At 69.3% G+C, this 57671-nt stretch carries 48 protein-coding genes and 4 pseudogenes (1 of these 52 running past the window's edge); 21 read left to right on the forward strand and 31 right to left on the reverse strand.

Going from position 1 to position 57671, the window contains the following annotated elements:
• Positions 1-241: 241 nt before the first annotated feature.
• The 4 genes from ABGB11_RS21335 to ABGB11_RS21350 form a co-directional block, all read right to left on the reverse strand.
• The gene (locus ABGB11_RS21335; RefSeq protein WP_347635431.1) at positions 242-859 is read right to left on the reverse strand and encodes a hypothetical protein; all 618 of its coding nucleotides are present in this window, start codon (positions 857-859) and stop codon (positions 242-244) included.
• A gap of 226 nt (positions 860-1085) precedes the next feature.
• Positions 1086-2465 carry an IS1380 family transposase gene (locus tag ABGB11_RS21340; RefSeq protein ID WP_347635433.1) on the reverse strand — a complete coding sequence of 460 codons (1380 nt, stop codon included), beginning with the start codon at positions 2463-2465 and terminating at the stop codon, positions 1086-1088.
• Between the two features lie 152 nt (positions 2466-2617).
• Positions 2618-3391, reverse strand: a complete 774-nt coding sequence (locus ABGB11_RS21345) for a hypothetical protein (protein ID WP_347635435.1) — start codon at positions 3389-3391, stop codon at positions 2618-2620.
• Positions 3388-4314 (reverse strand): ABC transporter ATP-binding protein, encoded by a 927-nt coding sequence (locus tag ABGB11_RS21350; protein ID WP_347635758.1) that lies wholly within the window; start codon positions 4312-4314, stop codon positions 3388-3390. The genes ABGB11_RS21345 and ABGB11_RS21350 overlap by 4 nt, the downstream gene beginning before the upstream one ends.
• A gap of 622 nt (positions 4315-4936) precedes the next feature.
• Here ABGB11_RS21350 and ABGB11_RS21355 point away from each other — a divergent pair.
• A complete protein-coding gene (locus tag ABGB11_RS21355; RefSeq protein ID WP_347635437.1) occupies positions 4937-5317 on the forward strand; it encodes a hypothetical protein in 381 nt (126 codons plus the stop codon).
• A 237-nt stretch (positions 5318-5554) separates the two neighbouring features.
• Here the strand turns inward: ABGB11_RS21355 and ABGB11_RS21360 are convergent.
• A pseudogene (locus ABGB11_RS21360) lies at positions 5555-5656 on the reverse strand (IS5/IS1182 family transposase); the annotation flags it as partial.
• A 36-nt stretch (positions 5657-5692) separates the two neighbouring features.
• Here ABGB11_RS21360 and ABGB11_RS21365 point away from each other — a divergent pair.
• Positions 5693-7498, forward strand: coding sequence for a hypothetical protein (locus tag ABGB11_RS21365; protein WP_347635439.1), 1806 nt, complete (start codon positions 5693-5695; stop codon positions 7496-7498).
• Between the two features lie 91 nt (positions 7499-7589).
• Positions 7590-8709 (forward strand): annotated as a pseudogene (locus tag ABGB11_RS21370) (IS630 family transposase).
• 17 nt (positions 8710-8726) lie between these two features.
• Here the strand turns inward: ABGB11_RS21370 and ABGB11_RS21375 are convergent.
• Both ABGB11_RS21375 and ABGB11_RS21380 read right to left on the reverse strand, forming a co-directional pair.
• On the reverse strand, positions 8727-9281 hold the full coding sequence (locus ABGB11_RS21375; RefSeq protein WP_347635441.1) for a DUF6368 family protein: 555 nt from the start codon (positions 9279-9281) through the stop codon (positions 8727-8729).
• A gap of 104 nt (positions 9282-9385) precedes the next feature.
• Positions 9386-9736, reverse strand: coding sequence for a hypothetical protein (locus ABGB11_RS21380; RefSeq protein ID WP_347635443.1), 351 nt, complete (start codon positions 9734-9736; stop codon positions 9386-9388).
• Between the two features lie 189 nt (positions 9737-9925).
• Here ABGB11_RS21380 and ABGB11_RS21385 point away from each other — a divergent pair.
• A pseudogene (locus ABGB11_RS21385) lies at positions 9926-10402 on the forward strand (transposase family protein); the annotation flags it as partial.
• Positions 10403-10609: 207 nt separating this feature from the next.
• Here ABGB11_RS21385 and ABGB11_RS21390 read toward each other — a convergent pair.
• The gene (locus ABGB11_RS21390) at positions 10610-11731 is read right to left on the reverse strand and encodes an SUKH-4 family immunity protein (protein ID WP_347635445.1); all 1122 of its coding nucleotides are present in this window, start codon (positions 11729-11731) and stop codon (positions 10610-10612) included.
• A 213-nt stretch (positions 11732-11944) separates the two neighbouring features.
• Between ABGB11_RS21390 and ABGB11_RS21395 the strand changes: the two are divergent.
• A pseudogene (locus ABGB11_RS21395) lies at positions 11945-12797 on the forward strand (ISL3 family transposase); the annotation flags it as partial.
• A gap of 535 nt (positions 12798-13332) precedes the next feature.
• Here the strand turns inward: ABGB11_RS21395 and ABGB11_RS21400 are convergent.
• Entirely contained in the window at positions 13333-13458 is a 126-nt protein-coding gene (locus ABGB11_RS21400; protein ID WP_347635447.1) for a hypothetical protein, read from the reverse strand.
• Positions 13459-13915: 457 nt separating this feature from the next.
• Between ABGB11_RS21400 and ABGB11_RS21405 the strand changes: the two genes are divergently transcribed.
• From ABGB11_RS21405 to ABGB11_RS21425, 5 genes are all read left to right on the forward strand, one after another.
• Positions 13916-14509 carry a hypothetical protein gene (locus ABGB11_RS21405; RefSeq protein WP_347635449.1) on the forward strand — a complete coding sequence of 198 codons (594 nt, stop codon included), beginning with the start codon at positions 13916-13918 and terminating at the stop codon, positions 14507-14509.
• 879 nt (positions 14510-15388) lie between these two features.
• Entirely contained in the window at positions 15389-17068 is a 1680-nt protein-coding gene (locus ABGB11_RS21410) for an ATP-binding protein (protein WP_347635451.1), read from the forward strand.
• 53 nt (positions 17069-17121) lie between these two features.
• Positions 17122-17553, forward strand: coding sequence for a roadblock/LC7 domain-containing protein (locus ABGB11_RS21415; RefSeq protein WP_347635454.1), 432 nt, complete (start codon positions 17122-17124; stop codon positions 17551-17553).
• Between the two features lie 3 nt (positions 17554-17556).
• Complete coding sequence (locus tag ABGB11_RS21420) at positions 17557-17928, forward strand: DUF742 domain-containing protein (protein WP_347635456.1); 372 nt, start codon at positions 17557-17559, stop codon at positions 17926-17928.
• Entirely contained in the window at positions 17909-18490 is a 582-nt protein-coding gene (locus ABGB11_RS21425) for an ATP/GTP-binding protein (protein WP_347635458.1), read from the forward strand. Before ABGB11_RS21420 ends, ABGB11_RS21425 begins: the two co-directional genes overlap by 20 nt.
• 13 nt (positions 18491-18503) lie before the next feature.
• On the opposite strand, the gene ABGB11_RS21430 is transcribed toward ABGB11_RS21425, so the two are convergent.
• Positions 18504-19058: a GAF domain-containing protein gene (locus tag ABGB11_RS21430; protein ID WP_347635460.1), complete on the reverse strand. Its 555-nt coding sequence runs from the start codon at positions 19056-19058 to the stop codon at positions 18504-18506.
• A 180-nt stretch (positions 19059-19238) separates the two neighbouring features.
• On the opposite strand from ABGB11_RS21430, the gene ABGB11_RS21435 reads away from it, so the two are divergent.
• Complete coding sequence (locus ABGB11_RS21435) at positions 19239-19400, forward strand: hypothetical protein (protein ID WP_347635463.1); 162 nt, start codon at positions 19239-19241, stop codon at positions 19398-19400.
• 204 nt (positions 19401-19604) lie between these two features.
• Here the strand turns inward: ABGB11_RS21435 and ABGB11_RS21440 are convergent, their stop codons facing one another.
• A complete protein-coding gene (locus tag ABGB11_RS21440; protein ID WP_347635465.1) occupies positions 19605-21950 on the reverse strand; it encodes a helicase-associated domain-containing protein in 2346 nt (781 codons plus the stop codon).
• A 245-nt stretch (positions 21951-22195) separates the two neighbouring features.
• The gene (locus ABGB11_RS21445; protein WP_347635467.1) at positions 22196-22795 is read right to left on the reverse strand and encodes an ABATE domain-containing protein; all 600 of its coding nucleotides are present in this window, start codon (positions 22793-22795) and stop codon (positions 22196-22198) included.
• 87 nt (positions 22796-22882) lie between these two features.
• Between ABGB11_RS21445 and ABGB11_RS21450 the strand changes: the two genes are divergently transcribed.
• Positions 22883-23671, forward strand: a complete 789-nt coding sequence (locus ABGB11_RS21450; RefSeq protein WP_347635469.1) for an MBL fold metallo-hydrolase — start codon at positions 22883-22885, stop codon at positions 23669-23671.
• A 136-nt stretch (positions 23672-23807) separates the two neighbouring features.
• Positions 23808-25070: an MFS transporter gene (locus ABGB11_RS21455; protein WP_347635471.1), complete on the forward strand. Its 1263-nt coding sequence runs from the start codon at positions 23808-23810 to the stop codon at positions 25068-25070.
• Between the two features lie 261 nt (positions 25071-25331).
• Here ABGB11_RS21455 and ABGB11_RS21460 read toward each other — a convergent pair whose 3' ends face one another.
• Together ABGB11_RS21460 and ABGB11_RS21465 are read right to left on the reverse strand one after the other, a co-directional pair.
• The gene (locus ABGB11_RS21460; RefSeq protein ID WP_347635473.1) at positions 25332-25940 is read right to left on the reverse strand and encodes a dihydrofolate reductase family protein; all 609 of its coding nucleotides are present in this window, start codon (positions 25938-25940) and stop codon (positions 25332-25334) included.
• Between the two features lie 74 nt (positions 25941-26014).
• Positions 26015-26647: a dihydrofolate reductase family protein gene (locus ABGB11_RS21465; protein ID WP_347635475.1), complete on the reverse strand. Its 633-nt coding sequence runs from the start codon at positions 26645-26647 to the stop codon at positions 26015-26017.
• Positions 26648-26996: 349 nt separating this feature from the next.
• Between ABGB11_RS21465 and ABGB11_RS21470 the strand changes: the two genes are divergently transcribed.
• A complete protein-coding gene (locus tag ABGB11_RS21470; protein WP_347635477.1) occupies positions 26997-29789 on the forward strand; it encodes a BTAD domain-containing putative transcriptional regulator in 2793 nt (930 codons plus the stop codon).
• A 254-nt stretch (positions 29790-30043) separates the two neighbouring features.
• Positions 30044-30295: a DUF4873 domain-containing protein gene (locus tag ABGB11_RS21475; protein WP_347635479.1), complete on the forward strand. Its 252-nt coding sequence runs from the start codon at positions 30044-30046 to the stop codon at positions 30293-30295.
• A 107-nt stretch (positions 30296-30402) separates the two neighbouring features.
• On the opposite strand, the gene ABGB11_RS21480 is transcribed toward ABGB11_RS21475, so the two are convergent.
• Positions 30403-30702: a hypothetical protein gene (locus tag ABGB11_RS21480; protein WP_347635481.1), complete on the reverse strand. Its 300-nt coding sequence runs from the start codon at positions 30700-30702 to the stop codon at positions 30403-30405.
• A 367-nt stretch (positions 30703-31069) separates the two neighbouring features.
• On the opposite strand from ABGB11_RS21480, the gene ABGB11_RS21485 reads away from it, so the two are divergent.
• On the forward strand, positions 31070-32170 hold the full coding sequence (locus ABGB11_RS21485) for an STM4015 family protein (RefSeq protein WP_347635484.1): 1101 nt from the start codon (positions 31070-31072) through the stop codon (positions 32168-32170).
• Between the two features lie 323 nt (positions 32171-32493).
• Here the strand turns inward: ABGB11_RS21485 and ABGB11_RS21490 are convergent, their stop codons facing one another.
• The 5 genes from ABGB11_RS21490 to ABGB11_RS21510 all read right to left on the reverse strand — a co-directional run bounded on the left by ABGB11_RS21490 (position 32494) and on the right by ABGB11_RS21510 (position 37185).
• Entirely contained in the window at positions 32494-33483 is a 990-nt protein-coding gene (locus tag ABGB11_RS21490; protein WP_347635487.1) for a hypothetical protein, read from the reverse strand.
• A 515-nt stretch (positions 33484-33998) separates the two neighbouring features.
• A complete protein-coding gene (locus tag ABGB11_RS21495) occupies positions 33999-34748 on the reverse strand; it encodes an amino acid ABC transporter ATP-binding protein (protein ID WP_347635489.1) in 750 nt (249 codons plus the stop codon).
• Positions 34745-35617, reverse strand: a complete 873-nt coding sequence (locus ABGB11_RS21500; protein ID WP_347635491.1) for an amino acid ABC transporter permease — start codon at positions 35615-35617, stop codon at positions 34745-34747. The genes ABGB11_RS21495 and ABGB11_RS21500 overlap by 4 nt, the downstream gene beginning before the upstream one ends.
• Positions 35614-36486 (reverse strand): ABC transporter substrate-binding protein, encoded by an 873-nt coding sequence (locus ABGB11_RS21505; protein ID WP_347635493.1) that lies wholly within the window; start codon positions 36484-36486, stop codon positions 35614-35616. The genes ABGB11_RS21500 and ABGB11_RS21505 overlap by 4 nt, the downstream gene beginning before the upstream one ends.
• A 231-nt stretch (positions 36487-36717) precedes the next feature.
• Positions 36718-37185, reverse strand: coding sequence for an SAM-dependent chlorinase/fluorinase (locus ABGB11_RS21510; RefSeq protein ID WP_347635759.1), 468 nt, complete (start codon positions 37183-37185; stop codon positions 36718-36720).
• 190 nt (positions 37186-37375) lie between these two features.
• On the opposite strand from ABGB11_RS21510, the gene ABGB11_RS21515 reads away from it, so the two are divergent.
• On the forward strand, positions 37376-38128 hold the full coding sequence (locus tag ABGB11_RS21515; protein WP_347635495.1) for a sugar transferase: 753 nt from the start codon (positions 37376-37378) through the stop codon (positions 38126-38128).
• Between the two features lie 186 nt (positions 38129-38314).
• Here ABGB11_RS21515 and ABGB11_RS21520 read toward each other — a convergent pair whose 3' ends face one another.
• The 3 genes from ABGB11_RS21520 to ABGB11_RS21530 form a co-directional block, all read right to left on the reverse strand.
• On the reverse strand, positions 38315-39484 hold the full coding sequence (locus tag ABGB11_RS21520; protein ID WP_347635497.1) for an amidohydrolase: 1170 nt from the start codon (positions 39482-39484) through the stop codon (positions 38315-38317).
• Positions 39485-39721: 237 nt separating this feature from the next.
• Positions 39722-40684 carry a S16 family serine protease gene (locus ABGB11_RS21525; RefSeq protein WP_347635500.1) on the reverse strand — a complete coding sequence of 321 codons (963 nt, stop codon included), beginning with the start codon at positions 40682-40684 and terminating at the stop codon, positions 39722-39724.
• Positions 40685-40849: 165 nt separating this feature from the next.
• Positions 40850-41626 carry a hypothetical protein gene (locus tag ABGB11_RS21530; RefSeq protein WP_347635502.1) on the reverse strand — a complete coding sequence of 259 codons (777 nt, stop codon included), beginning with the start codon at positions 41624-41626 and terminating at the stop codon, positions 40850-40852.
• Positions 41627-42112: 486 nt separating this feature from the next.
• Between ABGB11_RS21530 and ABGB11_RS21535 the strand changes: the two genes are divergently transcribed.
• Positions 42113-42712 carry a hypothetical protein gene (locus ABGB11_RS21535; protein ID WP_347635504.1) on the forward strand — a complete coding sequence of 200 codons (600 nt, stop codon included), beginning with the start codon at positions 42113-42115 and terminating at the stop codon, positions 42710-42712.
• Here the strand turns inward: ABGB11_RS21535 and ABGB11_RS21540 are convergent.
• The 6 genes from ABGB11_RS21540 to ABGB11_RS21565 all read right to left on the reverse strand — a co-directional run bounded on the left by ABGB11_RS21540 (position 42709) and on the right by ABGB11_RS21565 (position 48425).
• Positions 42709-43437, reverse strand: coding sequence for a nuclease-related domain-containing protein (locus ABGB11_RS21540; RefSeq protein WP_347635506.1), 729 nt, complete (start codon positions 43435-43437; stop codon positions 42709-42711). The genes ABGB11_RS21535 and ABGB11_RS21540 overlap by 4 nt on opposite strands.
• A gap of 22 nt (positions 43438-43459) precedes the next feature.
• Positions 43460-43978 (reverse strand): hypothetical protein, encoded by a 519-nt coding sequence (locus tag ABGB11_RS21545; RefSeq protein WP_347635508.1) that lies wholly within the window; start codon positions 43976-43978, stop codon positions 43460-43462.
• Positions 43979-44178: 200 nt separating this feature from the next.
• A complete protein-coding gene (locus ABGB11_RS21550) occupies positions 44179-46164 on the reverse strand; it encodes a helicase HerA-like domain-containing protein (protein ID WP_347635510.1) in 1986 nt (661 codons plus the stop codon).
• A 3-nt stretch (positions 46165-46167) separates the two neighbouring features.
• Positions 46168-46515 (reverse strand): hypothetical protein, encoded by a 348-nt coding sequence (locus ABGB11_RS21555; protein ID WP_347635512.1) that lies wholly within the window; start codon positions 46513-46515, stop codon positions 46168-46170.
• Between the two features lie 45 nt (positions 46516-46560).
• Entirely contained in the window at positions 46561-47757 is a 1197-nt protein-coding gene (locus ABGB11_RS21560) for a hypothetical protein (protein WP_347635514.1), read from the reverse strand.
• 89 nt (positions 47758-47846) lie between these two features.
• Entirely contained in the window at positions 47847-48425 is a 579-nt protein-coding gene (locus ABGB11_RS21565) for a hypothetical protein (RefSeq protein ID WP_347635516.1), read from the reverse strand.
• A 104-nt stretch (positions 48426-48529) separates the two neighbouring features.
• Between ABGB11_RS21565 and ABGB11_RS21570 the strand changes: the two genes are divergently transcribed.
• The 3 genes from ABGB11_RS21570 (at position 48530) to ABGB11_RS21580 (ending at position 53778) form a co-directional block, all read left to right on the forward strand.
• Positions 48530-49192, forward strand: coding sequence for a hypothetical protein (locus ABGB11_RS21570; RefSeq protein WP_347635518.1), 663 nt, complete (start codon positions 48530-48532; stop codon positions 49190-49192).
• 151 nt (positions 49193-49343) lie between these two features.
• On the forward strand, positions 49344-53006 hold the full coding sequence (locus tag ABGB11_RS21575) for an NlpC/P60 family protein (RefSeq protein WP_347635519.1): 3663 nt from the start codon (positions 49344-49346) through the stop codon (positions 53004-53006).
• 223 nt (positions 53007-53229) lie between these two features.
• Positions 53230-53778 (forward strand): hypothetical protein, encoded by a 549-nt coding sequence (locus tag ABGB11_RS21580; protein WP_347635521.1) that lies wholly within the window; start codon positions 53230-53232, stop codon positions 53776-53778.
• Between the two features lie 73 nt (positions 53779-53851).
• Here ABGB11_RS21580 and ABGB11_RS21585 read toward each other — a convergent pair whose 3' ends face one another.
• Both ABGB11_RS21585 and ABGB11_RS21590 read right to left on the reverse strand, forming a co-directional pair.
• Positions 53852-57532, reverse strand: a complete 3681-nt coding sequence (locus ABGB11_RS21585; RefSeq protein ID WP_347635523.1) for a hypothetical protein — start codon at positions 57530-57532, stop codon at positions 53852-53854.
• 128 nt (positions 57533-57660) lie between these two features.
• A protein-coding gene (locus ABGB11_RS21590) for an ATP-binding protein (protein ID WP_347635525.1) crosses the window boundary here: on the reverse strand, positions 57661-57671 show its final stretch. It continues 2515 nt past the right edge of the window; the window shows 11 of its 2526 coding nt (coding positions 2516-2526); the start codon falls outside the window, past its right edge — the gene reads right to left on this strand; the stop codon is at positions 57661-57663.

Raw genomic sequence — 57671 nt, forward strand, 5'->3', positions numbered from 1 at the left:
CTGGCCATCGCCCTGGCCGACCTCATGGGCTGGACCAACATCGCCGCCGCCAACGACCACTACCGAGCACACCCCGACCACGCACTTCAACTACTCGATCTCACTACCTGAGAACGCATTCGCCCTGACGCCTTCGAGACACGCCCTGGTCCGCAGTCATACCTATGTGATCATTCCGCCATCCGGAAATATGTTTGTATTTCACCATCCGATGACGCAGTTGGCCCTGAGAGTCGATGTCTCACCAGTTGTAAAGGAGGCGGGATAGTTCGTCACCCTCCGGAAATGGAGCGTCCACCGCCAGTGGAATGATATGGACGGCGCCCTCCTCGAACTGGTGGTATGACATGGCGTCGGATTTTGGGCCGACGATGAGGACGTTCTTATCCCGGCGCCAGGCGGCGTGACGCCAGGTGATGGGGCCGAGTGTCATGGAACTACTGCCCCGCAGTGCAACGGTGTGGTCGGGAAGCCCGATCGACGCCGTGAAGAGTTCCACGGCGTTGTTGATGACTGCTTCGAAGTCGCCTCGTGCCACATCCCGTCGGAGGGACCAGCCGGGGAATGAAGCGAAGGGATCGTCCGGGCTGGCCTCCCCGCCCACCGTGTAGAAGTATGCGAAGGGCATGAAGAAACCGTCTTCCCCGAAGACGAACTGCCCTTGATCGGTGACACGTTGCACTTCGCTCAGCTGGACGGTGTCATCAGGTTCACTCCATCCGAGGCTCAGCATCGCGGCGTCAGTCGCCTCCGGATCGTCCCACGACATGTCCGCCAAACCGATGATCTGCCTGACTTGGCCCTCGGTAACGGGACACACGGCCACGTAATCGCGAAGGTCAATCTCATCGTCGGTCACGAGGTCTCTATTCCTTTCGGCCGCGCTGGTCCAGCTGTCGGATCGCGCATGTTGGCGGGTCCTAGCCTCGATCTTTCGTGAGGTCGGTTGGGTCGCGGAGCGACCCAACCGGCTCTTGGCTTTCAGCGGCGGGTCAGCCGTTGGGCCCGACTGTCGCGTCGGGTGGGCGGGGTTCCACGGCCCCGGGGGTTCTCCTTCCTGGTGTTGATGGGACGGTTCGCGCTGGTCAGGGCGCCGGGAGCATCTGCAGGCGCCCGATCGCCGAGGCGATCAGGCCGCTCCAGGGCCAGTGGCGGGCCAGCCGGAGCCGGAGCCGTCTGCCGCCCCGTGCCAGGCGTGCGGCGGTCGAGAAGACGCGCAGGCGCAGCCGTTTGGGTTCCCAGCGGCGGGCCGGGTGATCGCCGAAGGCGAGCATCTGGGTCCAGGCGGTCAGGTCGGCGGCGAGCGCGACGAGTTCGAGCCAGATCTGGTTGGCGGCGAAGCTGTGCAGGGGCAGGTTGCGCAGGCCGGTGTCCTTGGCGCAGCGGATGCGGTCCTCGCAGCGGGCGCGGCGGCGGTGGCGCAGTTCCAGGTCGGCGAGCTGCCCGTGCTTGCCGCCGGGGCGGGTGCCGGTGACAAAGCAGGTGAAGCGGTGCCCGTCGACGTCGGTGAACCGCAGCTGTGCGCCGGGGTGGGGGCGTTCGCGTCGGACGATGACCCGCATCCCCTTCGGCCAGCCGGTCAGGTCCAGCATGCCGGTCAGCTCGGCGACCCACGCGCCCCGGCGGGGTTGGCGGTCGGCGTCGTAGGCGCACTGCCACACGTGCTCGGGCAGGGCGAGGATGGCGGCGCAGATGTCGTCGGTGAGGTTGAAGCCGATCGAGTACTTGACGCGGCGGGCGGTGACCCAGTCGAGGAACTCGTGGGTGCCGCCACCTGAATCGGTCCGGATGATGACCTGCTTGTGCAGGCGGGTGGGGATCTGGTTGAGGGCCAGGCGGCCGGCGGTGATGTGGTCGGCGGCGGTGTTGGACCCGGCGTTGCCGGGGCGCAGCAGCAGCGCGGCGGCCTCTCCGGTCCCGCCGGGGCCGTGGTCGATGAACGCGGTCATCGGATGGAACCCGAACGTGCGCTTCCACGTCGGGGCCGCATTCTCCTTCTCCGAGTGCGCGAGCACGATCGTGGCGTCCAGATCCACCGGGATCAGGTCACCGCCCGTCCCGGGGGCGTGCTCGCCGGCCAGTTCCCAGGCCCGCGCGCGGGCGGACGAACGGGCCTTGCGGATCGCCCGCAACGCCTGCGGACCGGCCTGGGCCAGTGTGGCGACCAGCCGCGACACCGTCAGATCGGACGGCACCGGCCCGAACAGCTCCGGCTCGGCCCGCAGGACCGCGATATCGGCCAGGCAGTCCCCGCCCAGCGCCATCATCACCGCCAGGTCCGCGACGACCTTGCCCGGATCGTGGGTCGCCCGCGGCTTGCGCCACCGCTCCAACCCAGCGGAAAGTGCCTGGTCGAGCCCGGTGGCCCGGAGCGTCTGGGTCAGCAGCACCCCGCCGGCCTGATCGATGATCCCGGCCCCGTCCGAAGACACCGCGAGCTTGGCATGGCGACCTGTAGTCTTCACGTGAAAAGTGCCTTCTGAACCGGTGCGGACAGGACCTTCGACAAGCCCTATCCTCCCAGCTCGGGGGCACTTTTCTTGTCTAAACGGTCACTCTCGACCCGTCGTCCGGTGAAAGCCCGAGGCTAGGCCGGCTGGGTGACGCGGGGTCGTTGTCAGGCGTCCCGGCGGTGCAGTGTGAGGTAGCCGGCGGCGACGGCGAGGGTCGCCCAGGCGGTGAGGATGAGCAGCCCGAATGCCGGTGGGTAGGCCTCGGACGCTCCGCGGACGAACGCGGCCCCGGCGATGGCGGGCATGAAGTCGGCGGCGGGGGCGGTGATGTCGTTGGACTGCAGGCTGGCGGGCAGGACCATGACGACCAAGAAGATCACGATGAGGGTTCCGACCGCGCTGCGCAGCAGAGCGCCAACGCCCAGGGCGAAGACGCTGATCAGGGCTGAGTAGAGGCCGACGGCGAGGATGTCGCCAAGCCAGGTCAATGGATCGAGTTCGCCCCAGCGGCCGAGCAGCGGCAGGGCGGCCAGTGACCCGGCGGCCGCCAGGACGATGCCGGCCAGGCCGCCGATCACGGCCGCGACCAGGGTCTTGGCCGCCAGCATCTCGCCTCCGCGCGGCATCCACTGAAGGGTCCCGCGGATCGCGCCGGTCGAGTACTCGCTGGTGATCAAGAGCATGGCCAGCCCGATCAGCACGAACTGGACCATGTCCAGCGCGCTGAACGCGATCGTCCCGATCGCGATGACGCCTTTGTCGTCCGACGGGTCGTTGTTGTCGTTGGCGCTGACCGTGAAGATGGCGAACTGGACGCAGGCAGCCCCCATCAGTACGGCCGCTGCGGCCAGGCTCCACCAGGTGCTGCGCACCGTCCACGCCTTCGTCCACTCGGCGGCCACAGCACCGGGCAGGCGGCCTGTGTTCGCGGCGGTCACCATACCTCCTGCTGGGACGCGGCGTACTCGACGCTGTCGGCGGTCAGTTCCATGTAGGCCTGTTCGAGCGTGGCCTCCTGGGAGCTCAGCTCGTGCAGCGCGACGCCGAGGCGGTGCGCCAGTTCTCCGACGGGTTCGACCGCGGTGCCCGAAAGCAGCAGCTCACCCGGCGATACCACCTCGGCGGTCACACCCCGATCGGCCAGGTGCGCGGCCAACTGCCGCAGGCCCTGCTGATGCGGGCCGCGTACCTTGACGCGCCGCCGGGAGCTTCTGGCGATGATCTCAGCGATCGGCGCGTCCGCGATCAGCCTGCCTTTCCCGATCACCACAAGCCGGTCGGCGGTCTGCTCCATCTCGCTCATCAGATGGCTGGAGACGAACACCGTGCGGCCCTCGGCGGCCAGGGAACGCATCAGCTCGCGCACCCACCGGACACCATCGGGATCCAGCCCGTTCACCGGCTCATCGAACATCAGAACCGGCGGATCGCCCAAGAGCGCCCCGGCGATCCCCAGCCGCTGGCTCATGCCGAGCGAGTACGCCCCCGCCCGCTTTCCCGCGGCGTCCGTCAGCCCCACCGTGTCCAGCACCTCATCGACGCGCCGACGAGCGATCCCGTTACTGCGCGCCATCGCCAGCAGACTGCGGCGACCCCCACGGCCGGGGTGCAGCGCCTTGGCATCCAGCAGAGCACCCACCTGGCACAGCGGATGCCGGAACTCCCCGTACCGGCGGCCGGAGACCAGCGCCGTGCCGGCGGTCGGCCGGTCCAACCCCAAGATCATCCGCATGGTCGTGGACTTCCCGGCGCCGTTCGGCCCGAGGAAACCGGTCACCAGCCCCGGCTCGATCGTCAAGGACAGGTCGTCCACGGCGGTCGTCCCGCCGTAGCGTTTCGTCAACCCGGTCAGAGTGATCACGAGTTCTCTCCGCTCTTCTTCTATGGGCAACGCTAGGAAGGAGAGGTCGCGGCCACACTGCTCGATCGTCACCGAGCACCCCCGACTTTCGTCCGGTCCACCCGGGGCGTAACCGCTCGGCGCAGCCGGAGACGAACTGCACGCTGGGAGGACATCTGGTGCCCAGCGACACCGACGGTCTGCACTGAGCCCCTATTCAACGTGAGTGTGCAGGTAACAGCCTGGTCGCCGGCGACGGATGTGGGCCGAGAATGAGCCAAGCTCCCGCCAGGCCGCCCCGGCTGCTGCTGTTGTCACACCGCCATCCTGCTCCGTCATAGCGGCCGGCTGCGTCCACCCCTGTCGAAAGACAGGGGTGGGAGATGCCTTTCGACCATGGTCAGAGAGAGGTGCCGACCACAAGGCTTCATCCATGCCTTCGCAGTCAGGTCTCCCGGCCCCCGCCCGGTAGGCCGTCGCAAGTCTTCCTGCTTTGTCGCCGTCCACGCCCCACGCGTGGGCACATCGCCAAGAACTGTCGACATCGCACTGTGGGCCAGCAGCAGGAAATTCGACGAACAAATTCAGACTGCCGGACCCCGGATGGGCCGTGCTGTCTCAACGCTTCCAGAAGGAGCATGACTTGAAAATACGCATTGGTCGTGTCATAGCGGGCGCCATGGCGCTTGCTGCCGCCGCCACCATGGCGACGATCAGCAACGCCTCGGCCGGCAGTTGGGATCACGTCTACAAGGCGCAGGGCGCGACCGTCTACGTCGAAGAATACGGCGATATCATCAAGCTGTGCGATTCGGCGGCGAACGGGCACGGCGCATGGATCAACGTCGGCGATCACAACTCCAGCTACACATTCAGCGTCGCAGGCAAGGGGTCCTGCAAGACGCGCCGGGCCAGCATGGGTACGAAATACAACATGGCCGAGAACAAGACGGTCTGGCTCTTCTGGGACGGCCTGGGGAACAGCTCGACAAATTACGGCAGCCAATTCCTCAACGACCACTGATCGATCGATTATCGCAGTCGCGCTGCGATGAGTCAGGCTGGCCGATTCTCGGAAAGTGAGATGATGAGCCAGTGACCTACGGTGCTCCGAAGCACGCGGCAGCGAGCCGGTAACGAATGAGCGCGACCTCGGGTGAGCAAGGTTGCCGAAGCCTTGTGATCACGAACCCGAGGTCGCGCTCGCGTGGCGTCTTCTCTGCTTGACGCCCTCATGCGCCACTGCAAGGGCCTTTTATTCTCAGGTGACTTCATAGTTCCGTAGGACGGCGATGACCTTGACAAGGGGTCCGGTCCTGCAAGGGCTGCAGCGCAGAATCCGCCATGACTTAAGCTGGGCGTTCACACTCATCGCGGAGACATGCACTAGCATTCGCCCATGGCAGAGATCATCGAATATGGTCGATTCACGGAACGACTCGCGCGGGAACGGCCACGCTGGGAGTTGCTGGGCGAGGTGCAGCGTGAATGGGGATATCAGGATCCGGGCGGCGACCCCCTCGTGACGCCGGAGGGCGAGGCCCCCGACTTCGAACCGGACGATTCCGACCTCATTCCCGTCGCCTTGCTCGAATGGTGGGCCTCGCCGGTCAATTCCTTCGCTTTCCGGCCTCGGCTTTACTGGACGCACCCGCAATGGCCGCCCAGCGACCCCGATTCGGTCGCCCACCCGCCGGGCGACGAGATACGCGTCTTCATGGCCGAGTACCAGTACTGCAACGAGTGGGGGTACCTCGCCTCTGAGAGCCACCTCCCCGACCCCAAGGTCATGGTGAACACCGCCGAAGGCTGGGTGGTGCAGAGCAGGTCCATCAGCGAGTTTTTCCTGCAACTGGCACTGGAACGGCTACCAGGGCATTACGGCTGGTCCCTTCGCGTGCCCCAGGACGACGTCGCCGGGAACCCCGCGATCATCGAGCGGCTGCACGCCTCGTACCGGGAACTGGGGCTGCTGCCCTGGCAGGAGACGGGCACCGACGCCCTGGCCTACGGCGCCCCGGACGCGCTGATCCATCACGGCCGCGGCCCGGGCGCCGACTACGCCCTCGTCATCCACGGCCGGACCCGCGACGCGCTGGTCCAGGCGGCCGACACGCTGGGCATCGCCTGGACGGACGAGCAGATCGAGCAACCGCAGGAAACACCGCCGCCGCTCGCCGACCTCGGTCCGGCCTCCTTCACCGAGGGCGCGACCGACGACCGGGGCTGCTGGACCGTCGGCTCCACCAGCGCCGCGATGGCCGTGCCCACCATCCCCGACATTCCCGGGCTCCGCGAACTGCCGGCCCGCACCGCGGCCGCCGCCACCAGGGACGCGAGCACGGTCGTGGCGGGAGACTCGGCCGGCCGCGTGCACATCTGGGCCGGCGACGGCACCCAGATCGCCGACCGGCGGCTGCACCGCGCGCCGGTCACCGCCATCACCTGCCAGCCACTCGGCGACGAGCAGCTGGTGATCAGCGGCGACGCCGATGGCGTGCTCCGGCAATGGATGCCCGGCCGACCCCCTGCCCGCGTGGCCTTCGACCGGCGCGGGGCCCCCGTCACGGCGCTCGCCGCCACCGCGCTCCAGACCGGCCCGGCCCTCGCCGCCGCCTGGGCCGACGGACTGGTGCGAGTCTGGGACCTGCTCACCGACGAGGTCGCCGATCTGCCGCTCGGTACCGGTGTGGAGGCTCTGGCCTTGCGCCCAGAAGGCACCCTGCATGTGACCACCGAGCGCGGCACCGCCGAGCTCCGGCTCGATCTGAACCGCCTGTGGCCGACGTACGACCTACGGAAACGGCTCCACGAGATCGACTGGGGCTCCCTATGGGCGGCGCGTGGCCCCGCGCACGAGGTTCCCGACCTGATCGCCCAAGTGGCTTCCGAGGACGAGGACACCGCCCAGGACGCGGTCAAAGACCTCTACAAACTCCTGGCCTACCGGGGCGACACGTCTCCCAGCGCGGCCGTCCACGCAGTGCCTTTCCTGGTCGAGCAGATGCTCATCCCCACCAACCGGGCCCGCAACACCCTGCTCCTCCTCATCGCCGACATAGCCGACGGCCGCGGCAAGGCACGCGAGGCCGTCCGGGAAGCCCTCCCCTCCCTGCTCCACCTCCAGAACGACGAGCACCCCCCCATCCGCTGGGCGGCAGGAGAACTCGCCCGCGCGTTCAGCACCCCGAATCCTCCGGCCTGAACCGGCTAGTGCTCTGACCGGGAAGGTTCGCCGGGTTGGTGATGGCGGCGGTTGGATGTGCAGTGACGTCCGTCCGACCGCTGGAGGTGTGGTGGCAGAGCCCGTCCGTGTCCGCAGGTTGACCGATCAAGAGGGGCAGAAACTGCAGCAGATCGTGCGCCGGGGCAGCACCAGTTCGGTGCGCTACCGGCGCGCGATGATGCTGCTGGCCTCGGCCGGCGGTAACCGGGTCTCGGTGATCGCGCAGTTGGTGCAGGCCGACGAGGACACCGTCCGCGACGTGATCCACCGGTTCAACGAGATCGGCCTGGCCTGCCTGAACCCTCAGTGGGCGGGAGGCCGCCCCCGCCTGCTCAGTCCTGACGATGAGGACTTCGTCGTCCAGACGGCCACCACCCGCCCGACCAAACTCGGCCAGCCCTTCACCCGCTGGTCCATCCGCAAACTCGCCGCCTACCTGCGGAAAGTCCACGGCCGCGTCATCTGCATCGGTCGCGAGGCGTTACGTTGCCTGCTCACTCGCCGCGGCATCACCTTCCAGCGCACCAAGACGTGGAAGGAGTCCCCGGACCCGGAGCGCAACGCCAAGCTCGACCGCATCGAGGAGGTCTTGGACCGCTTCCCCCACCGGGTCTTCGCGTTCGACGAGTTCGGGCCGCTCGGCATCCGGCCCACCGCCGGCTCGTGCTGGGCTCGGGCCGGTCACCCCGAACGGCACCCTGCCACCTACCACCGCACCCACGGCGTCCGCTATTTCCACGGCTGCTACTCGATCGGCGACGACACCCTGTGGGGTGTCAACCGCCGCAAGAAGGGAGCCGCGAACACTCTGGCCGCGCTCAGGTCGATCCGCGCGGCCCGCCCGGACGGCGCCCCGATCTACGTCATCCTGGACAACCTCTCCGCCCACAAGGGCGAGACGATCCGGGCGCTGGGCGAAGAAGAACCAGGTCGAGCTGTGCTTCACCCCGACCTACGCGTCCTGGGCCAACCCGATAGAGGCCCACTTCGGGCCGCTGCGTCAGTTCACCATCGCCAACTCCCACCACCGCAACCACACCGCCCAGACCCGTGCCCTGCGCGCCTACCTGCGATGGCGCAACAAGAACGCGCGACACCCCGACGTCCTGGCCGCACAGCGCAAGGAACGCGCTCGCATCCGCAGCGAGAAGGGCCTGCGCTGGGGCGGACGACCAGCTGTTGCCGCGTGACAGGGGCCGTCGCTTGGCTACTTGACCAGCCGGAAGCCTGGCTGGGCGACCCAGGCCCGCAGGAAACCCGCAGTTCCCAGCACCATCGGATACTCCTCGCCGGTGAGGCCCAGCGCCCCTGGAAGTCCTGCGACCACCGCCTCCTGTCCTTCCGACAGTTCGGCCTTGACCACACCTCCGAGAACATCGACGACTGCCGCGGTCAGCAGGGCCGTGGCCGCGTGGTCGATCCCGCGGTTGCAGCCGGCGCTGACATTCACAGCATGGGTCGGCTTGAAGCCGAGGACTGCTTCAACCTCGGGCTCGTCCGCGTGCTCGGCCTCGAAAATGCTCTCGTCGCCGACCCCAGGCCCCATCAGGTAGACCAGAAAGGGCCGACAGCCGTCGACCTCCTGCGCATCCAGCCCAGCCGCCTCAATGCCCAGGCGCTCCACAGGCACATTGACGTCGAAGTACCCCTCGCGCCGCTGCTCGAAGTGCGTGGAGAGCCCCCGCATCAACGCACTGAACTCACTCAGCGCAGCCGAGGAGACAGCCTCCGCAAACTCGATCACCAGCGTCGGACCAGCCATGCCGGGAGCCTAGCCTCCTGGCCAGCCCGACACCGCTCAGAATCTCGTGACCGCGAACCCAGCAGGCCAGGGCATCAAACCACCAACCCGGCGAACCTTCCCGGTCAGAGCACTAGCAGTCCATCGACGATCAGTCGGATCTCCGGCTCCAGTTCCTCGATCCGTCGCCGGGTGAACGCGGCGGACACCAGCCGGCGCAACCGGGTGTGGTCGGGCGGGTCGGCGCCGAGCAGATGCTGGTCCATCGCCGCGGCGAGATCGGCCGGAACCGAGCCGCGGTGTGGACCGTCACCGCCCTTGCCCTTGATGACGTCGGGGTGGGTGAGCGCCTCCCGCGCCTCGGCGTAACCGGTGATCAGCCATACCGGGACGCCGGTGAACAACGTGACCCGCTGCACCGGGCCGGCCGCCGCCAGCTCGGCGAACGCGGCATGCCGGACGGCCGGCGCGCTCAACGAACGGCGAGGTTACCGGGCGGGGATCCGCCATGATCAACCGCAGCCGACCCGCGACCCGCAGCGCGGTCTCGTCGGAGTGCACCACATCGGCGTGGGTGAGCCGGGAACGGATCTGCTCGGTGAACCCGCCCGCCAGCCCCAGCCCCGCAGCCGCCCGCGCCATCATCGCCGCAACCGTCCCGGCCGAGACCGGCGTGCCGGTTCGTCTCCGGCAAGAACAAGCAGAACGCGATCAAAGCCATGATGATCATCGACACCGACGGCTTCTGCGGTCAGACCGAGCCCGAAAGCTGCGCCGACATCACCCAGGCGCGCAAGTCAGGGCTGGTCGAGCTACTGGCCGCAGGTCCGCCGGTGCAGATCCTGGCCGACGTCGGCTACCAGGGACTCGGTGCCGAGACCGGCGGCCAGGTGGTGACGCCGCCGCACCGCAAATTCCGCAAGAACGCCCCGGCCAGGTACGAACAGCTGCACGCCGCGCAACGCCATGCCCATTCCGTCCGACGCATCCGGGTCGAGCACGGCATCGCCCATCTGAAGAACCGGCACTCTCTCGCCCGCCATCACGGCCGCCGCGAACACCTCGCCGATACAGCCCGAGCCACTGCAGCACTGCTATCCCACCAGCAGGCTGCAACGCACCCGGCCGAACGCCAGGCATAACCAGGCCCGCCCGGCGGACACCCGACTCGCCACCACAACCATGCACGAGGTCGTTGGGAGAGATACCCCCTCACAACCACACCTGCGCGGCCGCAGCGCGCTCGGCATCCACGCGGGCCTGGTCGGTGGCTTCGATCTGCTGCGCGGCCCCCTTGCGTGCCCGGGCCGCTGGCCGGTAACAGTCCTGGTCTCCGGGCTGAGCCCCTGCTACAGCACCCCGCCCGCCGCGTCGTGGAAGGTCTCCGGCCAGTAGCGGAAGTCGTCTTTGCCCGTTGACGGCAGGCAGGCCACCGGGTCGAAGGTGGCGAGAGCCGTGACCATGGTGTCAGCGAGATGGTGGTAGAAGTCGCCGGTGTCGCCTGTGAGATCGTAGGGACCCCTCAGCTCCTGCTCCATGGCGTACATCCACACCGCGAACGCCAGCGTGGAGACGTCGGCGTTCAGCGGCGTCAACTGATCGCACGTGTAGTGGGCGTGGTGGACTTCGCCCGTGCGCCCGTCGAGCACCACATTTAGGTCGTAGGCCAGATCGCCGATGACGAACAGATGATCGGCGGCTTGCGCGGGCGGGTTGCATCTGACGCTGTCATGCAGGTGACCAAGGCTCGGGTTTCGCAGGAACTCCTTGCGGTACTCAAGGACCGTCCGCAAAGGTTTCCCAGCTTCGCTGGCGAAAAACAGCGTGGCGTCCGCGGGCAGCCCGACTTCGCTCAGGAAACGTCGTGTCGGTTCGTGCGACAGCGCCGCAGGCAGGTTCTCAGGGGCGAACCGGACAAGCCCGTCCACGCCGAAGGCGTCCTCCACTACCTGTGCGGGCAGATCGAGCCGCAGCCCTCGCCCGGGGGACGCGATCAGCGCCATCGGCTTGATGACGGCCATGATGCGCCACAGGGTCGGCAGGCTGTACGGCCACTGGTCGGGCCCACCTGCCGGACCCCAACCGTCCGGACCCCAGCCCTCCTCGCGGAAGGCGGCCACCAGCCGCTGGAGCGCCTCCTTCACCGGTTCGGTGCCCGTATGCCCCGCCAGGTCGGCGAACCGTCCGCGCAGCCCCTCGGCCTCGGCCACTACCGCCACCATCCGGTGCAGCGCCTCGACCGACGGCGCCAGCGCATCCAGGTCGACCAGGTCGGGCCGGTAGACCTCTAGCGAGAAGACCCGACCCGTGTCGACGTCCCGCACCACCGCCTGCGCCTCCTGCTCCTCAGACAGCAGATGTCCCACGACCTCCAACCCGGCGATGTACGGATCAAGTTCGCCAGGGTCGAACTTCTCCCCGACCAGATCCACCGCACGAAGCAGGGGTGCCCCCGCGTCCCTGAACGTCACCACCGTCTGTCCATGCGTAGCAGCCAACACACGCCCCATCACAAGACTTGATTGCGTCCCCACCGTAACGGCCTCGACCTCTCGACCATGCCCTCAGCCCAGGCTGCGGCGTGACACTCGCAGGTGGGTCTGTCCAGTGAAAGGCTCTGTCGCTCTTTCGGCTCTGTCGCTCTTTCGGTGGTAGCGGAGGGTCTCAGCCTGTCGCGCTAAGGGGTGATCAAGGACGGCGGTCTTGTCGGTGTGGTGTTCTCGGGCCTGTCCGGCCTGGTCATCGACGATGTAGCGGACGAGGGCGAACAGATCCGAGTACCGGGCCCGCAGCCATGAGGGGCCGGTCCCGTGCCCGCAATGTGCCGCCGAGACCGCCCACGTCCATGCGTGGTGCGAGCGAACCGTGACCGACCTCCCGGTCGACGGGCGGCCGGTGATGGTGAACGTGCAGGTACGCCGCCTCGCCTGCCGGAACTGGCGCTGCCCACGGCGGACATTCCGGGAACATATCCCGGGAGTGCTGGAGCGCTACCAGCGACGCACCGCTCGCGTGTCCGCCCAGGTCGGAGCAGTGGTACGAGAGTTAGCGGGCAGGGCGGGTGCCCGCCTGCCCTGCGTCCTTGGCCTGCCCGTCTCGCGCCACACTGCGCTGCGGGCCTTGCTGCGGCTTTCGCTGCCGGAGGTCACGCCTCCGCGGGTGCTGGGCGTGGATGACTTCGCCCTTCGGCGCTCCCACTCCTATGCCACCGTACTGATCGATGCCGAGACCCGCCGTCGGGTCGATATCCTGCCCGACCGCAGGTCCGGCACTCTCGCAGCGTGGCTTCGCGAGCACCCGGGCGTGGAGATCGTCTGCCGGGACGGCGCCGCCAGCTACGCCGACGCCGTGCAGCAGGTCCTCCCCGACGCCCTGCAGGTCGGGGACCGGTGGCACATCTGGCACAACTTCGCCCAGGCGGCCGGCAAAGAGGTCGCCATGCACAGCGGCTGCTGGGCCTCGGCCTCACGGGTACGCAAACTCGACGGCGGAAAGACCACCACCCTGCAGCGATGGCACCAGGTCCACGATCTCCTGGATGCCGGTGTCGGCCGACGCGGTCGAGGATGGCCAGAAGGCTGCGCGCCGGCTCGGTGGCCGCGGTGGCCAGGTCGCGGGTCAGGCTCGCGCGTGCGCTCGTCCGCTCGCGTGAGGCGACTTCGCCCGACCCGTAGAACCAGACCCATTCGTCGGTCGCGTCCGCGTCGGCGCCCGCGTCGAAGAGGGCCTGGAACACAGGGGTGAGACGGGCGACGTCGTCGGCGCTCAGCTCGGCCCATCGCCGGTACCGCACGCGGGACACCGCCCACTCCAGCACCGGCCGCAGGGTGTCAGGGTGCGGAGCCGTGACCACCGCGCCGCGCTCCAGCATGAGCCTTAGGATCGCCAGGCTCTCGGTGCCGGTCGCCGGGTCGTTTCCCAGTGCGCCCGCGACGGCGGCCTCGACTGCTTCGTTGATCACGGGCTGGCGCCCGCTGATCTCCGGGGCCTCGATGAAGTTCACGTCGGCGCCGCGGTCGAGCAGCAGGCGGGCGACGTCGTGCCGGCCCGTCTTCAGGGCGACGCCCAGCGGCTACTGCCCCGCGTCCTTCTTCGGCGGGGGCTTGCGCACGGCGGCGACCAGCGTGGGGGTTTTGTCGAGCAGTTCCGTCACCAAGGCGATGTCGCCGTGGCGAACGGCCCGGAACAGCTTCTCCACCCGGAAACCCTACCGGGACGTGGGCCGGCGGGCGGCTGGTGCCACCTGGTGGACCTCTGCGCCCTCGCGCGGAATGCCGCTAGGCGGGCATCACCTGTACTGTCACTCGATGCTGTGAGCCGATTCTTCTCGCTGGGCGAAACACCCTGGCCACGACGTTGCGCACGCCGCCGGCCGCCCCGGTCGTGATCGCGACCAGGCTGCGGGGCGGGACCGTTCTGGCGCCACCGCGCGGTCTTCACAGACTCCCCGTTCCAGACGTTGCAGGCCGAGGCCCAGCACCGCGACCACGCCGGCGCAATGTTCGTCTGTGCGTCCTCAGTGAACTGTGACGAAGCCCACATTGCGACAGTCTTTTCAGAGCGGACGGTTTTTCCCCGAACCTGCACTTGATCGGATACCCGGCCGGGGCGGCTCTGCGCCGCCTGAGCCGGGAGCATCAGAGGAATGAGAACGTATGCGGACGTGGACCGGTGCTGCTCCGGTGGCCGTAGGCGCCGTGACTCTGGCGGTGATGCTGAGCGGCTGCAACTTCCTGGAGCCGGCGAAGGGGAAGACCGGCTCGGGCGCGCCGTCGGCCAAGACGGACAAGACATACCGTCTGGGCGAACCGAGCCCGCCGCAGGAGAGCACAATGCAAAAGTCCTCGGGCGCCACATTCACGGTCACGCCCACCAAGGTGCAGACCGGCACGAAAGCCGATCTGGACAACTCCGGCCTGGACAAGAAGAAGGAGGACGGCCCCCGGGTCCCCGTGTACGTGTGGGCCACCCTGACCCACAAGAGCGGCAAGGCCATGGAACTCGGCGACATGGACGACGACCTGGTCGTCAAGACGAACACGGGCGGCCGGACCAGAGCCCTCATCGTCCTCATGGGCCAGGCCAAGTGGCCGAACTGCCCGTCCTTTGACACCACGAAGATGCTGAGTGCGGGGCAGTCGGAACAGACCTGCCGGGTCTTCCTCATCCCTGAGGGCCAGCAGGTCGCCGCGGTCCAACTCTCTCAGGGCTTCAACAGCGAACCGCTGGAGTGGACGGTCACGAACTGACCGCCACCGTCCACCAGAGCACCACCGGCCGCGAGATCAAGGCTCTTGGACCACCGCACCCAGGAGCAACTCGGCCTCGCGCCAACCGGTCCAGTCAAACGAAATCGTCACGACCGCCTCCCCTCGACGGCTCCTCCGTAATCGCGTTGAACCAGCAAGGCATCGGTCAGCGCGCCAGGCTTTTCCGACCGCGAATTTTCATCTGACTCAAAGCATATCTGTTTATCGTAAGCATCCTTTCCGGCTATCAGACCGCCCCACCGGACCTCTATAGTTCCTTCACCTCTCCGAGGGTACCCTAGGCAATAACCTTCCAGAACCAAGGGCGCATTTAGTCCACCGACAAGAGAAGGGCTCATGAGCATTTTTTCGCAACGCAGGAACCCTTCAGCTCGTTTGATGCGGCCCGCCGCCATACTCGGATCGCTCCTGATACCCCGGCCTCCCAGGACCCGCGGTTCGCCGACTCCGGCTACGACCCCGGTTACTTGACCACCAAGCCGGGGTCGCGGCCGGCCTCGTTCTTCCACACGCCGGGCGCTGACCCCAGGTCCGCACCATCGGCGAGCGGCCCCGGCGACCATCCATGGCCGCTCACATTACGCGCATCGCCGTGATGTGCCGAACGTCGCGCCAGGTGACGCAGCGCCGCGGCAACGTATCTGTGGTTTGATCGAACACCGTACGCGCGACTCGTTATCGTGACTTCGATCTCCGGACGCCTCTGCACCAAGGACGTTGATGTCTGAGTTCCCTCCGCACCCCCCCGCTGCGGACCGTCAGAACCCCGGAGGTTTTGGTCGGCCCTCTCGCGGCAGGCGCCGTCGTAGCGGCGTGCGCGGCCCCCATCTGGTCATCGCTCTCCTCCCCGCCGGGCTTATGGCCTTCCTCGGCCTGGCGGCCGTCGCGATCGTGGTGACCTTGGGCTCCGGATCGCGGGAGGCCCGGCTGGCCCTGGCCACCCTCGCCACAGGGGCGATCGTCGTCCTGCTCGGTGCGGTGCACCTGGCGGGCAAGGCGGCCCGGCGGGGGCGGCTCGACAACGGCATGCCGCCCGGCCCCGACGACATGCGGCAGCGCTTCGACGAACTCGCGCTCCGTGTACTCCGAGGCCGGCAGGAACTGCATTCGTTGGCGGAGCGGCTGGCGGCGGGTGACGTTCCCGCCCCGCGCGCCATCGACGAGCGAGCCACCCCGGCCGACGATCCTGTCGTGGCCCTCGCACACGAGCTGCAGAAGGCCCAGGACGATGCGTGGAACACTGTCGTCCACTCCGCGGCCACCGCGGCCGTCGCCGCGGGCAGGCAGGCAGAGGCCGCTCGTGCACAGCAGGCAGAGGCCGCTGCCCCCGCGCCACGGGTCGAGGTCGTCGTCAACCTCGCGCGGCGCATGCAGTCGCTGACCCACCGCGCGATCCGGCGGCTCGACGCGCTGGAGAGCCATGTCGAGGATACGGACCTGCTCAAGGGCCTGTTTCAGGTCGACCACCTCATCACCCGCCTGCGCCGGCAGGCGGAGAGCCTCGCGGTGGTCGGAGGTGCCGCCTCGCGGCGGCAGTGGAGCAGCCCGGTGGGCGTGTACCAGGTGCTGCGCTCGGCCGTCACCGAGATCGAGCACTACAACCGCGTCAAGTTGGTACAGCCGTTCGAAGGAGCCCTGGACGGGGCCGCGGTCGCGGACGTCATTCACATGATCGCCGAACTGCTCGAGAACGCCACCAGGTTCTCTCCGCCGTCCACGCAGGTCCTGCTCCGCGCCGAGACGGTGACCGCGGGGCTGGCCATCGAGATCGAGGACCGCGGTCTGGGCATCCCGCGGGAGCTGCAACCCAGGCTGAACGAGATGCTCTCCGACCCCGACCGCGCCGATTCCACCGAGCTCCTGCGGGAAGGCCGGATCGGGCTGCTGGTCGTCGCCGCCCTAGCGCGCCGCCACCGGATCGCCGTCCAGTTGCAGAGCAACATCTTCGGCGGCATCCAGGCCATCGTGGTGATCCCGAAGGCGGTGCTCGGTTGGCCGGAGCCGGAACGGGATCCTCAACCCGCGGTGGCCCCTGCGGCACCACCCGTGACGGCCATCCCCGTGGCACGATCTTCGTCCGGGAGCCTCGCCCAGATGCCCCTTGCCGCTCCGGGTCCTGCTCCCGCACCGACAGATCCCGCCACCATGGCCGACCGGCCGTCCGCGCCAGCACGTTCCTCCGGTGCCGCCCCGGGCGCCACGCGTCCCCAGATACCGGGCGGCGGCGATGCGCAGGATAGTCACCGTGGCGGTATCTCCGAAGTATGGAACGACTGGGACGATCAGGGCACCGCATTGTCGCCCCGGGAAAGGGACAGCCGATCCATGCCCTCCCGTCCAACAGAGGCCTCCCCCGCCGGGCCCGGTGCCCGCTGGACGGAACTGCCGAGACGCCGCCCCCAGGCGAACATGGCGCCAGAGCTCCACAACACTCCCGCGCCCCGGCAGGACGACGAGGCAAACTTGGGCCACTCCCACGGAATGATGGCTGCATTCATGAAAGGAATGCGCAGTGTTGAGGAAAATGAACCCGAATGACAAGCCCCGTTCCCGCGGCCGGTAGTCCGCCAGAGTCTTCGAAGGAGCGCGCATTGAGTGGCGCCGCGCCGAGCCAATCCAAGGATCTCGCCTGGCTGCTGAGGGGGCTGGCCCAGGAGGTCCCCGCCATTCGCGGCAGTGCGCTGCTGTCTTCGGACGGCATGTTGAAGGCAGCGTACGGCCTGGACCGTGTCCACTCGGAATATCTTGCCGCACTCGCCTCGGGACTCTTCTCCATGGCACGGAGTGCGGGAACCAAATTCGACGGCGCCGGCGAGGTCCGTCAGGTCGTGGCCGAACTCAAGTCCAGCCAACTGTATCTCTCCTGGGCCGGACACAACTCGGTGCTCGCGGTCCTGGCCAGTGGGGACGCCGACCCGGCCATCGTCGGCCTTGAGATGGCCAGGCTTATCAGAGCCGTCCGGCCCTTCCTGGATACGGCGCCCCGCCCCTCAGCGCCCGGTTCCGGTGATCGGACACCCTAAGCCATGGTGGCCGGTGATGACGATATATGGCTTGATGACGAAGCTGGCCCGCTGATCCGCCCCTACACGGTCAACGCGGGCCGTACCCGCCCGACCATGGACCTGGACCTGCTCTCGCTGGTGGTCACCACCGGGCGCGCCACCGAGGGCATGGATCTCGAGCACTACCAGGTACTCGACCTGTGCCACTCCCCGCTTTCGGTCGCCGAGGTGGCCGCGCACATGCGTCTGCCCGTGATCGTCACGAAGGTCCTCATCTCCGATCTCGTGGACTGCGGGGCGATGGTCACCCGGACGGCAACGCAATCCCCCTTTGGCCAACCGGCCGACCGAGTCCTCCTGGAGAAGCTTCTCGATGGGCTACAACGAATCTGACGCGTTCCCCACCCAGGTCAAGATCCTGATCGCGGGTGGTTTCGGCGTCGGGAAGACGACGTTCGTCTGCGCGGCCAGCGAGATCGAGCCGCTGAACACCGAGGAACTCCTCACCACCGCCAGCATCGGGGTGGACGACCTGCGCGAGTCGACGGACAAGACGACAACCACCGTCGCCCTCGATTTCGGCCGCATCACCCTCGACCAGCACAACATCGTGCTCTACCTGTTCGGCACCCCTGGGCAGGACCGCTTCTGGTTCATGTGGGACGAGCTATGCGCAGGGGCGCTAGGCGCAATCGTCCTGGCCGACACCCGGCACCTGGACGCATGCTTCCCCGCTATCGACTTCTTCGAAAGCCGCGGCATCACGTTCGTCGTCGCGGTCAACCAGTTCGATGACGCGTTCCGCTACGATCCGGACGAGGTGCGGAAGGCGCTGGAACTCAACGGCCCGGTCCCGATCGTGAGGTGCGACTGCCGAGACCCGCGCTCGGCGACCTCGGTGCTCCGCTCGCTGGTCCAGCATCTGCTGTCGGCCACGCCGTCCCCGACAGGCTGACCGGCCGACCGCGCTAACCGGCGCCGTCCAGGAGGCCGGCCCGCCGGTACATCACCTCAACGACCTCGGCCGCCTTGGCCTTGATGAACGCGACATCCTCGGCGGTCCACTTGTGGGGCTTGGTGTCCATGACGCAGAGGGTCCCCAAAGGCTCGCCCTCCCGGTCCAGCAGCGGGGCGCCCAGGTAGGCGCGAGACCCCATGTCCTCAACGAGCGGGTTGACGGCAAAGATGTGGTAGTCGAGTACCTCGTCCAGCGCAAGGGCGTGCTTCCTTGTCACGGTGTACAGGCAGTACCCGCTGTCACAGGTGTTCGACCGCATCGAGTCGGTCTCCGGCTCGACACCACGGTCCTGCGAGGAGGGGTACAGGCCCACGAAGTGCTGCTCGGTACCGACGAGGTTGACCGCGCCGACCGGCGCGTCCACCCCCTGGGCCGCCACCCGCGCATACTCGTCGAATACGGGATCGGGGGCCGTATCAAGGCCCAGGCTCCGCCATCGCTGAATGCGACGCGGCGCATCCTCGTCGACGGGGGTCACCAGGCGGAACGCGGGGGATTGGCTCATCACAGACTCCTAGGCCGGTCGGCCGGCGGTTCCCCTATCGGGAGCCGTAACCGTCCGTCCGAAGGATATCAAGATGATCGTGAAGCCTGGCCAGACCAGCGCGTTCTGCCCCGCGAGCATGTCCGCGGAAGCTGAGCGGATCCGGCGGCGTCTGCCGCCTGCTCCTCGACGGGCTCACTGGTGGAAGTTCTGCGCGCCGACGGCGACAACGCCGTGCCGCTCGCGCCGCAACCCACCCTGGCCGACCCCGGCGAACTGGTCGACGCGTCCGGCGATCCCCCTGACACGGCAGCACGCGCCATGAGCGATCCGATCCGGGTGCTGATCGCCGACGACGAGTGAATGGTGCGCTCCATGCTGCGCACCATCATGGAGTCGGCCCCGGACATCCGCGGCTGAAGTACGTCAAGCCACGGGATGCCATCGATCCACTTCCTCGAGCCATCACGAGACGAAAAAGCGGTACGCGCAGCTCATAGCCCAGATCACGCTACGAACCCTGCACGAGATTTTCAGCGCGACACGAACATGTGGTGCGGACCATCCTCACAGGGTCATGAGAACGACCGGGGTCACGGCCTGGACGCGGCCGATGTGGAAGACCCTCTCGTCGTCACGCAGCCGGCACCATGCGGTGAGGAAGGGGGCGTCGAGGCGGATCTTCTCGATCACACGGGTGGTGGGATTGCCCTCGGCGTTGACGTAATCGATGCCGACGGCAGTGCCCGTCCGCACTGCGTGGACCAGCATGCGCCGTTCGGAAACCGACAGGTGCGGAGCAAGGTCCGCCATGCCGGCCCCGATGCCGTCGGTTTCGGCGGGCAGGTCCGGTGACGTTCCGTGCAGCCGGTCGGCCAGGTCGATCGGCGTGCGCGGCCGGGCAGCCTCGTGCTTCCCGGCCGGACGCCTCCCGCGGCGTGAGGGGCGTGCCGGTGCGCGTTCGATCAAGGGTGCGCCGGTGTCGCCCGCGCCGACCGGTACGTAACCGGCCGCCCGGAGAGCCATGAGGGTCTGGTCCACCGGCTCGGCGCTGGCGAGCACCGTGGGCGCCAGTTCCCGGAGCTTCAGCCGGCGCAGCCCTCGATGGGCCAGGATCTCGGCGAGCAGCGCGGGACGGGAGCAGCAGATCGCGCAGGCGAGCGCGGTGACGGTGACCTCGCCGTGCCTGCGGGCGACATCGTCGATCAGGTACGCCAGCGGCTGCGGCAGACCGGTGCCCGCCGCCGCCTCCAGGTCGGAACGGATCCCTTCGGCGGTGCGGCCCGCGTCCAGGGCGCGCCGCACGCTGGCCAGGCCGAACCTCCAGACCGAGGCGGTGCCCCGGGACTCGCGGTCGGCGACCAGATCCAGGAGCCCGGCCAGCCACGGCGCGGGCGGCCCGGGGACCACGGCCGTGAGGTCGCCTTGCAGGAGTACCCGTCCGCACGCCGCTTCCAGCGCGTCCACGGCGGCCTCGTCCAGCGTTGTCTGAGCCTCGGCGCCCGCCAGTACGCGTCCGGTCGCAGTGAGCGCGCCATGGGCGAGCACACCGAGCAGTTCCGCCTCCTGCCAGACGGCCGCGATGTAAGGCGGTGCCAGCTCGGCGTCCTCGAACAGGAGCGGGGACCGCCATGTCACCGCCGCGACCAGTTGCTCGGGTCCGGTCGCGCCGCGTCCTCCGGGCAGGCCCGCGAGGCTTCCGAGCACCGCGGCGCGCAACCGGGGCGCCGCCGGATCGTACGCCCGAGTGTCCAGCGAAGCGCCACGCCCCTCCTCCGGGTCGTCCAGCAATGGGAGGCGCGGCATGTGCGCCCAGGTTCGCACCATGGACGCCAAGCGCTCGGCGGCCGGCAGCGGATCACCGCCTTCGGCCGTCGGAACGAGCGCGCCGTCGCGCCAGTCCAGCAGCCCCTCGGCCGCGGCCAGCTCCAGCCAGAGCCGGACGGCGTGCTCGGAACCTCCTGTCCGCTTGGCCGTCCGCCGCAGCTCCCGGACGCCGAGGCCACCGGACTTCAAGCGGGCCGGCGGCTCCGAGGCGCAGGACCGCAGAACCGCTTCCATCTGCTCCACGGCGCGGGTCGACGCCGCGCTGAACTCCGCCGTCACCGTAGCCTCCGGCGCCGCGGCCGTGCCGACGGACGGCGCGGCCGGTGTGAAAGGCGCCTGATAGGACGGGCCGCGCAGCGCCAGCGCCACCTCCGCGGGCATGAGCGGCTCCAGCCAGTCGGGCTGGACGAGCAGTCCCCGCGCCAGCGCCCAGGCATACGGGCCGCCTTTCTGGCCGAACAGGTAGATGCCCTGGTAGTCGTCCACGCGGCCGGCGCGCGCAACCTTCTCGATCAGGCGCCGCTCCTGTTGCGGCGCGGCGGCTACGACCCGCCGCACCCGTTCCGCGTCACTCAGGCCCGCCAGAGCCGCCTCCAGCAGCTCGGCCTTGCGCTTGCCCGGGGGCTCGACTCCCAGGCCGCGGACGATCCGGCGGAGATCCTCGGCTCTCAGGTGCGGCAGCAGAACGGCGGCCGAGGGCCCCAGACCGAGCGGTCCGTCCCCGATCGGCCATTCCCTCAACGGCTCCGCGAGATGCAGCAGACCATCCGCCGGCCATACGAGGCCGCGCCGGACGAGTGCGTCCAGCACCCTCGCGAAGTCGTCCGGCGCGGCGCCCAGCAACGCCTCGGCGTCCGACCTCGCCGCAGTGCCGCCGAGGGCCGCGAGCGCCTCCGCGAACTGCACCAACGGCAGATCGCAGGCGGCGAACGCCGCCATGACCCCGCGCGGGCCGGACAGCCGTTCCGCGAGCTCACCCAACGTCGACGGCTCCGGGTCGGCCAATGCGTCCGGCCGCTCGGTCAGCAGGCCGGCCAACTCTTCCCGGCTCAACCCCGCCAGCCACGTGCCGAACGAACCCGTCACACCTCGTTCTTTCTGCGCCACCCGCCAACGATGCCACCGCGCGCACCCGTCGGCGAACCGAACAACAGATCCACACCAAGTCGACCGGCAATCATGTGCTGAGAGAGCAGTGCATGTGCGCATCTGAGGTTCCCCCCGTAGCACGGACAGCTGGGGTGAGATGGGTCAGGTGGTCGTGCTATGGGGGGAACCGCAGCCCCTCGGCGAGTGCGCGCCGCCACGGAGCACCAACGCCAGCACGTTCGTCAGTCTGCGTTCGGCTGGGTGCGTCGGGCGTAGGCGCGTGCGGCGCGGGCGCGGTCGCCGCAGCGGATGGAACACCAGTGGCGGCGGCCGTGGCGCAGCAGGTAACGGTTGCAGGGGGCGGAACCACAAGCGGTGAGGCGCTCGGCATCGGGACCGGTCAGGAGGTCGGCCGCGTTGGCTGCGAGGGTCGCAAGGGCGTGGTCGAGGATCTCGTTAGTGGGGCATGGGGCCGCGCGGTAGGGGCCGTTCTTCTCGTCCCAGTACAGCAGGGCGGCCGTGGGGGCCCTGCTCAGCGCGTCGTTGACGGCGGACAGAGCCGCGGGCAAAGCGGGCAGCCCGGCGACATGGGCGGCGAACAATGCCTTGAGGTGTTCACGCAGCGAGCGCAGCTGCGTCGTGCACATCTCCTGTACCCCGGCATCGGCCGGAGCGAGGCCGCGTTCGGTGAGCCACAGATTCGTCGCCGCGGGGGTGCCGAGGAGATCGATGAGGCGCCCTCCGGGCAGCGCCATGGCGCTGTTGACGAAGTCGAGGGCGAGATAGTCCCCCGCCCCGGGCGCGGGCGGCAGCGCGGACTCGGCGGTCAGGGACTCACTCATGGCTCTCATGGTACGGCTTGCGCTCGTCCGTGAGAGGCCGCTACCGTCCTTCACGGATAAACAACTTCTCATCCGTGAGGTGTCTGGATGGTCAGTACCAGCACGACCAGCAAGCAGATCCCCGTCCGCGTCTTCGGTGGCCCGACCGCCCTTTTCGAGTACGGTGGCCTGCGATTCCTGACCGACCCGACATTCGACCCTCCCCGCGAATACCATGTGCCGGGCGGCCGGCTGACCAAGGTGGCGCCCTGCTCCGCAGCACCGGGCGACCTCGGCCGTATCGACGTGGTCCTGCTCTCTCACGACGAGCACCCCGACAACCTCGACGACTCCGGCCGAGCACTGCTCGCCGACGTCCCGCTCACCCTCACCACGCTCGGGGGCGGGCAGCGTCTGGGGAACGGGGCCAAGGGACTGGCCGACTGGGAGTCGATCGAGCTGGACCGTCCCGGCGGCGGCACGATCACCGTGACGGGCGTGCCTGCCATCCACGGGCCCGGCACACGGGAAGAGGTCGAACCGATCACCGGCCAGGTCGTCGGATTCGTCCTGACCGGGCAGGGCCTCCCCACGATCTACGTCAGCGGCGACAACGCCTCCCTCGACCTGGTCAAGCAGATCGCCGAGCGCTTCGACCCGGTGGACACCGCGATCCTCTTCGCCGGGGCTCCCCGCTTCACCGTCCTGTTCGACAACGCACTCATCGTTCTCGACAGCGCCCAGGCCGCCGAGGCTGCCAAGACCCTCGGCGCCCGCCGGGTGGTACCCGTCCACTACGACGGCTGGGCGCACTTCACCGAGGGCCGTGACGAACTGGTGGCCGCCTTCACCGCCGCTGGGCTGGTCAACCGCCTGGACTTCGGCGACCTGGGCTGACCGGGCGCCGGCCTGCCCGGTCGGCCGGTTCGCGGCCCGGTGCCGTGGCCGTGGTCGTGCATGTGGTCGTGCATGTGGACGGGCACAGCTTCGGCCTGCCACAACGGCGGTTCACACCAATCGAAAGAACTCTCTCGTGACCAATACCGTGCCCGCCCGGACCGGGGACCTCCCGCGTACCCAGGCGCAGCGTCGCATCCTGATCGTCCTGGGCGCCGCTCAGGTCCTCAGCGGCGCCGGACTGGCGGCCGGGGTGACCGTCGGTGCTCTGCTCGCGCAGGACATGCTCGGCTCCACCAGCCTTGCTGGTCTGCCCAGCGCCCTGGGCACCGCCGGTTCCGCTTCGGCGGCCCTCGCCGTCGGGCGCATCTCTCAAGCCCGCGGCCGCCGCCCCGGCCTTGCCGCCGGGTATCTGGCCGGTGCCGTCGGCAGCGCGGGCGTCATCGCCGCGGCCGTCGTCGGCAACGCCGTCCTGCTGTTCCTCTCGCTGTTCGTTTACGGCGCCGGTACGGCCACCAACCTGCAAGCCCGCTACGCCGGAGCCGATCTGGCCGCCCCCGCGCACCGCGCTCGCGCCGTGTCCACCGTGCTCGTCGCCACCACCCTGGGCGGCGTGGTCGGCCCGAACCTCGCCGCACCCACCGGCGACCTCGCTCACACCCTCGGCATTCCCGACCTGGCCGGGCCGTTCCTTCTCGCCGGCGCCGCCTACGCGATGGCCGCCTTGATCCTGGCCATCTGGCTGCGCCCCGACCCCTTGCTGCTGGCCGGCACCCTGGAAGCCGAGCGCACCGCCGCAGCATGCGCGCAGCCGCGCGACGCCACCCGCCGACCGCGCCCGGCGGTCAACCGCTCCCGCCTGCTGGCCGGCGCGCTGGTCATGGTGCTCACCCAGCTGGTCATGGTCGCGATCATGACGATGACGCCCGTCCACATGCACGACCACGGCCACGGCACCGCCGCCTCCGGCTTCGTCATCGCCATCCACACCGGCGCGATGTACCTGCCCTCGCCCCTGACCGGCTGGCTCGTCGACCGCTACGGCCGCCCCACCATCGCCGCCACCTCCGGGCTGACCCTGCTCGCCGCCGGAATCGTTGCCGCCAACACCCCCGGCGACTCCGTCGAGCCGCTCGTGGTGGCCCTCGCGCTGCTGGGTCTGGGCTGGAACTTCGGCCTCGTCACCGGAACCGCGGTCATCACCGACGCCGTCCCGCTGGCCACCCGAGCCAAGACCCAGGGCCTGGTCGATGTCGCCATCGCCATTGCCGGCGCCACCGGCGGCATGGCCTCGGGCCTCATCGTGGCCGCTGCCGGCTACCCCCTCCTGGCCATCGGCGGAGGCATCCTGGCACTGGCCATCGTGCCAGCAGCCGTCGCCACCGCGCGCAGTCGATGATCAGCGGACGCTGCGCTTGCCGAAAACTACGTCCGCGCAGGTCAAGCAGCATGCTTGTACTCTGCCGGATGGCGCCCTGGCCCAAGGGCATCGAGAGGACGCATCGAGCCGGACCCGACAGCCCGGCGGGCAGCTCGCCGACCTGGAACCGTCGCCGGGAAAGCCGAACGCCTGAGCGGCCCTTGAAAGACAAAGGTCGGCCTGCCCGCTCCAGGGTCCAACCGACCTCACGAAAAATCGAGGTAATTAGAAATTCCCGGATCAGGAGAGCACGCGATAGGTCACGTGTGTGACCGAGCTTGCCGCCCGCGACTCCGCCTGCTCGAGATTCAGGGGCGGAACCCCATCGAATAGCCGGGCGCCGGCGCCGAGCGTGAACGGCACGATGTGCAAGCGCAGTTCGTCGACCAGGCCGGCGGCGAGATACTGATTGATGGTGGTCGCGCCGCCATGGATGGAGACATCACCGTCCCCGGCCGCCTCGCGCGCCTGGGCCAGTGCCGATTCGATTCCGTCGGTGACGAAGTGATATGTGGTGCCGCCGTCCATCGGCTGCGGGTCGCGCGGGTAATGGGTGAGCACGAAGACCGGGGCGTGGAACGGCGGATTATCACCCCACCAGCCCTTCCATTGCCGATCCCACCCACCACGCACTGGGCCGAACATGTTCCGCCCCATGATGACTGCTTTGGCTGCGTTGATCCGGTCGATCTCGGTCCGGTTCTCCTCGGGGTTGTCGAACATCCAGGCGTGCAACCTGTTGCCCCAGCCGTCACCGCCGTCGTCACCGAACGGGCGCTTCTCCGTCTGGTTCGGCCCAGCCGCGTAGCCATCGGCCGAGATGGTTTGGTCGCAGATGACCCTGCTCATGTGTGCCTCCTGTCAGGTCGAACAGGCTTTTTGGTGGTGCATGTCATTTCGGCCCGGTTCTTGGTCGAGGTGGTTCAGGCGCCGGTACGGGTGAAGGTCACATGCGTGACTCCGCTGGGCGAGGATACGGCCTCGACCTGGTAGTCCTTTTCCAGGCCCTCCAGTCCGTCCCAGAGGCGTACACCCCGGCCGAGCAATATCGGGACCACCACTGTGTGCATGTGGTCGACGAGCCCGGCGGCAAGGAAGTCGCGGATCATCGTGGGGCCTCCGCCGAGGCGTATGTCCTTATCGCCGGCGGCCTCGCGCGCCATCTCGAGGGCTTCGGCGGGTGAGACATCGATGAAGTGGAACGTCGTGCCGCCCTCCATCTCGATCGACGGGCGGGTGTGGTGGGTCAGGACGAACACCGGTGTATGGAACGGCGGATTGGGACCCCACGCGCCCTTCCACTCCGGGTCCTCGTGCCATCCGGGGTGGCCGAACTTTCCGGCACCCATGATCTCGACACCGATCCCCGGATCATGCTGCTGGGTGAAAGCGTCGTCGACGCCGCCGCTGCCGCCGGGCTTCCACCACCGGGTGGTGAACATCCACTGGTGCAGCCTGTCTCCGGCATGGCCGAAATGCGCCTCGCGGCTCTGCCCCTCACCGGCGCCGAAACCGTCGAGCGAGATGCCGAAATTGTGAACTCGGACAAGTGACATGACTCGATGCTCCTTCGATGAATCGGAAGTGATTCCTCTTGCGGTCCCGACCTCGGTCAGGCGTGGTAACGGCCGATGCTGGGGCTTCGCCGTTCAAGCCCGTCCCGGCCATTCACTCGTGGAGCCGTTCGCCACCTTGACCGAAGGGTGCCGTGACCCCGACGTTCGGATATAGTCGCGGCCAGAATCACCTGTCTTATCGCGGGTCTCCTTCGCTTCATCGGCGCACCGTCCTCCGGCTCCCGAGGACGGCATGTGCGGGATGATCACCAGCCTGGCGGACCGCAGGTGACAGAGTTGTGTCAGTCCCGTGACATCCGCTGCCGGCCTTGGAAGGGGCGCGATCTGCGTGCTGACCGTCGAGTTGCTCGGGCCGTTGCGCGTTACGCTGGACGGCCGGCAGATCGAGTTGCCGCGCGGGCGGCCGCGCGCGTTGCTGGCCGTGCTGGCGATGTCGGCGGGTCGTACCGTCCCGGCGGACACGCTCGCCACCGCGGTGTGGGGGATGGATGCGCGCGGCGACCCGGGGGGCAGAGTCCGTACGAATATCAGGCGGCTGCGCGATGCCCTGGGGGTCGCCGGGAGGGAGCTGATCACGGCCCGGCCGGGCGGTTACCTGCTGGCTGCCGAGCCTGATCACGTGGACGCGCTCCGCTTCGGCCGCCTGCTCGATGAGGCCGCGGCGGCAGCGGATCCGGTGGCCGAGCGGTCCCGGTTGGCCACCGCGAAGGCACTTTGGCGCGGCACCCCCTTCGACGGGATCCGATCGGACTGGCTGGAGCACTCCGTTGCCCCGGCATTGGCCGAGCGATACCTGGCCGTGCTGGAGCGGCGGGTCGACCTGGACCTCGCGAACCGATCGCATCCCGACCCGGCCAGGCCGGTCGAGTCGGCCGACCTTGCCGAGTTGACCGAGTTGGCCGAGCAGCATCCACTGCGAGAGTCCCTCTGGCTGCGGCTGCTGCGGGCCCTGGAATCAGCGGGCCGGCCCGCCGAGGCGCTGGCGTCGTACGAGACGATCCGGCGACGGCTCGCCGAGGAGCTCGGCGCCGATCCCAGCCCCGAGCTGCGGCAGGCCCACGCCAGCCTGCTGATCCGCGGCGCTCCGTCCGAAGGACGCGCGGTGCCCAGGCAATTGCCGCCCGCCGTCGACGGATTCGCCGGGCGCGAGGCCGAGCTCGCTTCGCTGGACGCGATGCTCGGCCCGCCGGGCGAGACCAGATCCCGGTCGCCGCTGATCGCGGTGATCGCCGGTACGGCCGGCGTCGGGAAGACCACGCTGGCCGTGCAGTGGGCGCATCAGGTCGCCGGGCGATTCCCGGACGGTCAGCTCTACGTCGGACTGCGCGGATACGACCCGTCAGGAGAGGCCGTACCACCAGAGGCAGCCATCCGCGGGCTCCTTGACGCGCTTCAGGTGCCGCCGCACCGGATCCCGGACGACCCAGCCGCCCGGGCCGGGCTGTATCGCAGCCTGCTGGCGGACCGGCGCATGCTGGTGCTGCTGGACAATGCCCGCGACGCCGACCAGATCACCCCGCTACTGCCCGCCGCGCCCGGCTGCCTGGTCGTGGTGACCAGCCGGGATCACCTCGCCGAACCGGTCATGACTTACGGCGCGCGTCCGCTCACCCTCGACCTGCTGCCGCCGGACGAGGCACGGCGGTTGCTGACCGCTCGGCTCGGCCGGAACCGGATCGCCGCCGAGCCCGAGGCCGCCGAAGAGATCGTCCGCCGCTGCGCCGGGCTGCCTCTGGCACTGGCGATCGTCGCTGCCCGAGCCGCGATCCATCCCCGGCACCCGCTGGGCGCCCTCGCCGGCGAGCTCGCGGACGCCCTCGGCGCGCTGGACCGTGCCGTCGACGTACGGGCGATCTTCTCGTGGTCGTACGAGACGCTCAGCGAAGCAGCGGCACGGCTGTACCGGCTGGTCGCCGGGCTGCACCCCGGCCCCGGCAGCACGGTCACCGGCGCCGCCAGCCTGGCAGGCGTCCCGGTCCCGCGGCTGCGGGCACCCCTGGCCGAACTGACCCGCGCCAACCTGCTCACCGAGCACCCCCCGGGCCACTACTCGTGCCACGACCTGCTGCGTGCTTACGCCGCCGAACTCTGCGAGGCCTACGACGCGGACCGAGAGGCCGCGCGGCACCGCATCGTGGACCACTACGTCCAGAGCGCGCACGCCGCCGTGCTGCCCCTCCACGGGCACATCGAGATCGTCGCCCCCGACGCGCCCCTCCCGGGCGTCTCCGTCGCCGGCTTCGCGGGGCCGGACGAGGCGATGGCCTGGTTCACGGCCGAGCGTCCCGCCCTGCTCGCCGTCCTGAAGCTCGCCGCCGAACTGGGCCTGGACCGGCAGGTCTGCCATCTGGCGCGGCCGCTGTTCGTCTTCCTGCAACGGCAGGGCCACTGGCTCGGCCAGGCCGAGACCCAGCGGACCGCACTGGCCGCCGCCCGGCGACTGGGCGACCCGGTGGAAGAGACCCGCGCGCACCGCAACCTGGCCTGGGCCCTGGCCGACCTGGGCCGCTTCGACGACGCCCACCGCAACCTCGACGCCGCCTTGGAACGGTCATACGACGACCCCACCGGTCAGGCGTGGACGCACTACCACCGCGATCTCGTCTTCACCATTCAGGGCCGGGAGGCCGACGCGCTCGCCGCCGCCCGCCGCGCCCACGACCTGTTCGAGCGGCTCGGCGACCAGGCCGGCCAGGCCATCGCGCTCACCAACCTCGGCTGGCACCACGGCCGCCTGGGAAACCACCGTCAGGCCCTCAACCTGTGCGAGCAGGCCCTGATCCTGCATCAGAAGTCCGGCAACCGTTCCGCGGAGACCCATACGTTGTCATGCCTCGCCGACACCCACCTCCAGATGGGCGACCCCGCCGGGGCGGTCCCCTGGTACCGGCAGGCCGTCGACCTGTTCCGGGAGCTCGGGGACCGGTACGGCGAGGCCAGCACCTTCGCCCACCTCGGCGCCTGCCACCGCCTCGCCGGCGACCACGCGAGCGCCCACCGGCACTGGCGCCGAGCCCACGGCCTGCTCGGGGGCCTGGCCCCGTCCACCATCGACCAGATCCATACGCAGCTCACGTCCCTCGACGAATCCGTCGCCGATGCCTTCCGCCAGCACAGGTGACAGGAGCACCGCGTCCAGCGCCGCACGCAACGTCGCGGATCCGATCCAGCGCGGCGCATCGTCGGTGGCCGCGCGCGCCTCGGTGGCCGCGGCTGCGCCCCGGGGAACAGGACGGTCTCGTACGCGGTGAACGCGGCTCAATGCCGGGCCACGCGACGAGTATTGAAGCGGCACGGCCGGGAACGTCCGACCTCAACGCTATGGTGCGTCTTCATGAATACAGTCCACAGCAGCCTGGATGAGAAGATCCGGTCGTGAGCCGCTACCGGGGGCCCGCCACCCTGATCAGCAGCAGCGGATCCGAGGTCGAGGTCTACGTCGATCTGCGCGCGAAGCAGCGGGAGTGGTCCGGGACCGTGACCATCACCGACTTCGATGCCGAGGACCCGCACGACCGGACGCTGAGACTTCCCGACGGCCGCGAGGCACAGGTCACGCTCGGCGGTTCCGAAGCCTGGTCCGACGTCATCACGCTGGTCGGAAGTGGGCCGCCGCCCTTCGCCTGAGCAGACCGTCCAACCGGCGTACTCAACGGCACGCCTGGTCGTACTCGGCCCACAGGACAGCATCGGCGAGGCGGAACTTTCGTTGCGGGCCGCCTGGTGCGGGGATGTCAGCCGCCCAGTTTCATGACCAGCGAGCGCAGGTGAGGTGTGGCGGCGTTCTCCTGGCCGCGCTTCACCCAGGCCGCGATGTGTTCGCTGACCAGCTCGGCAAAGCTCGCGCACTCGTCGTTGCTGAGCTCGACCGTGGTCGTGGTGTCGGTCCGGCAGTCGTAGGCCCTGAAGAGGATGTCCCCGACCGCCTGTTCTGCCGCAGGGGGCTTGCGGTTGCGCTGAGCATGCCAAGCGGCACTGTTGTTCACGACGCCCCACCCGTGCAGGGCCTCGTGGTTGGTGAGTTCAAGCCTCATGGGGCCGGTACCTCTCGCCGCCAGGTGTAACCACACCTTATGCAGGCACCCTACGCAGCTGCGGCCACACCGACCGGCCAAATTGCACGCCCACCACCGGCCGAGCGCGGTGACCGACCCAGGCGCTGCAGGACCGGACGGGATCGGCGCTTCGCATCGCGCCCACCTCCCCCAGCCAACGCCCGACGGTCCGCCACAGCGGCGGCCGTGAACGCCACCGCAGCCGCCGCGCTCTTTTCTCTTCGTTTTTCCACGTGCTGACTGTCCGGCGGAGGGGAGGATCGTCAGACGTGCCTCCCGCAGGGATCTTCAAGGGGCGGCGGCGCTTGGGCCGCTGCGCGGCCAGAGGGCGGGGCCGCGCAGCCGCGTGGCGCTGTCCCTCCTGGCTGATAGAACGGCACCTGCACATTGCTGGGAGAGGACCCCGACCATGCACTATGGCCAGCTCTTCGCCGGTCTGCCGATCAAGGAAATTCTGCATCACACCGTGGAAGACGAGATCCTGAGCGTCTCGTACCAACGGGAACTGCGCGACTTCGTCCACGACTCCCCGGCGATGGACACCGAGACCCATGCGGAGATCCGGCGTTTCGCGGAACGGCTGCGGGCCCTCGCCCACGAGAGCGACCCGGCGCAGGGCGTGGCCTGGCGCGTCGCCGGTGACGAGGAGACGCCGTTCCAGGCGGCCTTCGAACGGTTTCTGCACACGGTCGACACGTACGAGGTGACTGCCCTGGTCATCGGGTACTGGGGGGCGATCCACGAGGAGCACAAGCCGGATCCGGTAAGGCTGCTGACCCGCTCGGCGCACCTGATGCCACAGCTGGAGGCACTGTTCCTCGGGGACGTCAGCTCGGAGGAGCAGGAGCTGTCGTGGATCCACCTCTCCGATGTCACGCCGCTGCTGGAGGCGTTCCCCCGGCTGGAACGGCTGGACATCCGCAGCGGCTCGCTGGCCCTGCGCCCCACGAGCCACGACAGGCTCAAGACGTTGCGGATCGAGAGCGGCGGCCTTCCCGGGGAGGTGGTCCGGGCGGTGGCCGCAAGCGACCTGCCGCGGCTGGAGCATCTGGACCTGTGGCTGGGGGTCGGGCTCTACGGTGGCGACGCCACCGTCGCCGATCTGGAGCCCATCCTGGGCGGCGCGCGGCTTCCCGCGCTGCGGCACCTCGGCCTGGAGGACAGCGAGATCCAGGACGAGATCGCCGCGGCGGTGGCCGGCGCGCCGGTCGTGGCCCGGCTGGAAACGCTGAGCCTGGCCATGGGGATGCTGTCTGATGAGGGTGCCGCAGCGCTGCTCTCCGGACAGCCGCTCACCCATCTCAAGAAACTCGACCTGCACCACCACTACGTCAGCGACGCCATGGCCGAGAAGATCCACGCTGCACTCCCCGGCGTCTCGGTCGATCTCTCCGAATCGGTCCACCTGTCCGAGGGGTACGCCCCCTACGTCGCCGTGTCCGAATGACGGGCCCGCCGCAGGCGCTAAGGCCGGGGCCGTGTTCGGGGTCGAGCACGCATTCCACCCAGCGCAGCGGCCGTCGCCTTGGGCGGTGTCTTGTCCCGCCCCGTCCTCGCCGTCGGCCGGGGCGGGTTCCGGTGCACCTCCGGCCGGGGCGCGCCAGTGCCGGGAGGACGACCTCGGTGGGCACCCCAGGCTCGCGTTATCTGATAAGGGGCCACCGATAGCGGAGAGGGGCGGTGGCCCCTCCCCGCTGGTGGGTGATCGTCAGGTCGTGGGCTGCGGTACGCGTACCGCAGCCCGGTATCCAGCAGCCTGCCCGGCGGGCGTTACCGCCCGACCGGACTGGCGCTCTTGCCTTTCTCGCCGTCCTTGCCGAGGTGACCATCTTGCGACGGCTTCTCGTCCGGGGGCGGGATGCTCAGGGAAACGGCCATGGAAGCTACCACGATTCCCATGCCGACCCAGTTCCAGACATCCGGCCAATGCACCTCGTTCAGCAGACCGAGCGAGCTTCCCACCAAGCCGACCACGTTGGCGATCGGACTTTCCAGCAGGTAGAGCCTGCTCGCCACCGAGTCGTCGATCTTTTTCGATGCCACGCTGGCAAGGATCGTCGGGACCGCGAACGACAGGACACCCGAGATGCCGCCCAGGCCGAACACCTTCGGTGAGAACTCGGCGTGCCCGCCTCCGAGGAGATGGTTCGCCCCCCACACCGCGAAGGGGAGGATGGGAATGGAGACCGCATTAGCCACGGTCAGAATTTTCAGCCTTTCCGTCGGGTCTGGAACACTATCGTCGAACAGGCACCGGATGTAGTTGTAGTAACTCCAGGCACCCAGAATACCGCAGACGATACCGTAGAACGTTTCCTCGCGGGGGTTCTCGAACATCGCCCACGGTTTGTTGAGGATGATCACGCCCACAAAGGCGATGACCAGCAGCGCGATGTGCACGAGGTTGATGCGGGTCAAGACCCGCACTTTCCTGACAGCGGACCAGAGCAGACCGCACGAGGTCATGGTTGCCATTGCACCGATGCCCGCCCAATGGATACCGAGGGCATACCCCACAGTGGTGATGATGCATCCCACCGCGAGGCGGCAGATGGTTTTGGGCCTCTCCTTGATGATCGGCCAGAGGGGAAGGCGCTCCCGGAAGGGGACCCTCTTTCGGCACATGGAGTAGATCACGAGCCCCGAGGCGCCTACCGCGGCCATTACCGACCCGCCCGTGAGTGGGACGGTCTTGGCCACGGGAATCAACGCGAACTCGTGGAGAGCGACTTCGCCCAACACGAGACCGACAGGATCCATAGTTGCTCCACTTGGATAACCCCCCGACCCGTGGACGGGGGGTGGCTGTGATCCCGTGGATCACGGCGTGCCTGACCGATCGCGCCAGGCACGCCGGGTTCCGTGGAATCCGGACGTGTCCTGGCGCTCGAGCCAGCACGATCAAGACCGTGTCGAGGCGGGCGGCATGCGCATAACGCCCGGCGGAGAACGGTCGTACATCACAAGATCGGCACAGTGCGAGACCGGCACCGGTAGGCCGAGCAGACAGTGGAATGAGGTCGTCACTGCCAGAAAGGGACGGTCGTGCGCTCCGTCACCCGTGATCGGGGCGCACCCGGCGCCCGAGGAAGGTGATCTTTCACGCGCCGCGTCACGCGCGCCTGGAGCTACCGCTGCCGGGCCGGCGACACCGTCCACGGGCCACGGACGGTGTCGCCGGCTCCCCGTATCGCCTCCGAGCGGTGGCCCTCACGTCCGGATCCGCCGCGCCCGACACCTCGGATCGGCGGCGCCCGTCACCTGGGGCCGCCGGTTCAGAGGCGGCGGGATTCCAGGACGCGGTGCAGGAACTCGCGGGTGCGGGGCTCCTTGGGGTCCTCGAAGATCTGCGCGGCCGGGCCGTGTTCCAGGAGGACGCCGTCGTGCAGGAAGCAGACGGTGTCGGCGATGTCGCGGGCGAATCCCATCTCGTGGGTGGCCAGGATCATCGTCATGCCGGACTCCTTGAGTTCCCGGATGATGCCCATGACTTCGGTGACCAGCTCGGGGTCGAGCGCGGAGGTCACCTCGTCCAGCAGCAGCAGGCTCGGACGGGTGGCCATGGCCCGGATGATCGCGACGCGCTGCTGCTGGCCGCCCGACAACCGGTCGGGGTACTCGCCGGCCTTGTCGGCCAGGCCGAACCGTTTCAGCAGTTCGTGAGCCTGTTCGGTGGCCTCCGCCCGCGGTCGCCTGTGCACCTTGAGGGGGGCGAGGGTGATGTTGTCCAGCACCGACAGGTGCGGGAACAGGTTGTAGGACTGGAACACCATCCCGATCCGCTTGCGGAGCTGATCGGGGTCGGCACCGGGGTCGGTGATGTCGTCGTCCTCCAGGTAGATCGCGCCGTCGTCGACGGTCTCCAGGACGTTCACGCAGCGCAGCAGCGTCGACTTGCCCGATCCGGAGGCCCCGATGAGGCAGACGACCTCGTGCTGCGCGACGTCCAGGTCGACGCCGCGCAGCACTGGATGGGCGTGGTAGGTCTTCCACACGCCTTCGATGCGCAGCAGCGGTGTGCTCATTGGCCGCCTCCGGGGGCGCGGCGGCGTTCGGCGCGCGCCGCGAGGTGGTCGGTGAACCGGGCCATCGGTACCGTCAGCACGACGAACAGCACCGCCGCGGCCAGGTAGGGCGTGTAGTTGAAGGTGTCGGCCGAGTGGATCTGCGCCTGCCGGAGCGCCTCCAGCGGGCCGAGCACGGCCACCAGCGCGGTGTCCTTCTGCAGCGAGGCGAAGTCGTTGAGGAGCGGCGGAACGACCCGGCGCACCGCCTGCGGCAGCACCACGTACCGCAGGCTCTGGGCCGTGGTCAGCCCCAGCGAGCGGGCCGCGGCGCGCTGGCTGGGGTGGATGGAGTCGATGCCCGCCCGGAACACCTCCGCGACGTACGCGCCGTAGGAGAGGACGAGCGCGAACCCGCCCAGCACCGCCGGGCTTTCGGGAACGCCCTGCAACCGCAGCGCCGGGAGCCCGAATCCGACCAGGTACACCAGCAGGATCGTCGGGATGCCCCGGAACACGTCGGTGTAGGCGACGGCCAGCGCCCGCAGCGGGAACAGCAGCGGGGTTCGCAGCCCGCGTGCGAGCGCGACCAGCAGCCCCAGCAGCAGGATCACCACTTCGGCGACCAGGAAGATCCGCACGTTCAGCCAGAACCCGCGCAGCACGTCGGGGAACGCGCCGGTGAACTCGCCCCAGTCGAAGAACGTCTCGGACACGCGCGGCCAGCCCGGCGACCGCACCACCACGGCGACCACGAGCGCGACGCACAAAATCGTCGAGGCGGCGGCCACCGACCCGGACCGGACGGCGGCGCGGCGGCGCCGGCGCTCCCGTTCGAGCTGCCGCTCGCTCTTGATCCAGGTCGTCTGGCCCTTCGCGGGCGCGCTCATTTCAGGATGGGCGCGCCGGCCGACGAGGTCAGCCACCGCTGCTGGATTCTCGCCAGCTCACCGGACGACTTGAGCTGCCCGATCGCCTGGTTCAGGCAGCCGGCGAGCCCGCTGCCCCGCTCCATCAGCAACCCGAAATGCTCGGTACCGCCCCCCTGGGACGGCGGCAGCTGACCGACGATCTTCGAGCCCTCGATCTGCGCGGCGGTGACGTAGAAGGCGGTCGGCAGATCCACCACCAGCACGTCCACCTGCTTGTTCTTCAGCGCGTTCACCGCGTCGATCTGCGTGTTGAAGATCTTCGGCTGCTCCTCGGGTCCGATCTGTTTCCGCACCGCCTGAAGCGCCGTCGTCCCGACCTGCACCGCGATACGCGCCTTCTTCAACTCCGCGACGGTCGTCGCCTTCGCGTACCGGCCGCCGTCGAGCGCCACGATGCCCTGCTGCACGTCGTAGTAGCCGTCGCTGAACGCCACCGCCTTCTCTCGTGCGGGGGTGACCGAGATCTGGTTGATGTCGAAGTCGAAGGTCTTGGGGCCCGGCGCGAACGACGACTCGAACGACTGGACCTTCCACACCACCTGGTCCTTGGCGAAGCCGAGCCGGCCGGCGACCGCGTAGGCGACGGCGCTCTCGAAACCCTGCCCGTTGGACGGGTCATCGTCCTTGAACCATGGTTCGAACGCCGGCTTGTCGGTCGCGACCGTGAGCTTGCCGGCCGATTTCAGCGGCATTTTGTCCTTGGTGCAGGAGGCGGGACTCTTACTTGCCGAGGCGTTGGAGTCCTCGTCCTTGGGAGCGCAGGCGGTGACGGCGAACGCGAGCGCGACGACACCGGGCAGCGCGGACGCGAAGGGACGGCGAATCACGGGGGGATGCCTCCAGCAGTGAGGGTTGACGGGTCAAGCATGCCTAGCCGCGCGCAGGGTGAGGGTTCACGCGCCGGCCAGACCGAGGACATCGGTGGCCCGGCTCTGGTTGACGCCCAGGCCGAGCCAGCCGGACGAGTCGATCCACAGCAGCGGCTCCGCGATGGCGACGCTGCCGAAGGTGCGCTGGAACGGGGCGCGGACCGCGCGGGACGACCCGTCTGCAACGTTTCACTCCACATCTAAGGGAGTGCCTGGCTCCACCGTGCCGAACGCAGCCGCCAGGTCGGCGCGCCCCGCGCCGAGCACCAGACTTCCGAACCGGTCGGTGTACAGCACCGGAGCGGTCAGTTCGCCATCGCCCGCGACCGGGGCGGGGACGTCCAGCGGCAGCGGGTCGGCGGCGGCCCCGAGTTCCGCCGCGTCCACACCGGCCGCGACGTGCGCGGCGGCCGGAGAGAAGACATCGCGCCCGTGGAAGGAGGTCGATACCTCCGGCAACCGGTAGGCCGGAACGTCACCGCGCCGCGTCTTGATCGCCACCGGCCGGCGCGGCGTGCCCACGCCCGGATCCACGATCCCGACGTGCCCGCCCACCGGCATGTAGGGCAGCGCCCCTCGCAGCAACATCGCTCCTTCTCGGATATCGAAACGGACGGCTTTCGGACCTGGGGCGACCTCGGCGAATACGTCGGGGATACGAAGATCGAGAGCAGGACCCTACCAAACCGATAGGAAGGCGGCCCGCATCGGTCCGACCCTGCGTCCCGCGGGGTCGCGGGCTCGCATCCGCCGGCGATGTGACACACGTCGGCCGCGATCGCGAAGTGTTGCGGTTCACATTCATCTCGGAACTATCCCCGGTGGGCGAGAGGCACTGTAGTCGACAGTGCCCAACGAAGGAAACGAGGCATACATGCTTACAGGAGAAGAGGCCGTCCAGAAACTCTGGAACGCTCTAAACGCGGCACCAGACACGAAGAAGATCGGCTCAGAGTGGCTCCGCAGCAAAGAGAAGCGGGATTGGGATCTGTACATCTGCAGGGAATCCAGACCGCTCTTCGCCCCGCTGATCCTCAGCGCATCAGCGACGATCTTGTGGTGGGACCGGAAGGCACCGATCTTCTCACAAGAGCGGATCGGCATGTACGGTATTCCGTTCAACATGCACAAACTCCGCTCCATGAACACCGCGCGGGGCATGGATGCCAGCCAGGGGGAGAATGATCCGCGGGTCATTCCGCCGGGCACGATCATGCGTGCGAGACTCATCGATGAGTTGCCGCAATGGCGCAACATCAAGCAGGGACAGATGTCCTGGTCAGGGCACCGTCCGTTGGTGGAGAGCGAGATCTTCGATGGTGGGCAGGCTTACCATCACGACGATCGCCCACTCACCATGCAATATGTCCTGGGACGCAAAGAATTCAATAAGTGGTTCCGCGGCGCCTACATAACGGCACGACCAGGGATGAGCAGTCCGTTCAAGAGTCGCTTGTTCAAGCATGGGACCGAAGAGTTCATGATTGAGCGAAAAAGAGCGAACTGCTGGTACGCGGAAAACGCCACGCCAGACCTGGACCGCAAGCTCTTGCTGAAGTTGTTCGAGAGGAGCCTCTCGGTATCAGGCGTGGCAGCCTGAGAAAACAACATGACGGGAGGGCGTGGTTTACAAGCCGCGCCCTCTTCTCATCTCCGCGGGCCTGTCGCTCGGTGGCGATGTGGGACTCGGCGCGGGGATCCCTATGACGAGCGGGCAGCCCGTCCGGCCATCGGCCGCTGGAAGGGCCCGGCCGTCAGCCGGGCCCCGTGTGGTTCGTTCAGCCTGTCACTGGGCGAGCGCGTTCAACGCTATGGCCTGCAGCAGGCTGACGCCTACCTCGATGCAGGCCTCGTCGACATCGAAGCCGCCTTGGTGAAGGTCGTACTTGGCCGCCCCCGGGGTACGCACGCCCAGCCGGACATAGGCACCCTTGATCGGGTTCAGGTAGAGACCGAAGTCGTCTCCACCCATGCTCTGCTCAGTGGAGACGGCCGCGTCCGGGCCCAGCACCTGCCCGGTGGCGTCCCGCACCGTTTGGATGCAGGTCGCATCATTGACCGTGGGCGGCAGACCGCGCTCGATGGTCAGCTCCGCCTCGGCCCCGTACTTCTCGGCCACCTGGGGTACCTGTTCCTTCAGTATCTCCAGCGCCTTCCCGCGGACCTCGTTGTCATGGCAACGCAAGGTGCCCTTGAGATATCCCTCTTTGGGGATGACGTTGGCCGCTGAACCAGCCTCCACCATTCCCCATTCCAGATTGAAGCTGGAGCGAGCGTCGATTCCCCGCGGCAGCGCCGCGCGCAACTGGTTCACCATCGCGGCCACTGCAGGTACCAGGTTGACGGTCAGGTGCGGCCGCGCGGTGTGCCCGCCCGGTCCGGTGACCGTCACCTCCACCACGTCGATCGACGCGGTGATCGGGCCGGTGACCAGGCCGACCTGGCCGACTTCGAGCGACGGGTCGCAGTGCAGCGCGAAGATGCGCTCCACGCCCTCGATGCCGCCGGCGCGGATGATGTCCCAGGCACCGCCGGGGATCTCCTCGGCGGGCTGGAACAGCAGCCGGACCCGGCCTGGCAGATCCTTGGCCTGCCGGGCCAGCGCCAGTCCCGCGCCGAGCACCATGACGGTGTGGACGTCATGCCCGCAGGCGTGCGCCACACCCGGCACCTTCGACCGGTACGGCACGTTCTTCTCGTCCTGCATCGGCAGCGCGTCGATGTCGGCACGCAGCGCGATGATCGGACCGCGATCCGGACCGATGTCGCAGAACAGCCCGATGCCCGCGGGCAGGAGCTTGGGCTCGAGCCCAGCCGCTGTCAGCCGAGCGCGGAGACGCTCGGTCGTACCGAACTCCTGGTACCCCAACTCCGGGTTGGCGTGCAGATACCGCCGTATGGCGATCAGTTCTTCATGGTCGGGCGCTACCTCGCCCGTGCCACCGATTTCGGACATGAGAGTCCCTCTTCCTTTTTGTGTTCTCGTTTGTGTCACGTGGTGCCTTCTCGTTGAGCACCACGACAGGGACAGTCCCGGAGGAAGCTCGATCGGCCAGCGAGCCGCCGGAATCGGGCGCGGCATTTTGGTGGCTCCACGCCCAGTTCGATGAGGCGATGATGTACGTCCGAACCGCAGCATCTGCGGGCCGGCCCTGGGCCGTGATGTCCACCGGGCCCCAGCTGCGGCTCACGGTCAGTTCCGGGTGGCGCCGGTCGCGGTGAGCCAGGCGGCGGCGTCGGAGGCGGTGCGCACCGGGACGATGCGGATGGCGCTGCCCTGGGCCGCCCGCGCCGCCTCGGCGCTCTGCACGGCCGGGACGAGGAAGACGTCCATGTGTGCGGCGATCGCGGCGCGGACCTTCCCGGTGACCTCGCCGACACGGGTCACGGCGCCGTCCAGGCCGATGCCGCCCGTCCCGGCGACGTGGCGCCCACCGGTCAGTTCGCCCGGGGTGAGCGCGTCCAGCCGGGCGAGCGTCAGCATGAGCCCGGCGGACGGTCCCTGCACGGCGCCCAGCGAGTAGGTCACGGCGTCCACGGCGGCGGGATCGGCCCGTACATCCGCGAGCCGCCCGGCGGGGATCCGCTGGACCCGGACGCGGCCCATCGTGCCACCGCGTGCCCGGGGAGCGACGAGCACGCGCAGGTCGGTGTCCTCGGCGGCCGCGGCCTCCAGGTCGGTCTCCGTGCGCAGCGGGACGGGGCCGCGCCTCCCGTCGAGGCCCAGCACGATGTCGCCGGGACGCAGGCCGGTACGGCCGGCCGCTTCGGCGTCTCCGAGGATGCGGGTGACCTGCAGGCCGCCACCGCCGATCGGGGCCCTGCCCGCGGCGAGCTGGGACGCGACCAGGGCGGCCCGGGTCTGTGAGACGCGCATCGACCGCGCCATCGCCGGTGACGGGCCGCCGTCGCCCTCCCCGCCGGTGCGGCGGACCGAGCGTTCCCCGCGCACCCTGGCCACCGCCCACTGGAACCAGTTGCCGTCCCGCACCCGGACCGTCGTGACCGCCCACGACCCGTGCGCCTGCCCGCCGATCCGGACCACCGGGCCGGGCCCGACGGTGTAGTACGGCGAGGAGCGCACCCCGAGCACGCCCAGCGCGACCAGGAAGCAGATCGCGCCGAAGCCCAGCCGTCGCCGGATCACTCTGCTCACCTCTCCCCGCCGCCCGGTCCAGTGGCATCGCGGCTGTCGCGCGAGTGCCCGGCGGCCGGTCAGGGTGGTGTCGGTGCCGCCGGCGTCCGCATGTTCGCCGGACCCGTCTCCCGGCCGCACCGCGAGCCCGGCGAGAACCTGATCTCGAAGCGGGCCGCGGCGCTGCTATGCGGCATGTGCGGCGGCCCGGTCGGCCACGAGCTGGTCCATCTCCGCGCGCATGTCGGTGCCCACCTTGACGATCCGGATGTAGAGCCCGGTGAGCCGGCCGGCCAGCTCGGCGTTCAGGCCGCCCTCGCCGATGCCGCCGGACAGCTGGTGCTCTTCGACCGTCACGATCGCGTTCTCCCCCTCCACCAGGACATCGGTGACCCGGACCGGGTTCATCGCGTTGGCCAGGTAGACGGCACGGTCGCTGGAGTACTCGATGATCTCCAACCGTTCCCTGCCGTACCCGCGGTTCAGCAGGGCCTCGGCGCTCTTGATCCGGCTCGCGCCGCGGCCGATGCAGGCCCCCCGCGCGTCCACACCCTTGACGGTGGGAGCCACGGCGATCTTGGTCTTGGTGCCGGCGACCCTGGCGATGTTCTTGATGACCACCTTGCCGGTGAGGAGCTCGTCGGTGAATCCCGCCAGGAGCAGCCCGGCCAGCTCCGGCGCCAGCGCCGACAGCATGAGCAGCCCGGTGCCCCGCGGGCCCGGTTCGGCCACGTCGACGACGAGGGCGATGACGGTGTCGCCGGGTTTCAGTTCGGGCGGCGCGACCTCTTCGGGGAGGCTGTACGCCTCCGAGCGCGGCAGGAGCGCGTCGCGGGGGCGCAGGGTACCCACATCGTAGACGGCGCACCGGAACCCGTCCGGACCGATCGACGTGATGTGCGCGGTCACCGTCGTCCCGACGAGCGGGGACTCCAGCCCGAGGTCGCCGAGGATCGTCTGCACCGTCGTGTTCCTCCGTTTCGCAGGCGGGGAGCTCTCGCCTGGTCTCGTCCAGCGCTCTAGACGCTGATTCGCCGACCTCGACATCCCCTATGTCTAAGAGTCCGGACACGCGCGAATCGGCAACCCGTTCCTCGTTCCCCGCTGTGTTGGCGGAGTTCGCCGGGGACGCCACTCCGGACGGGATGCAGCGGCTGCTCGACCACGCCCGCTGGAACGCCGATCCGACGAGCTGGTCGGCGCCCTCCCGGCTCCACCCTGCGGGGTGGCCGGCAGCCAGGGGTTGCCGAACCTCGATCCCCGGGAACGGTATTCCGACAAGCCGGTTCGAGCTGGGCGGCAAGTCCGGAGCAGCCGCTTCGCGTCATCGGCGAGCAGCTCGGCCTGTCCCGGAAGGGCGTGCGGCAGATCCGGCGAAGGCGCCGGCGAAGCAGAGCGAGCCCCCGCGGACGCCGGCTGAAGGGGTTCAGCGGGAGCCGGAAGGCGGAAATGACCAACAACGAGCGGCCACCGGAGACCGGGCGGGTCCCCCCAACGGCCACTGGAGACCCCGGGAACGAGGACGCCCACCCGTGGATCGTCGACGACACCGACGAGCCCGCCGCGGGCGAGCCAGGCCAGCCGCCGGCGGCGCAGGACGAGGGGCGGAGCGGGGGAGCCGGCGGGCGTGAGCAGGGCGAGGTCTGGTGGAACGGAATGCCGGTGACGCCCAGGCGAGACCCGTCGCCCGCCTCATCCGGCACCCCTATGGACGCGCCCCCGGGCACAGACCCGAGCCCCCCTTTCGGCACGGCTCCCAGCGCCCCTCCCGGCACAGCTCCGAATGCTCCTGCCGGTGGGCGGCAGGGTGCATGGTTCGTCGATGACGGCACCGGTGAGGACGACCTCTACCTGGACGGCCCCCTCGAGTACACCGACCACACGGACTACACCGGCCTCGGCGACCAGGGTCCGGCGGGTGCCGTGCGGCGCGGCCGCGGGATCCCGATGCCGCGGCCGGGCCTTCCCGCCGTCGTCACCGTACTCGTGGCCTGCCTGGCGGCCCTGCTGGTGATCTCGTCGGGGGCCTGGCATCCCCAGTTGCCTTAGAGTGTGCCGCCCTGGCCCGGGCTCGCGCGCCCGAGCCGTTCCATCGTCCGTTCCGCTTCGGCGGCGGAGGCGAAGACGCGCGGCGCCTGCGCCAGCACCGGTCCGAGGTCCTTAGTGCCGCACACCCACACCCCGGCGACGACGAACGGCCGGTTGGTCATCCCGGGGACGCACACGACCGCCAGCACCGCCTTGCGCCCCAGCCTGCGCGACACCTTGCGGGCCTGGTTCGCCGCCTGCCGTACCGGACTGCCGTGCAGTACCCGCCGGCCGACCCGCATGGCGCCGTCCTCGACCTCGACCTTGCCGTGCCCGGTCTTCACCTCGACCGCCGCGGCACCGCAGTCACGGGTGAAGACCACCACGTCGCAGTCACCGCCGCGACCGCCCAGCATGAGCTCGTACGCCGCCGCGATCGACGCGGTGCGCCGGACCGCCTTCCGCACCTCCAGTTCGGACCGCGCTCCGATGGCGTACCGGCGTGCCTGCCGCAGCGCCCGCGCGGTACGGGTCCAGGTGAAGCGGCATCCCGCCGCCGTGCCCGCCGCGGTGACCGCGGTCAGCCCCCGCAGCAGGGCCGGGTCGGCTACGGTCACCGTGCTCACGAGGGAACAGAGCGACACCGCCGCCAGCGCCGCCGTCCCGGCCCCGTAGAGTGCCCCCTCCTGGAGCCGGAGCCGTTTCTGCTTGGTGACGTAGCCGCCGGGCCACCCGATCTCGTACATGAAGGCCGTTCCCTGAAACTGATCAGGCGCCGCCGCGCGGTCGCTTCCCCCGGCTCCGTCCGGCACGCTCGCGCCGGATGCGCTTGAGCGCTCTGAGCCCGTCCACAGCCTGCGCCGAGCCGTCGAGGAGGACGTCCCGGACGCTCCGGTAGAGGCCCAGCGCGAAGCCGGCAAGGGAGAAGTTCACCACGGCACCGAGCCCGGCCGCCATTCCCCAGGTGGAGGACTCCCGCACCCCGCAGCGCCCTGCGGCGAACTTATCGCCCGGGCATTCGCCGGGGACCAGCACGACCAGCGCGCCCGCCACCGCGGAGACGGCGCACAGTGCGGCTGCCGCGGTGAAGCGGCCGAGCGTGAGCTTCCACCGGCGGTGCACCCGCACGTTCACCCGGATGACCGCGGCGGCCACGAAGCCGGCCGCGCAGGCGGTGACCAGCTCCGGGATCCCGGCCCTGAAGGGCCCTGGCGACCCGCGGACGAGCAGCACCAGGGAGCATGCCGCCAGCACGGTGCCCAGCAGCACGACGACCGCGGTCTCCACCGCGACCGCCCGCGCTCGCGATCGCCGGCCCGATCGCCCCGGTGGATCCGGCGCCTCCTTCGCGGGCGTGACCGCAGGTCCGCCGCGGGCACGCTCGCCCGGGACGCGCTCGCGGGTGGTGCGCCTGCCCCGGGAGCGCCTGCCCGGAGAGCGCCTGCCCGGAGAGCGCTCGGGTGCGGGCGCCGACTCGGGTGTGGCTCTCACTCGGGTGCCCGCCGCTGCGGAGGCGGCCTCATGGCCGCGGCCGTGAGCTCGTGCCGGCCGGGCAGGTCGTACGGGTCAGGCGGCGAGTAGCGGTCGAGTTCCTGCCGGCGCATCGGCATCACGACGTACTCCACCCTGCTGCGCGGCTTGTTGACCCGGAGGTACGCCTCTCCGGTGCCCAGGTCCCGCAGCTCCTTGGGATCGACGACGTACTCCTCCTCGTCCATGGTCTGGTACGCCAGCGGGTGCCCGTGCTCACCGACCCGCTCGGAGAACTTGCCGTTGTCGCGCATGCCGAGGAAGTCGGCGCATTTCTCCGCGGACTCCGGCGACGACTGGGCCATCGCGACCAGCCAGTTGATGTTCTGCGTCAACCGGGACCAGTCGTCGCCGTCCTTGTCGATCCAATCCGTCGGGCCCTGCGTGCACAGGATCATGCTGAACAGCGCGCCCCGGACCCGGGCCAGCATGTTCATGGCGATCTCCCGGTGGATGAAGTTGGCCTCGTCCACGACGATCAGCCGCGGCCGGTCCTTGGGGGCGCGGCCCTGGATGCGCTGCGCCGCGTACACCGACAGCCGCTGCAGCGCCGAGGACGAAAGGATCTTGGCCATGTCGGGCTGCCCGAGCGAGTTGAGGCCGATGTAGGTGAGCCCGCCCTGTCGGACGTCGATCGCCCGCCGGCCCTCCCCGCCGACCAGGATGCGCCGTCCCGCGGACGAGTCGTACAGGCCGGTCAGCTTGGTGCCGAAACTGGCCGCGGACTTGCCCTCGTCCGCGGACGGCCGGAGCACGTTGGTGTAGCGCTGCAGGCAGTAGCCGGTGCCGTGCACCGCGTCGACGACCTGGACCCGATCCCGGACGGCGTCCCGCATTCTGGCGCCGTGCTCCATGATCTTGCCGAGTTCGAGCATGGTGGGCGGGTGGAACCGGCTCGGCGCCACCTCGGCCGCCTGGTGGCCCAGTTGCACCACCTGCTGCAGGATCTTGCGGTTCAGCGCCTGCCAGTACGCGTCGTCGAACTCCACCAGCGTCATGACGGTGTCGAACGCCTCGTCGGGCGACATGCCGTCGAGCACGTTGAACCAGAACGCCGGCTGCTCGTCGGCGAGCGCGATCTCCTGGAGCGGCACGCGGTGCATCCGCCCGTAGGCGCGCACGAAGTCGCGCAGGCCGCCTGGCTGGGTGTCCTCCTTCAGGTCGAGGACGGTGACGTCGTAGCCCATGTCGAGCGCGGCGCCGATCAGCCACATCAGGGTGACGGTCTTGCCGCTGCCGGTGGAGCCGACCACCGCCCCATGCATGCCCATCTCCTGGACGCTCAGCCATACCGGCCGGTCCCTGGAGCCCAGCCCGAGCGGGACGGCCTTGGCCTTCAGCGGCGTCTGCCGGGCCTTCTCCGTGGCGTACGGGCCGCGCACCGCGGGGACGAGGCTGAGCGGCACCCGCTTCTCCACCCGCTTCCTGAGCATCTCGCGGCGGCCCTGCCGCGGTGTCAGCCCGTCATCGACCATCTCCTTGCGCCGGAACCACGCGCCGTCGAGCACATCCATGATCTTCTTCTTCAGCCGCAGCAGCGAACTCAACGCGGAGACGGGGGAACCGATGGCCTGGCCGAAGATGAGGCCGGCGCAGCCCGCCATCGCGGCCGCCATGCACAGCAGCGCGGTGACCGGAACCTCCCGCGGGCTCCCCGGCCCGAGTCCGGCGAAGCTGGCCATCCAGTAGCCGTACCCGTAAGCGTTGTCCCGGGCGTAGAGAGCGAATCCGGCCAAGCCCGCCAGCAGGAGAATGGCCCAGTCCCGGCGCTGCAGCACCCGGCGCAGCGCGTAGAACAGCGCCGCCGCGAGCAGGACCGGGACGATGAGGAACAGCAGGAACGCGACCACCGGTGTGAGCAGGGCGGTGAAGAAGGCCCCGAACTCGTCGGACGATTCGTCACGCCGAGGCTGGCCGAACTCCGGCCCCAGGGGGTTCGACATGGTTCACTCTTTCTTGGAGAGCCCGCCGATTTCGGTGATGCTCTCCATGAGTTTCTTAAGAAGATCGGCCACGACCTGCGCGGCATCGACGGTGATGCTCAGATTGAAGAGCAGGGCACCGATGACCAGTCCGAAGCCGAGTGCCCTGAAGGCTTCGACGGGCCTGCCCCGGCCCATGCCCCGGACCATCCGGAAAATGCCGAGCAGCATGATGACGACGGCTATGGCGCCGCAGAGCTTGACGATGGCCTCGCCGATGTCGGTTTCAAAGAAAGTGTCGGCCCCCTCACTGCCGTCGGGTGGTGCCAGTGCCTGCGCGGACACTGTCATGAGCAATCCCGTGACCGACATTCTTGAGCCTCCGTGTTGTGCGTTTCTGATCGGTCGCGCAGCCGGTCAATCGCCCACCGCGTTGGAGTAGGGCTCCAGTTCCGCCGCGGACCCGGCGGGGCCCCAGGCGAGGATGGGCGGTTGGGCTCCGGTCCGTCCGCCCACCAGCAGATCGAAGTCCGCGAAGGTGGTGAACTGCCCGGCCGCGTCGTTCCCGCCTGTCGCCGCCCTGGCGAGCCGCACCCGCACCCGGACGATGAGCTGGTCGTTCGCGGCCCGGATGGCCGAGAGGATCTGGACGGCCTCGGGCGAGTCCGGGAGAGTGAAACCCGACAGCCCCACGTAACTGTGGCCGCTGTTCTGGTCGCCGGTGATCGCGAGCAGGCCCACCGCATCGCCGGTGGCGTACGCCTTCGCCCACAGCAGGATCTGGTTCTTCGCCGCATCGCTGACCTCCGTGGCCAGGGTGCTGTAGTTGCTGTAGTCGCCACGGCCGTTCGCCCCGCGGTCCCCGTTCTTCCAGGTCCCGAAGGCGGGCGCGGCGGCCAGGCGGGGTCCCTTGGTGTCGAGCAGCACCGGCACGTCCAGCTGGAGCACGTTCGTCCCGGGCGGCGGCGCGGGGGTCCCCCCGGCACCGCCGGGAGCGGGGGAGCCCGAGGGGGCGGCCGGGGAACCGGAAGGAGCGGGCGCCTGCGGCGGGCGGGGCTGCCCCGAAGGAGCCGGTGAACCGCCGCCGGTCCCCGGGCCCGGGGACCGCGGCGAGTCTTGCGAGCCCCGGTTCCGCGGCGGGCTCTGCGGACTCGGGGACTTCGGGCCCTGCGGAGGCGTCACGGCTGGGGGGTCCAGGACGACGAGGAAGTGGTGCACCTCGAACTCGGTGAAGCCGACCTCTTCCGACCCGAAGCGCTGGGGGGTGAACCCGACCCAGCCCAGCGAGCGGTAGTCCAGCGGGGCGCGCGGCTTGTCGCCCGGCATGTTCATGGCGGCCTCCGGGTCGAACGTGTCGGCGTGCGGCACGTCCTGCCGGGCCCCGGCCAGGAAGTTCACCGCCGCCGCGTAGGCCACGTCACGCCCCTCGGGGTCGACCGATGACAGATCGGGCTCGGCACTCTCCTTGGCCAGGCTCATCATCACGGCGACGACGCTCAGGCTCGCCGAAAGAAAGAGCGCGCCCAGGATCCTCCTGGCGCGCCGGCGTGCGGTCGGCTCGCTGGAACGCCGGGCGGGCACCATGGTGAAGCGCGTGGGCGACTGCTCTGGCAATGGTTTCCTTGAGGTTCGAGCTCTGGCTTGTCGCTTCCTCTGCGGAAACAGTGCGGCGGTCGCACCGATGCGCAAGTTGTCGTTTCGTGTCAGTGCCGCCGCCGGCGCGGGTCGCGCCCGCCGGCCAGCCGGGGGGACGCGGTAAGCCCGCGGTTCCGGCGCGAAGCGGTGGGCGGCAACCGGTCGGCACCCGGCATCTCCTGCTGCGGGACGCCGCGGGCGTCCCAGCGGACGGCGTCCACCGGCACGCCGCCGGGCAGCATCCGGACGGTGCCGGCGGCGGTGCGCCGGAGCGGGGCGATCCCCACGTACAGGCGGACCGGACGCCCGTCGAGGATCAGCTTGCGGCGGCGGGTGCCGATGATCTGCAGCCCCAGCCACTTGGCCAGCGACTCGCCCTGCAGGGGCGAGTAACTGACGCCCACCCACCCCGCTCCTCCGCCCAGCACCGGCCCGTAGATGAGCGCGTCCAATCCCGGGCCCAGGACGGCGAAGGCCAGCAGGAACCCGACGATCGCCCCAAGCAGGATCGCGAAGAGCGTGGTGAACTTGACGGTACGGGGCAGCGTGAACTGCTCGTTCAGGCTGCCGATCACCGCCGGCGGCAACTTCAGCATGTTGGTCGCGGCCAGCATCGCCGGGCCCGTCACCGCCTCCTCCTCGCTCATACCGGGGATCGTGCGGAGTTTCGTCCCGGCGGCCACGCCCGATCGTGACCTTTCGGCCCGGTGGGCGGGTTGCGCATCGGGTCCTGCCGGCGACGGTCACCGGAATGGCGAAGATCACCGATTACGCCCGTCAGGGCTTTCGCCGTCGGCCGCGCCCGTGGAACAGCGCCGAACTGCCCGAATGGTGGGACGCGGCGGCATGGCTCGGGGTGGTCGCCGTCGTGGTGATGCTGGTGTCCGGCGCGGTGTTCGCCGACGACCGGTCCCCCGGCGGCGCCGCGGCCGCCGGGGACGACGCCCCTCGGTACGCGCCCGAAACGCTGGGGTCCCCCGGCCTCGGCGCGCCCCCTGCCCCGGGAGACGGGAGCGCGGCACCCGTCCCGCCGGCGTCCCCTCCGGCAGGCGTCCCGACGGGCACGTCGGCCGAAGGCTTCGCCTCCACCGCCGCGACGCGGGTGCCGATCACCGGTGGCGGTACGGCGGTCGTCCCCGCCGGTGCCCTGAACGTGGCCCTGGCGGCGGCGCGTGCCCGAGCGACCGGGAACTGGGCGGGGATCCCGTTCGCCGGTGCCGAACGGCCCGCCCCGACGGCTCCGTCCCCGCACGGGGTCGTGGTCGGTGAGGTCACCGTGGAGGACCCCGCGGCGACCGGCAACACCCAGTACCGGTTCAGCGCGCGGATCGCGCGGGGCGGAGGCGCCAGGCCCGAGACCGCGCGGTTCGTGGTCGAGCTCGGGATGAACGGCTACGCGATCCGGGCCGGCTAGGGCGCTTCAGAAGCACCCCGGGCTCGGCCCAGGTCGGGATGAAGGCTCTTGCGTCTCGAGGAGAACGGTGGACCGTCCAACGCGAGCGCGGTATCGATCCGCACCGGACCTGACCTGGGGCTCCAGCGGAGCCGGCTCTACGAGGTAACGCGTGAACGAAGAGGACGAAGAGTACGAGGCCGGGGGCGACGCCGAGGCCCGGCGCGACCTCGAGAGCCGGCCGGGGGCCGTCAGGCCCCTTTCCGACGTGGATCCGCGTGTGGTGGCCGCCCTGCAGCGGAACCCCGACGTGGCCGAGATCCTCGCCAGGCAGTCGTCCCGCACCGCCGGGCCCGGTGGCGCTCCCGGCGCGGCGGAAGCGCTCCAGCAGGGCGCGGTCAATCCGCTCGAGCAGCAGCGGAAGCGGGACGAAGCCGCCAGGGCCGGGGACGCGGACGGTGCGGGGTCCGGGGACGAGGACGAGGAGGAAGGCGGCTTCGAGCCACCGGTCCCGTCCGGGCGGCGAGGGAAGGGGGGCGCGGCCCCGCGCCTGGACCCCGCGGCCCGCGGCGAGGACCGCCGGCACGGCGGCCACGCGCCAGGCGCTGACGGCGGCGGGCGGGGACCCCGGTGGCGCGTGCGGATGGCGATCGCAGGCCGGCACCCGCGCATGCGGGTACGGCCGGGCAGGTCCGCTCCCGACCGGCGGCGGCCCCACCCCGATCGGGTGAAGCTCCGCGGCGAGGCGGCCATCAAGGTCAAGCCGGCCAACGGCGGCCCGTCCTCCGGACGGAAGCGGCGCTCGTCCCGGTTCCATGCCCCTCGTACCCCGGCCGCGCGCAAAGCGATGGTGGTGCTGCCCGCATTCGGGCTCGTCGTGCTGCTGCTCATGGTGGCCGTGCTCGGCGGCGGAATGTCGCTCGCCGGTTTCCAGAGCCAGCCGGACGAGAAATCGGACGCCAAGGTCGCGGAATACATCCCCGAGGGGTGGATGAAAGTCCTCAAGCGCAGCACCGACCGGGCGGCGAGCTCCGGAGCGGAGGACTACGCCCTCGTCCCGTGGACCGTCGTGGGCGGCCTCGTCGCCAGGCAGACCGACTTCGCCCGCTACAGCCCGTACGACAACATCGACCGCGACCCGGGGCGGAAGGTCAAGCCGATGCCCACGGCGGGCGACGGCGGTGGTGGCGGCGATGACCTCGGGCCCATCACGGGCGGCGCCGGGCCCGGGCCGATCAAGGGAATCGGCGGAGACGTCCCGGGGTCGACCGCCACGGTGGACGCCTCCAGCCACCCCTCCCGCGCTGTGAAGCCGCCCGCCGGCCCGCTTCGCTCCCAGTTCGGCTGGTTCCTGTACGCGCTGCGGCTGCACGAGTCCGGTGGCGGGTCCGGTCAGCCGAACTACAAGGCGGTGAATCCCATCTCCGGTGCCTGTGGCGCCTACCAGTACCTCGGCACCACCTGGCGCGGCACGAAGCGCGACTACATGGGGTACCAGACCGCGTGCCAGGCTCCGCCGAGCGTGCAGGACCGCAGGGCACGCGAGGACATCCGGAAGAAGTGGAACAACTACCACAAATGGCAGCAGGTCGCCGCCGCCCACTTCCACCCGGCGTCGGCCGCCTCACCGCGGGTCTGGGGCCGCTGCCCCAAGGACGCCTGCGCAGGCAACCCGCCGATCTGGAAGTACGTCGACAGCATCATGCAGAAGATGCGGGACGCAGCCGAGCGGCATCCGGCTCCCTCGACCCAGCGGTCCGGGTTCCGGCGGGAGCCCGGAAACCCGGCCTCACCGCCGGCCGGAGCGCAGGGCGTCGCGGCCGGCGCTGCGACCAGCGGCGACGGAGCGCAGGACGGCGGGACCGGCGGCCGGGGCCCGGGCGTCTTCGCGGACGGCTGCGTCGTCGATCCTCCCTCCGAGCCCATCGGCGGCAAGGGCCGCCAGGGCACCGGTCCGTACCTGCTCAGCCCGGCGGCGGCCGGTCAGATGGAGAACGACGGCCTCGATCCCCAGAGCCCGTGCGACGCGTCGAACTTCGTCGCCAAGCAACTGGTCAGGGCGGCAAGAAGAGTGCACGGGGACCCCGAAGCCCCCGAATGGAACCCCGATGGGCGGAAGAAGAAGGACCTGAAGAACGCCCGTAAATACTGGACCCGGGTCATCGAGACCTCCGGCATCTTCGTGGACCGCAACTCCAATCTCGACGCGCCGTGCACGGTGCCGCCGCCGGACGGCCTCTACCAGTCCTGGTCGATCAGCTTCAAGATCATCTTCATCTGGCGCTGCGAGGCCGACCGCCTCTCGGAGCTCCACCTGGTCACCGGCGGCGTGTACGAGAAGGGCAAGTTCAAGTACCGCGTCGAGTCCGACCGGACCGCCGCCGTCAAGACCCTCGTCAACGAGGCGGTGTCGGTCAGTTACGGCGCCGGCAAGTGGAAGACCGAGGAGTGCGACGACGACGAGGACGACCGCCAGGGCATCTTCCCGATGACCAAGCAGGAGGCGCGCGACGCCGGCCTGGCCGACCGCTGCGATGTCGACAAGAACATCGCGACCGCTGCCAGGCTCGTCCTCTCCGTCGAGAAGGAGCCCCCCGAGCAGCGCCGGCGCGACCTCGGCCCCTACCAGCCGATGGTCGGTGGCTGGCAGAAGCTCGGCATCGCCACGGGCACCGGCATGAAGCTCTTCTCGAAGATCGGGCCGGGGCAGGGGTCGTTCCAGCCATCGGACGCCTGCAACCAGGTGATGACCGAATTCCTCACCGCGGCAGGCCCGCACGCCTCGGCCTTCGCGGAACTGGCTGACAAGGCTCCGGAGGACGAGGACGTCCAAGCCAGGTGGCAGCCGAAGCTGGAGGAGATCCTCCGCGCGCACGGCATCGAGGAACCGGGCGGCGATCCGGCCTGCAAGGCCGACGCCCGGACCCCCGGCTATAACTCGGCGCTGGCTCAGGTGGCCGTCGGCCTGTCGGGCGGGGCGCATGACGCCAACATCAACGGCCTGGCCGGCTACTACCAGGCCAGGGAGAACCTCAACGAGAAGACCGCCCCGATCCCCGGCAAGGACCCCCTCGCCCTCCCCCGGCTCGCCCCGCGCCCCCTGAAGCCGGTCGGCGCGCCGGTCGCCCGGGACGCCACCGAGGCGTGGTCGCGGCTCGGCTCCGTCGAGGACGGCACCTTCTCGCTCGGCCAGATCGCCGTCGAGTACGCCTGGTTCTTCGGCGGCGTCATCACCCCGTTCGACAGCGCCGGCAAGCTCATCGGCTCGCTGGCCAGCGGCGAGGGCTCCGGTGACGATTCGGTGCAGGTGACGGTGGGGCCGGACGGCTGCCCCAAGGACACTGCCGCCAACAACTCCAGAAAACTCTTCCGGGACGGCGACAGGAAGGACATCAAAATCCACAAGCTGTGCGTCGATTCGGTGGCCCGCGCCCGCACACCGGAGGCCGCGAAGGCCATCAAATGGGCGCTGCGCCATCTCGGCATCCCGTACTGCATGTGTCCCGGAATCCGTGATCAGGCCAACTACGCCGACTGCTCCAGCTTCGTCTCCAAGGCCTACCGGAACAGCGGGGCGATCCCGAACCTGTACCGGGGGGCTTCGCCGAACACCCATACCCTGCAGAAAGTCAGCTGGATGCGCCGGATCCCCGCGAGCAAGGTCAAGCCAGGCGATCTGGTCATGCCCGATGCCGGGCATGTCGCCATGCAGCTGGCCGACGGCTACATGGTGCACACGAACCGGACCGGCGACGTCTCCAAGATCGAGTTCGACTACCCCCCGGGCGAGATCTCATGGGCCGGCTGGGTCGACGCGAGCAGGGTGGGAAAGTGACCGATTCCGCTCCGAAAAGATGGCGGAAATACCGTGAGCGAACGCCCCGGGCTCCCGCGATACGACATACCGCCTTGCACACTCAGGCGCGATTTGCAATACTTCTGGGCGAAGATAAATAAGAATCCGGCCCGGCATTCGGGCACGCCTTTTCAGGCAGTGCGCGGAGCCGGTGCTCAGAATCCGGTCCGCGTACCTTTCATGACGAAAGGATATGAGGACCATGCGAGACAAGCACCTCAAGAGCCTTCGTGCCGCGATGGCCGTCGTCATCATCACGCTCCTGGCCGGGTGTGGCGCGGCAGCCGCACAGAAGGAGACCACCCCCGGCAAGGGGCAGCGTGAGAGTTTCCTGATGATAGGAGTCCATGGCGAGAACCATGGACTCATCAGGTTCACTGTGAATCAGGACGGGAAGGGCTACGGGAAGTTCACTCTCGTGACCTTCGACGACCCTGACCCATTCGAACCAGACGGTCCGCCTCGCCAGGTACGTCACCCCGCGCAGCATTTCACCGTCGAACTGAAGAAGAAGGAGAAGAAAGCACAAATCTTCACCATCACCATGACCGACGAGAATCAGCGCGGGGATGATCCCGAGGTCACGGTCGGCCACAACGGCACGGTCAAGGTGCTGCCCCATATCGGGGGAGTCGAGACGTCCGAGTGGAAGACCACTACAAAAAAGCAGTTCGAAGCCAGGCTGAAGAAGTGGGCGAAGGACAGTACTTCCCGAGGTTGTCCGTCCGAGACCCACTACTACTGCCAGTAGAGCTGGGCACCGGTCGGCCCCTGTTCCCGTCGCCGCGACGGGAACAGGGGCCGTTTTCTTTGCCGCGTGATGCCTACACGCCCAACCGGTTCCGGATGTCGTCCCTGTTGGGAGCGCTGAAACGAGGGTCGGACTCTCTCAACCGGTAAAAACCGTCAAGCCGCCTCTCCAGTTCCTCCGTCGCGCGCACGACCTCCCGGTTGTTCTCCTCTTCCTGGTCGAATCGTTCCTCCAGCATCCGTTTGAGTTCGTCCAGGTCTCGCTGGACGGATCTGGCGTCGTCCTCGTCGGACACCTTGCGGGAGATGGACCCGAAGGCCCGGTCGAGGTCCCGCTGCAGGTCCTCCTGGCCCTGCCGCAGTTCATCGGTGATGCGCTGGATCTCCTGGCTCAGCTCCTCGGTGCCCACCGAAGTGCTCGGGTCGGCGACCCTCGCCCGCACCGAGGACAGGGTCCGAGCCTGCGACGACGAATCGAACAGATCGCGCAGGGCGGTGCCGAGCTCTTCGATCTCCCGGGCAAGGATCCGCTGGTCGTCGGCACCGCTCGCGTAATCGCCCGAGCCGTGGCCGCGCTCGATGACCATGTTCAGGGTGGAGATCTCGGCGTCGAGGGCCCCGCGGATCTCGGCGGCGGTCATGGTCCCGCGGGTCGGCAGGTCCGCGGTCGTACCCGGGAAGTTTTCGAGTTCCCTTCGGGCGGCCGCGACCGCGCCCGCTATCGCGTCCTCGTCCGCATCCCAGCGTTGCCTCACGTTGGGCCCGTACTGCTCCAGCCAGTCCCGGGCCGTCTCGCTGGAATTCCCCGCTCGCGGAAGGTCGATCCTTATCTTGGAGAGTTCCGCATCGTTTCCGCCCGCGAAGAAGCTCGCGATCCGGTCCCGCACTTCGGAACTGCTGGTGTCGAGCCCGTGGGCCGCGTACACGTCGACGTTCTCACCCAGGTCGTTGATGTAGCCGGCTTCGCTGGCCTGCGCGCATATCCGGGCGATCCACTGATCGTCGACCTCCCCTTCCCGGCGCCGCAGCACGTGGGAGGGCAGGTGGTTGACCCAGTGCCCGGCGAACTCCGCATCGGCGCCCGGGACGGGCACGACGAGTCCTTCGCTGCTCACCATGATCGAATCCGGTTTGACTCCCAGCCTTTTCGCCATCTGTATCTGCCCGGCCATCTTCTGCTCGTCCGAGGCGAAGCCGTTGAATTCGTCGCCCCACATCCTGGCGCGCTGCCGCTCCAGTGACCTGAGGTTGTGCTTTTTCTCCACGTCGCGGCGCATCCCGTCGTCGTGGATCCGGATGACCTGGCGATGGAAGGCGTCTGCGTCCTTCAAACTCGACCGCGCGTCCTTGGCCTGCGGGAGTCCCGCCGCACGGACGTCGCGCGCATCGGCGTGCAGGCCCTGGGCGACATTCGTGACCACCCTCCTGCCGGAGCCGCTCATCAGCGGAACCGTCAGCAGTGCCGCCCCCGGGAACGCCGCGGATACCCCGCCCATGGCCAGAGTCGCCGCGCCGTATATCCCCGCGCGCTTGTAAGGGGATTGCTCTTCCACCCACTTCTGCGCGGCCCGCTTGCTGAGCATGAGCCGCCCGTACTTGTCCTTGGCGAAGTTGGCGACCGGCCGGGTGACCCGCGAGGCCCCGTGCCTGGCCTTGTCACCCGCCTTGCGCCCCAGCCATCGTGCCGCCGGGTTGTCGAGCCTGCGCCACTGCAACTCCTTCTCGTCCAGGCTCTTGAGCGGCTTGCGCAAGCCGAGTTTGTCCAGTTCCCGGCGCACCAGGCGGTGGGGGTCGCGGGCGAGACGCCGGTCGCCACTGCCCTTCAGCGCCACGGCGGTGGCGAAGCCGATGGCCCCGCTTACCGTGGACACGTCCCCGACCCCCATCGCCCGCATGATCCTGCGCGCCAGGTACAACGCGGCCAGTGGCACGGCACAGAGAAGTATCTGCTCGAAGAGATTCGGCGCGGTGTTCTCGCCGATGGTTTCCATGACGGCATAGTGGCCGGTACCGGTGAGCAGCATGATGATGGTCAGGGCAACGCTGAGAAGGAAATCACTGGCCAGTGCGGCACCCGTCAGCTTGAGTATGCGCTTGCCCTGAGGGAGGCCCATGCCCAGCAGCAGCAGCGTGATCGGGAGAAGCATCACCAGTCCCATCAGCATGATGCTGGAGACCGTCATTCCGGCGGCCAGGGGCCCGAGCGTGAGCAGGAAGACGACCGACACGACCAGTGACATCAGGCCATGCGTGAGGCGCTCGGCGTGATTGCGGCCCAGCCAGGCGCTGACGAAGTCCCAATTCTGCTGGCAGGCCTCGTTGTTCCCGTAGCATTTGCCCAGTTTCTCGCTGAGCTCATCCTCCCCGTTGAAATAGAATTGCTTGAGATCTCCGTCGGCCCCGTTGCTGACGACCTCCTTACTGGGGTCTTCGATGCGTTTCTGGCTGTACAGCTTCGCGCAGGCCTTGTCCCGGTCCGGCATTCCATCGCCCACCTCGTCCCACTGCGGGAGGGTGGCGCCGTTTCCCGGCTTGCCGTTGTTGGCCCGGCAGGCACCCCAGGCGACCATGATGGTCTGCTCGCCGCCGGGCGGGTCGAGGTAGAAGTCGCGCATGGTCCTGTGCCCGTGCTTCTTCGGGTCCTTCCCGATCGACAGGTCGTATGCGGCGATCTTGTGTTTGGTATCGACCGACGAGTTCGCCTCGAGCCACCGGCAGGACGCATGGGCGGGCGCCGGGTACTTGGTCGTTCCCTCTCCGAACTGGGCGGTCTGCCAGGAGCGCAGGAGCGTGATCTCCCACATCTTGCTGACCTGCACCAGGGCCTGGCGGCCCTCCTTGAGCGAGGTGCCCTGCTTCTTCGCGAGGAACCGGTCGTACAGGGCCCGGTCGAGAGCCGCACAGTTGGTCAGCCCCGCACCGCCCACCGGCTGGTCGTCGTAGAACACGGGGTGGCGCTGCCTGCCGTCGTCGAGCAGGCCGTACAGTTCCAGCTTGTACAGCGCATCGGTGGCCTCGCCGAACCAGCCCTGCACCGTGGCGCTCATCCAGGGCACGGTGTAGGCGGCCGTCGGATCGTCCCGATGCCGGTCGGCCTGGTCACCGATGAAGTAGATCATCCCGGTGGCGGCGAGGAACACCATGATCAGGCGTGCCGCGGACGCGGGCCCGCGCGCCCGACCCTGGCCGCCGCTCCCGCGCCTGACCACCGTCATCAGGACGAACACCCAGGCGGGGATGAGCAGCCAGGTCGCGTACTGGGCGAAACCGGCCGTGACACTGTTGATCGGCGTCGCCGTGGTGCAGATCACGTCGAACGAGAAACCGAACGCCATGAGAGTGCCGATGATCTGCCAGCACAGCCCGGAGGCCATGAACATCAGTTCCGAGATCATCGAGACGAACTGGTCGACCTTGAAGAGGGTCGAGTTGTCCACCACATGCAGTTCGAGCGACGTCCACCGGTTCAGCGGCAGGAAGGTGCTCTGCTCCTCATGCTCGGTGCACTCGGGCCCGGCCGACTCGCCGACCGGCGCGGGCGCGGCGAGCACCTGCTCCCCCGCCGCCGGGGCCGGGACCGCCCCGGCCGGTGCCGCCTGGGCCGGAACCGTCCCGGCCGAAGCCACCTGGGCCGGAACCGCCTGCGCCTGAGCGACGCCCTTCGCGGGCGCCTGCTCACCGGAGCCGGGCAGGTCGGTCTGGCCGGAGAGCAGGGCGAGGCCGTAGAACACGGTGAGCACCAGCGCCCAGACCAACAACTGCCGCCCGCGGCGCGGCCCGTCCCGATCCGGCCCGCTCCGGTCCGGCCGGGACGGCCCGCTCCGGACGGCGCGAAACGAGCCGCCTGGTCCTGCCCGCCCCCGAGCCGGGCCTGAACTCTCCCTTAGTCGACGA

This window comes from Actinomadura sp. B10D3, from assembly GCF_039871695.1.
GTDB classification, from domain to species: Bacteria; Actinomycetota; Actinomycetes; order Streptosporangiales; family Streptosporangiaceae; genus Spirillospora; species Spirillospora madurae.

Bases quoted from the DNA above. Each gene is read 5' to 3' on its own strand.
- ABGB11_RS21405 (WP_347635449.1), top strand. From the start codon at position 13,916: ATGCGGACGTGGACCGGTGCTGCTCCGGTGGCCGTAGGCGCCGTGACT.
- ABGB11_RS21580 (WP_347635521.1), top strand. From the start codon at position 53,230: ATGCGAGACAAGCACCTCAAGAGCCTTCGTGCCGCGATGGCCGTCGTC.
- ABGB11_RS21565 (WP_347635516.1), bottom strand. From the start codon at position 48,425: ATGAGCGAGGAGGAGGCGGTGACGGGCCCGGCGATGCTGGCCGCGACC.
- ABGB11_RS21365 (WP_347635439.1), top strand. From the start codon at position 5,693: ATGGCAGAGATCATCGAATATGGTCGATTCACGGAACGACTCGCGCGG.
- ABGB11_RS21550 (WP_347635510.1), bottom strand. From the start codon at position 46,164: ATGTCGAACCCCCTGGGGCCGGAGTTCGGCCAGCCTCGGCGTGACGAA.
- ABGB11_RS21425 (WP_347635458.1), top strand. From the start codon at position 17,909: ATGGGCTACAACGAATCTGACGCGTTCCCCACCCAGGTCAAGATCCTG.
- ABGB11_RS21490 (WP_347635487.1), bottom strand. From the start codon at position 33,483: ATGGATCCTGTCGGTCTCGTGTTGGGCGAAGTCGCTCTCCACGAGTTC.
- ABGB11_RS21465 (WP_347635475.1), bottom strand. From the start codon at position 26,647: ATGTCACTTGTCCGAGTTCACAATTTCGGCATCTCGCTCGACGGTTTC.
- ABGB11_RS21540 (WP_347635506.1), bottom strand. From the start codon at position 43,437: ATGTACGAGATCGGGTGGCCCGGCGGCTACGTCACCAAGCAGAAACGG.
- ABGB11_RS21480 (WP_347635481.1), bottom strand. From the start codon at position 30,702: ATGAGGCTTGAACTCACCAACCACGAGGCCCTGCACGGGTGGGGCGTC.
- ABGB11_RS21410 (WP_347635451.1), top strand. From the start codon at position 15,389: ATGGCCTTCCTCGGCCTGGCGGCCGTCGCGATCGTGGTGACCTTGGGC.
- ABGB11_RS21555 (WP_347635512.1), bottom strand. From the start codon at position 46,515: ATGTCGGTCACGGGATTGCTCATGACAGTGTCCGCGCAGGCACTGGCA.
- ABGB11_RS21535 (WP_347635504.1), top strand. From the start codon at position 42,113: ATGACCAACAACGAGCGGCCACCGGAGACCGGGCGGGTCCCCCCAACG.
- ABGB11_RS21375 (WP_347635441.1), bottom strand. From the start codon at position 9,281: ATGGCTGGTCCGACGCTGGTGATCGAGTTTGCGGAGGCTGTCTCCTCG.
- ABGB11_RS21520 (WP_347635497.1), bottom strand. From the start codon at position 39,484: ATGTCCGAAATCGGTGGCACGGGCGAGGTAGCGCCCGACCATGAAGAA.
- ABGB11_RS21450 (WP_347635469.1), top strand. From the start codon at position 22,883: ATGGTCAGTACCAGCACGACCAGCAAGCAGATCCCCGTCCGCGTCTTC.
- ABGB11_RS21500 (WP_347635491.1), bottom strand. From the start codon at position 35,617: ATGAGCGCGCCCGCGAAGGGCCAGACGACCTGGATCAAGAGCGAGCGG.
- ABGB11_RS21420 (WP_347635456.1), top strand. From the start codon at position 17,557: ATGGTGGCCGGTGATGACGATATATGGCTTGATGACGAAGCTGGCCCG.
- ABGB11_RS21495 (WP_347635489.1), bottom strand. From the start codon at position 34,748: ATGAGCACACCGCTGCTGCGCATCGAAGGCGTGTGGAAGACCTACCAC.
- ABGB11_RS21460 (WP_347635473.1), bottom strand. From the start codon at position 25,940: ATGAGCAGGGTCATCTGCGACCAAACCATCTCGGCCGATGGCTACGCG.
- ABGB11_RS21445 (WP_347635467.1), bottom strand. From the start codon at position 22,795: ATGAGTGAGTCCCTGACCGCCGAGTCCGCGCTGCCGCCCGCGCCCGGG.
- ABGB11_RS21570 (WP_347635518.1), top strand. From the start codon at position 48,530: ATGGCGAAGATCACCGATTACGCCCGTCAGGGCTTTCGCCGTCGGCCG.
- ABGB11_RS21430 (WP_347635460.1), bottom strand. From the start codon at position 19,058: ATGAGCCAATCCCCCGCGTTCCGCCTGGTGACCCCCGTCGACGAGGAT.